The organism is Arthrobacter gyeryongensis (assembly GCF_039543785.1).
Classification (GTDB): Bacteria; Actinomycetota; Actinomycetes; order Actinomycetales; family Micrococcaceae; genus Arthrobacter; species Arthrobacter gyeryongensis.
The window spans coordinates 1-54,776 of record NZ_BAABKK010000009.1 but is presented as its reverse complement, the minus strand read 5'-3'; the positions used below and the strand labels follow the sequence as shown (position 1 = coordinate 54,776).

Here is a 54,776-nt window from a genome sequence, read left to right as displayed (position 1 = left end):
GGGCGGCACTCAACTCGAGCGACAAGGCGCCCAGGTTCTCATCGATCCGGTGCGCTTTGCGCGTACCGGGGATGGGGACCACGCTGAGCTGGAGGCGGCGGCCCTGGGCGAATAGCCAGGCCAAAGCCACCTGGGCGGGAGTTGCATCCCGGCCGGTGCTTTCGGACAGCTCGGCGGCCACGGTGCGCACTGCGGCAACAACCGCCTGGTTGGCGTCGAGTGCGCCGTCCGCAAAACGGGGAATGCGGTGCCGGAAATCGTTCTCGGCGAGTTGATCGGCGCTGACGGTTCCGGTGAGGAAACCCCGGCCAAGCGGCGAATAAGGTACGAAACCCACACCCAGCTCTGCCGCGGTCGGGACGACGTTGCGCTCGACGTCCCGGCTCCAGATGGACCACTCGCTCTGCACGGCGGCTATCGGGTGTACGGCGTTGGCTTCCCTCAGCTCCTCGGCTGTCACTTCAGACAGGCCAAGGTGCCGGACTTTGCCTGCCCGGACAAGCTCTGCCATGGCCTCCACGGTTTCCACAATCGGAACGCGGAGGTCGCGGCGGTGCATGTAGTAGAGGTCGATAACGTCGGTGCCCAGGCGGCGGAGGCTTGCTTCCGCCGCCTGGGCCACGTACGCGGTATCTCCCCGGACATCGGTGTAACCCTCGCGCGGGTTGCCGACGATTCCGAACTTGGTGGCCAACTGGACCTCGTCGCGGCGATCCGTCAGCAGCTTCGCGATCAGTTCCTCGTTGTCGCCCGCGCCGTAAATATCCGCGGTGTCAATGAAGCTGATGCCGGCATCCACGGCGTGATGCAGCGTCTTGAGGGATTCGGCGGGATCCACTTCGCCGTACACGGGGGTCAATGCCATCCCGCCGAAACCGAGGGGGCTCACGGCCAGGCCGTCACCGAGTTGTACATTCGTGGTTTCCGGGCTCATCGGGTTTCTCCTTCGCAGAGTGTTGGTCTCATTGCTGGCAACTCCGTCGGGCGGGGGAGTATTCCGCGCTTATCGTTGGGCGGGCTTGGTCACTTCTTCACGCTTCTCCGTGGGAAGGGCTTTCAACCCGGCAGCGCAACCCACGATTCCCGCAATGAACAGCAGCTTGAGCGGGCTGGCCGGTTCGACGCCGGTGGCCATCGCCCAGCCGACCGTCAAAGCAGCGCCGATCCCGACCCAGACGGCGTACGCCGTGCCCAGGGGAATCCGCTTCACAGCGATGCCGAGGCCGATCATGCTGAGCGTCGCCGTGACGGCGAAGACCACGGTGGGGAGGTCTTGGCTGAAGCCGTCGGACAGCCCGAGGGCCGTTGCCCACACAGCTTCGAGCACGGCGGACGCCAGAAGGATGGCCCATGCGAGCTTGGCAGACATGGCTACGCCACCACCTTCAAGCCGACCACGCACACACCGATTCCGGCGAGCAGGAGAAGCCGGGCCGCCGTCGGGCGCTCAACTTTGGTGATCATCGCGTAAGCCGCCGTGAGAACGACGCCGACTCCCACCCACACCGCATACGCGGTTCCGGTGGGAATGGATTGCATCGCGAAGGCCAGGCCTGCGGTACTCGCGACCACGGTGACGAGGAAGACGGCGGAGGGCAGCGGTTTGCGGAAGCCTTTGGAGCGGTGGAGTGCGGCCGCCCAGACGGCCTCGAGCGCTCCGGACAGAATGAGGATTAACCACGACATGACAGATCCTTTGGCCAGTCTTGTCGCGTGCCGGGTACTGAGCCGTCGTCCGGAGGCCCCTGTTCTGGCCTTCCTTCGAGGCTAGCAAGCCCGACGCCGGGCAGCCAGCTTTGGTGGCGAGCCTCACCGAGGGACATGTCCAGCGTTCGGCTCCGCGAGTGGGCATATTGCTGTTATGTCCAGTGCTGGGACTTAGGAGTGCGCATGCTCCACGCGGTCGATCGAGATGACGGCGAGGAATCCACGGCCCAGGATTTCCGGGCTGCGGGTGTCGGAACCCACTACCGCGTCGTAGCGGGCGAGTTCGATCGACGAGGCGGCCTCCCTGTCCGAGCTGTCCGAGCCGTCCCCAGACGCAGCCGTTTCCGTGGGCTCCGCGCCGGGACTAACAGAAGCCTTGCCCTCCAAAAGGACTGCCAACTGGCCTTCGAACACGGGGTGTGCGCGCTTTTTGGAGAGCTCGATGATGGACGTGTAGCCCTTGAATTCGCCGGCCCGGGCGATCACGTTGAGGTCCCGGATGTCGCCGGTCGGGAGTGCGCTGGCAGAGGCCGCCTCGCCCGAAAACCGGAAAGGCCGGTACTTTTCCAGAGGGTGCTCTTCCCCGTCCACCGTGAGCAGCAGCAATTCGCCGTCGATCACCGTAATGACTCGCTCCATGCCAGGGAACGTCGAGAATTCGCCGGCCGACCCGACGTCGGCGATGCTGACCCGCCAGTCCCACGCTCCGTCTTGCGCCGACACCGCTTTCGGATGGCTGGCGAGTTCGCGGGTCACCCCGCCTCCGTTGCGCCATGGTTCGGGTTTGAGCTCGGCAAAGCGGATGATCTCCATGCGCTCCAGCCTAGCCCGAGCCTGCCGTGGGCCGATTGAACGCCCGCGTAACATCGGTGCAATCTTGGCACGGTTCAACAATCCCGGAGGCCCTTGCTAACGTCGTAGGGAGGGAAACGGTTGGAGGCGCGGAATGTTCGTCAAAGTGTGTGGCTTGAGCACGCCGGAATCCGTGCAGGCCGCCGTCGAGTCGGGCGCAGACGCCGTGGGTTTCGTCCTGACGAAGAGTCCGCGCGAGGTATCGCCCGACCGGGCCAGAGATCTACTCGTCCATGTACCGGAAGGTGTTGCCGCCGTCGGCGTCTTCCGCCATGAGACAGCCGCCGACGCCGTCGCAACCGCGCGCGCGGCCGGCCTTGAATGGGTCCAGCTGCACGGAAGCCGCTCCCTGGAAGACGTCAAGACCGTGCACGACGCCGGCATGCGGCTCATCCGGGCCGTCACCATGGGTGCCGCTCCGGACGAGTTCGAGGCATGGGGCGAGGAGCTTCTCCTGATCGACGCCGCCGTCCCGGGTTCGGGGGAGGCGTGGGACTATTCCTCGGTCCGGAATCTGGGCCTGGGTGCGCGCCACTGGTTGTTGGCTGGAGGATTGACCCCGTCCAACGTCGGAGCCGCTGCCCTCGAATCCGAGGCATGGGGCGTCGACGTCTCCAGCGGCGTGGAGTCCTCGCGTGGGGTGAAGGACCTCGACCTCGTGCGCGCCTTCGTCCCGGCAGCAAAAGCCTGACGTCCCTTCCCGGAACGCGCGCTCACCTATGACGTCCTTTCGCCAAACGCGCGCTCACTTTTAACGCCTTTCCCCCAAACGCGCGCTCACCTTTAACGCCTTTCCCTCAAACGCGCGCTCAGATGATGTGAGCGAGGATCCGCGGTTTTGCCCTCAAAAGTGAGCGAGCGTCGCAGGAGAAACCCTTGACAGCCGCCGTCCGGCGTCGCATATTTAACACATCGGTTAATTAGCCGAGTAGTCAAATACGAAGGCACCAGCGATGTCCACAGACCGGCTCAGTCTCATCTTCTCGGCTCTTGCCGACCCCACCCGAAGGGCCATTTTGGCACGGCTTTCGGAGGGCGAGGCCACCGTGAACGAGCTTGCCGAACCGTTCGACATCAGCCTTCCCGCCGTGTCCCGGCATCTCAAGGTCCTGGAAAACGCAGGGTTGATCAGCCGGAGCCGGAATGCACAATGGAGGTCTTCCAAGCTGGAAGCGGAACCACTGCGCGAAGCCACCGAGTGGATGGACAAATACAGGCGCTTCTGGGATGCCAGTTTTATCCGCCTCGATGCCCACCTACGCAAGATTCAGCACGATTCAAAGGATCCAGGAGTCAAGCAATGAACACGGAACAGCACATCCTCACCATGACTCGCGAATTCGACGCCCCACGCGAGCTCGTCTTCCAAGCCTTCGTGGACCCCGAGCAGCTCGCCGCCTGGTTCGGGCCGGTGGGCGTGGACTCGCCACGTGACCGGATAGTCGTCGACCCCCGGGTGGGCGGAGCCTGGCAGCTCGTCATGACTTGGGAGGAAAACGGCGTCGCCAAGGAATCACCCATCGACGCCGTCATCACCGCGTACGACCCGCCCGCGCTGCTGGTCGCCACCCAGAAAGCAGAGCCCGACGCCGGGATCACCCTTTTGCTGGAAATGCGCCTTGAGTTCGAGGTACTGGATGGCGGCCGTACGCGGCTTCACCTCACACAGGGTCCCTTCGACTCCGACGAATGGGTGGACATGACCCGCGAGGGATGGGGCACCTCGTTCACCAAACTGGACACCTTGCTGGTGCGGGAATAGGGAAGCGGTCTAAAAGGGGCCGGAAGTCAACTTGGAAGGTCGGTGCCCATTCGGGCTACACTCCACGGCGGGGACAGAATGCCATTGCTCTGGAAGTCGAACGGTTCCGGAGACACACGATCAAGCAGAATGCGACCTTTTGAAAATCTCTTCCAAACCTCTTACCGGCCCTATCCGATACCTGACAGTCGCCCTCTTCGCCGCACTGGCGCTGTCCGGCTGCTCCACACAGGGAGGGGGCTCCGCTGCGGCGGGCACGCCGTCGTCCTCCTCCGCGGGCGACTCCGCATCCGCAAGTGCAAGCCCGACTCCATCATCGGGACCATTCGGGGGATTCGCATCGGCGGCCGAAATGTGCTCAACCATCTCCAAAGAGGCTACGGGAGCGTCGTTGTTGCCAATGTCGGCGGCGCAGGGGAAGACCGCCGAGCTGAAGCAATACAAGGCGGAGCTCGCCGCCACGGCGGATCGTGTCCCGGACGCGCTCAAGGCTGATTTCACCAACCTCAAGGACACTGCGATTGCCGGCTTGAAAGACCAGACCGTCTACTCAAGCGGCAAGTTCGAAAGGGCGATGGCTCCCGTTACCACTTGGCTGAGCGCCAACTGCAAGTAATTCTTTATCCACTTAAGCGAATGAACAGCTAGCGCGGTCCCGGTGCCGCGGCAAGAATGGCTTCATGCAGCTGCCAGTCATGCCCCCTGTCGCGCCGATGCTTGCCAAGGCGGTTGGCGCCATCCCGGACGGCGCCATGAGCTACGAACCCAAATGGGATGGTTTCCGATCCATCGTTTTTCGTGACGGTGACGACGTCGAAATCGGTAGTCGCAACGAGAAGCCCATGAACCGGTACTTCCCGGAGCTCATCGGGGCGTTGAAGGCAAACCTGCCGGAACGCTGCGTCCTCGACGGCGAGATCATCCTGGTCGGCAGGTCCGGTGACCGCTTGGACTTTGAAGCCCTCCAGCAACGAATCCATCCGGCAGCCAGCAGGGTCAAGCTGTTGTCCGAGCAGACGCCGGCGAAATTCGTGGCCTTCGACTTGCTCGCCCTTGGCGATGAGGACTTCACGGGACGGCCCTTCGCCGAACGGCGGGCAGCGCTTGAACAAGCACTTGCAGGCGCCGCCGCTCCCATCCACCTCACTGTGGCAACCGGGGACAAGGGAACGGCGGAGCAGTGGTTCAACCAGTTCGAGGGAGCCGGCCTGGACGGCCTGCTCGCCAAGCCGCTGGATGGTACCTACCAACCGGACAAGCGCGTGATGTTCAAGGTCAAACACCAGCGGACCGCCGACTGCGTCGTAGCCGGCTACCGGGTTCATAAGACCGGCGACGACCTCATTGGTTCGCTATTGTTGGGGCTTTATGACGACGGCGGCCGGCTATCCAACGTGGGCGTGGTGGGATCCTTCTCGATGCTCAGACGCAAGGAACTGTTCGACGAACTCCAACCCCTCGTGACCGGATTCGATGGGCACCCTTGGGCATGGGCCGAGCAGGAGGAAGGCAGCCGGACACCCCGCAACGCCGAAGGCAGCCGCTGGAGCGCAGGGAAAGACCTGTCGTTCACGCCCTTACGGCCCGAACTCGTTGTGGAAGTGGCTTACGACCATATGGAAGGGGAGCGGTTCAGGCACACCACACAGTTCGTGCGGTGGCGGCCGGACAGGGATCCGGAGTCGTGCACCTATGAGCAGCTTGAGGAACCCGTGAAATTCGATTTGTCAGCGGTCCTGGACACGGGGAAACGATAAATCAGGGGGATTTCAGGGCGAACCCCTAGGCCCAGGCCGCGTCCCGCAAGGGACAATGGAAGTTATGAAAACGTTGCTCAACATCATCTGGCTCGTCTGCGGTGGCTTCGTTCTGGCCTTGGGATATTTCATGGCCGGAATCGTCTGCTGCTTGTTGATCGTCACCATCCCGTGGGGCATTGCGTCGTTCCGGATCGCCTCCTACACGCTGTGGCCGTTTGGTCGCATGGTGGTCGACAAGCCCGGGAGCGCGGGCGTCTTTACCCTCTTGGGCAACGTCATCTGGTTGCTGGTTGCAGGCATTTGGATCGCGATCGGGCACGTGGTCACGGCCTTCGCCATGGCCATCACCATCATCGGGATCCCGCTGGCCATCGCCAACCTGAAGCTCATTCCGGTATCGCTCATGCCGCTGGGCAAGCAGATCGTGCCCAGCAACCGACCGTTCGTCAGCACGTACCACTAGCCCTACCCGCGTCTGGCACCCGGCGCCATGGACTGTTCCGGAGTAGCGTAGGCGGTGTCTGCACTGCCTCCCCTCGAAAGGAACAGTCCATGTCCGCCGCCAGGAACACTGTTGCCAAGAACATCGTCGCCACCCTCAAAGCCAACAACGTCCAGCGCGTCTACGGAATCCCCGGGGATTCGCTGAACGGATTCACGGACGCGCTGAGGGAGGAAGAGAGCATCCGTTGGGTGCATGTCCGGCACGAGGAAGCAGCGGCGTTGGCAGCCGCCGCCGAGGCGGGCCTCACGGATGAACTCGCGGTGTGCGCGGGATCCTGCGGCCCCGGCAACCTGCACCTGATCAACGGTCTCTACGATGCCAACAAGTCCAGGGTTCCGGTGCTGGCCATCGCCGCCCACATCCCCAGCGAAGAGATCGGCAGCCAGTACTTCCAGGAGACACATCCCCAAGAGTTGTTCCGGGAGTGCAGCGTTTACGTCGAGCACGTTGCCCATCCTTCGCAGATGCCCAGGGTCTTGGAAATCGCCATGCGGACGGCGATCGAGAAGCGCGGTGTTGCCGTCGTCGTGATTCCCGGCGATGTTGCCCTCGCGGAGTCGCAAAACGACCGGACAGCCGTGATCCGGGCCGCCCGTCCGGAGATCCGGCCCAACCCCCGGGAGCTCGCCGAGGCAGCGGGTATCCTCAATGCGGCCGGCAAAGTCACCATCCTGGCCGGCGCCGGCACTGCGGGTGCGCACCCCGAGGTCATGGCCCTGGCAGACGCACTGGGCGCGCCGATCGTCCACGCGATGCGCGGCAAGGAGCACATCGAATACGACAACCCGTTCGACGTCGGCATGACCGGGCTTTTGGGGTTCAGTTCAGGCTATCGGGCGATGGAGAGCTGCGAGGCCCTGCTCATGCTGGGCACCGATTTTCCATACCAGCAGTTCTACCCGCAGAACGCCAAGATCATCCAGGTGGACGTCAGGGGCGAGCAACTCGGCCGGCGGGCCCGGATCGATCTTGGCCTTGTGGGCACGGTCAAGGACACTGCGGCCTCGCTCCTGCCCCTGATCGAGCGCAAGGCGAAGCGAACACACTTGAGTACTTCGCTCAAGCACTACGCCAAGTCGCGCGCCAAACTCGATGACCTGGCCTCCCCGGCCAAGGACGGGCAGCCCATCCATCCGCAGTTCGTGGGCAGGCTCGTGGATGAGTTGGCGGCCCCGGATGCGGTTTTCACGTGCGACGTCGGATCCCCCACCGTGTGGGCGGCCCGGTACCTGGGCATGAACGGCCGACGCCGGCTGCTCGGCTCGTTCAACCACGGAACCATGGCCAATGCACTGTCGCACGGAATCGGTGCGGCGGCCGCGTATCCGGGGCGCCAAGTGGTGGCCTTGGCCGGCGACGGCGGCTTGACCATGCTGCTCGGCGAGCTGATCACTTTGGTGCAGAACAAGCTGCCCGTCAAAGTGGTGGTCTTCAACAACTCCTCGCTGAACTTCGTGGAGCTCGAAATGAAGGCCGCGGGATTCGTCAATTTCGGCACGGAGCTCGAGAATCCGGACTTCGCCAAGCTGGCAGAATCGCTGGGCATCCGCGGTATCCGGGTGGACAACTCGTCCGGGCTGAAAGCTGGATTGGCTGAAGCATTCGCCCACGACGGTCCAGCCCTCATCGACGTCCGCACGGCCCGGCAGGAACTATCCATTCCGCCGGCAATCAGCGCCGAACAGGTCAAGGGCTTCACGCTCTACGCAATCCGGACGGTCCTCTCCGGCCGCGGCGACCAGCTCATCGACCTCGCAAAGACCAACATCCGCCAAATTTTCTAGCCGGAACCGTTACCAGGCGGGGCCAGTAGTCACGGCTCCCGTGCGCAGATCGAAACTGAAGCTGCGTTCGACCACCCGGGCGCCGCCGTCGTACGCCACCGCAAAAGTCAGCTCAAGCGAGTCCCGCGCCAGATCCTCCTCGGTGACCGTGTACACCGGCGTGAAGTACAGCGCTTTCGCGCCCGGTGGCAGATCGGCTGGCGGGAAGTCGGCCGGGTTCGCGTGCGGTCCCAAGAGTGCGACGCCGGTTGCCGGCCGGGTGCCCAGGTTGCGGGCTCGTCCGGTGAAGGCGAGGATGTCCCCGGCTTTGTAGCCCGGAATGACGGGCCCGTAGTTGAGGTCCTGGGCTTCGCGGGTTCCGAGGATCTGCGCCTGCTCCGCCGAGTAGCCTTGGCCGATTTCCTTCCACGTCTGAACGTCCCAATCACCGCCGTTATCCGGGGAAATGATGTGGAATTCGCCGGCGTTCTGCCACGCCGCGGGCCGGCCGGGAGTGATGGAGCGCAGTTCCATGTGAAACTCGAGGCCATCGGGCTGGGTCTCAGGCGCACCCGATCCGGGCGAACCCAAAAGCTGCTCCGTCAGTTGCTCAGCCGGGACGGAGACGAAGACGATCTCGCGGTATCCCTGCCGTTCGTACAAGACGCCGATGTTGCCATCCGGGAGCCGCGCCGCGGTCGAGTAGGCCGAGCTTCCCTCGCACAGGACCAGCTTGGCGGGCCAGCTGGCCCCGTTGTCGGTGGACAGGCTGAGGACTGTGTTGCGCCGCAGGGAGGTGTCCTGGTTGTTGCTCGCGAGCAGCCAGCTGTTTGTGACCGGGGTGCCCAGGGATATGACGCTTGGCAGGCCGTCGAAGCGGACGAGGGAGCCGTTGTCGCTCGGGTCGGGGAGGTCTTCCACGGGTTCCAGCTGGCTCCACGTCTCGCCGCCGTCGTTGGAGATTGCTGCCAGGCGCCGGGGAGTCGCGCGCGAATGCAGGAGGAGGCGGCCGTCGTCGAGGCACGCAACCTTGTTCTCGTTGGGGCCAACCCCGTCTGGTCCCTTTCCGATGAGCGAACCAAGCGTCCACTTCTCGCCATGGTCGTCGCTGTACGCGGAAGCCGCCATGATCTCGCCGTCCACGAGCACGACGAATTGCTGCACCAGGCGCCCGGCGAACGGACCGGCGTGCAGCTGGATTCCCTGCCCGGCCGCGGCGAAGATCCCCGTGATGCCGCGGTCGCGAGCGTCGGCACCCCTGCCCAGCTTGAGCTGTGCAGTGAGCCGCCGATGCTGCCAGGTGACGCCGTCGTCGTCGGAAAAGCTGACGTCGCAGTGCTGCACGTCGTCGTCCGGTTCCAGCCCGGCTACCGCCTCGAAGAAACCGGCATGCGTCCCTGCGGCGTGGAACATGAAAATCCGCCCAGTCACGGCGTCCACCAGAAGGCTCGGATCGCCGTAGCCATTGAGTCCCGAGCCGCTGCGAACCACCCGCTGTTCCTCCCAGCTGCGGCCGTTGTCCGTGCTGCGCCGGAGCAGGAGATCTATCGGATTGGGCAGGTCGTCCAAGTTCGGCCGGCCGTCATAGGCGGCGAGCACTGTTCCCGCCGTGGAAACGGCCAGCGCGGGGATGCGGTACTGCCGGTAGCCCAACGTGCCGCGCACCGCCAGGACGTGCTCGACGTCGGGACGGGCTTGGGGCGGTGCGGCACCATTGCGCCGGAGGTAGGAGGTCACATGTCTATGATACGAGATGGTGCCTGGGGCTAAAGCGGTTGCTTAGCTGATCCTGCGCCGATAGGCTGCCGTGGCGAAGAAGTACGCGAGAACGAGGATACCCAGGCACCATGCGAGTGCGACCCATATGTCGCTGCCGATCGGCCGTTGTTCAAACAGATCCTGGATCGTGTTGACGATCGAAGTGACCGGCTGGTTCTCGGCGAAAGCGCGCACAGGACCCGGCATAGTGGCCGTCGGCACGAAAGCCGAGCTGATGAACGGCAAGAAGATCAGCGGGTAGGAAAATCCGCCGGCACCGTCCACGGATTTCGCTGTCAGGCCCGCGATGATGGCCAGCCAGGTGAGTGCCAGGGTGAACAGCGCCAGGATCCCGATGACAGCGAGCCATGACGGCAGGCTTGCCGATGTGCGGAATCCCATGAGGAGGGCCACCAGCATGATGATCACGAGCGATAGCCCGTTGGCAACGAGGGAAGTCAGCACATGCGCCCACAGCACGGATGATCGTGCGATCGGCATGGAGTGGAACCGCTCGAAAATGCCGCTCTTCATGTCGGTGAACAAGCGAACGGCGGTGTACGCGATGCCCGACGCGATCGCGATCAGCATGATCCCCGGTAGCAGGTAGTTGACGTAGTTCTCGGTGCCTGTCTTGATGGCGCCGCCGAACACGTAGACGAACAGCAGCATGAGGGCGATCGGCGTGATCGCGGTGGTGATGATCGTGTCCGCGCTGCGGAAGATGTGACGCATGGAGCGGCCCAGCAAGACGGCCGTGTCTCCGAAGAAGTGTGTGCTCATGACTGGTCCTTACTTGACGCGACCTTGCCTTGGTTCCCCACAAGTGCAAGGAAGATATCCTCCAGGGTGGGCTGCTTTTCGACGTACTCGACCTTCGCAGGCGGGAGGAGTTGCTTGAGCTCGGCGAGAGTCCCGTTCGCGATGATGCGCCCCTGATGAAGGATGGCGATCCGGTCCGCGAGTTGTTCGGCCTCGTCGAGATACTGCGTGGTGAGCAGAACAGTGGTGCCCTGATTCGCGAGCTCCTGGATTACCTGCCACACTTCGATGCGCGCTTCGGGGTCGAGCCCGGTGGTCGGCTCATCGAGGAAGATCACCTCGGGCTGGCCGATCAGGCTCATGGCGATGTCAAGGCGACGGCGCATGCCCCCCGAATACTCGGACACTTTTCGGGATGCTGCCTCGGAGAGGTTGAAGCGCGCCAGAAGATCATCCGCCGCTTGGCCGGGCTCCTTCAGGTGCCGCAACTTGGCAACCAGCACCAGGTTTTCCCGGCCGGAGAGGATTTCATCGACTGCTGCGAATTGTCCGGTGAGGCTGATGGATTCCCGGACCCGCAGCGCTTGGGTCACGACGTCGAATCCGTTGACGGTGGCCGTGCCGGCGTCCGGACTCAGCAGTGTGGACAGGATTTTCACCATCGTGGTCTTTCCTGCTCCGTTGGAGCCGAGAAGGGCGAAGATGGTGCCCGGTGCCACGTCGAAGTCCACGCCGCGCAGCACGTGCAGCTCCTTGTAGGACTTTTTCATGCCCTGCACGCGGATCGCGGGTTCGCGCGTGGTGGATCCATTGCTCATGATTCCCCCTCCCTCCCATCGTCCCCGGCAGCGGCGTCGATCGCCTTGACGAGGCGTTCACGCTCCTTGTTGATCCACTGCCCGCCCGTGTAGTTGCGCATGAACGTTTCGGCGAATTCCACTGGGTCGTCACCGACGATCGCGCGAATCGGCGTTCCGTCCGCGGCGCTCTGTTCGAAGAGATCGGTGAGGTCCCCGAGCATCCGCAGCAGCACATCGCCCTTGGTGATGGCCCCGAAGTACATCAGGTACCGTTCCAGCGCGGTCGCCGCCGCGCGATAGTCCGCGGGAAGCTTCTCCACACGTGCCTTGTTTTGCCGGTATTGCTTCTTCTGTTCGAGCGATCCCGTGAGCTGCTCGATCCACCCTGTGGTCATGTTCACTTTCCTCCCTTTCGGAGCTGTTCCAGTCGCTCGGACAGGAAACTCCACGTATTCCAGAATTCGTCCAGTTCCTTCTCGCCCTGCTCGTTGAGCGAATAGACCTTGCGCGGCGGGCCCTTCTCGGACGGCCGCTTCTCGACATCTACAAGCCCTTTTTGCTCGATCCTGACGAGCAGCGCATACACGGTGCCCTCGGCGATCTCCGTGAAGCCCTGGCCCCGGAGCAGCGTCGTGATTTCGTACCCGTACGCCGGATTCCCGGTCAGGAGGGCGAGAACGATGCCCTCCAGGGTCCCTTTGAGCATCTCCGTCATCTGCTTGCCCATCGCACACCTCCTTTCACTACTCAGTGTTACTAGCTACTAGTACATAGTACCGCTAAGTAGTGGGAGCACAAGCCCCTGTGGAAACATGCCGATGCGGACTCAAGGCCGCTGGAAAGCGCCGTCCTTCAACAGGGCCACGGTGGTCCCGGCGTCAAGTTCGGCGGCGATCTCGACGTCGTCCGGGTACCCTGAGCCGATCAACTCCCGTCCGCTGGAGCAGCCCCGCAGGGCGTCATGGAGCCGGGGTTCGGCAGCGTTGAACACGGCCATCGCGGCCTCAGCCTCCGGCGCGAAACCTTCCCTGCCGTCTTCCGGTGTGAAGCCGCCCCGCCCTGCGGCAGCGAGCCCGGCAATGAAGGCGCCGGCTCCGATCTGATCCTCCACGGCGGGCCGGAGCGAACCGCCAGGCCAAAGCTCGCCGGCCGCGATCACTGCCACCACCGCATCCGGGGGAAGTTCGGATGCCACCCAATCCGCGGTGGCCGCTGCGTTTCGCAGTGACACGGCTGCGATAAGGGGGATTTCCCGAGCGAGCTCGTACGCGATCGACGAGCCGTTGGGTGAAGGCAGCACGACGCGGCTCAACGACCGCGCGTCCCGCAAGCTCGACGGCGAGAGGCTCAGTCCGCCTCCACCTCGCGGACCCGCCAGTTGGGCATCACGGTGGGCGGCGAAATCCTCGGCACCGGCGTCCTTCCACGGATAGGGGAACACCAGCGCACCCCGGTCGACGGCGACACTGACGCACGTGGTGAAGGAGAGGACGTCAACCACGACGGCGAGGTCCGCTCCGGACGCGACCGCCTGGGCGCCGTCGAGCCCCCATTCAAACCTCACTGTGAACGGAAGCTGCCGGTGCACCGTCCCCGCCATGGTCATGACAGCTCGGCCTCCAGGTTGCGGCGGGCGGCATCGAGCCACAGGCTCCGCGCGCGTTCGTTGTGGAAGAGCGGATCCAAGGCGAGCAGTTGGCGGACGACGGCGGCCCGGCCTGCAGCGAAGTCGGCATCGCCGACGTGGGCGTAGTCCTCGCGGACGGCAGTCAGGTAGCGGGCGTAAGCCGTTGGTTCCGCGCCGAGGATGGAGAGATCGGCGTCGCACAAGAGGGCGCCGAGTTGGTCTCCCGCTGCGGGGGCGTGGGTGGAGGTCAGCCTGACCAGCCGGGCAACTTCGTGGATCGTCGGCTCCGGGAGTCCCGCAAGAGCCAAGCGGTCCTCGGCCAGCTTGGCCGATTGCTCTTCGTCCTGCCCGGCGATTCCCTCGTAGACGGCGTCGTGGAACCAAGCGGCCAAAGTTACTGAGCGCGCGGGCGGTCCGGGTTCGGTGAGGAGATCCAAGGCTTCCAGGACTGCCAGCAAATGCGTGCGGCTGTGGTATTTCCGATGGTCCTCGCCCCAGCGTTCGAGGAGCTCAAAACCCAGCTCTTCGTGTCCTGGAAGTGTCGAATTCCAGCGCTCCAGCAAGGGTACGGTGAGCGCCTTGCTGCGTTGGCGGGCAGGAATCCGCAAGCCGCTCGCCATCAGTTTGCGCACCAAAATACGCGCCTCGACAGGGATGGCGCCTGCGGAAACGAGGTCCTGGTAGCGGCGTTCCGGGACGTCATAGTGGTCGCCGTCGAAGGCGCGCCCGGGGATCCCCGCGGCCTCGGCGAAGGCATGCAGCTCCTCGAGCGATGTGTCCGAGACGAGGTGGGAAAACACGGTCCCGTGCGCGGGCCACAGCGGCGGATCAACGTAGACGGCCATGGCCTGCGCCAGGAAACTAGGAGGTTTTCCGGGTGGCTACCGCTGCGAGTGCGGTCAGGCCCTTTTCGAAGTCGCCGCCCACCATCTTGTCCATGTTGAAGAACAACCCGACGATTCTGCCGATTCCCTTCTTCTCACTGGTCATGGTCCAGGTGACCCGGGTTCCCCCACCCTCGGGGACGAACGTGAACTCGGTCGGGTTCACGCCCTTCATTGGCTTGGTGAATTCCAGGCGGATATTGATCTTGCCAGGCTCCGCACCGACGATTTCCATGTTGCCGCTGCCGGCCTTGTTGTTGCCGCTCCAGGCATACTTTGCTCCGACGCCGGATTCTTTGCCCGAATAGCTCCGGTTCAGCTTGGGGTCGACGGCTTCCCACGGAGACCATTTGGTCCACTCGTGGAAGTTGTTGACGAAGGGGAAGATGTCGGAGGGTGCAGCCGGGATCAGAGCATTGCGAGTGACTGTGAAGGGTGCCATGTGCATATCGTACGGTGCTTTGCCGGGATCATGGGTGCGGGCCGGGCGCGGCGTTCCGGCGCGCAGCTCACGGCCTGGACCCCCGATTTCGACGGCGGGTGCCATGGCACGCGGTGAGGGACTTTTCACCGTAAGCGGGGAAGGCTATGGACAGCAGTTTCGCCGTCGGCAAACATGGAGCAGGAGGGATGATCCGTCAAAGTTGAGCATAGTAGACTCAACTTTGAGATACAGTCATCTTCCCGAGAGGAGCTCTTCCATGGACGTCAAATTCACCACCAAGAGCCAGGAGGCTCTTTCCGCGGCGGCCATGAACGCCGCCACCGCCGGAAATCCGCAGCTGGAGCCTGCCCACCTGCTCAAAGCACTCATGGACCAGCGCGAGGGCGTCGCCGTAGCGCTTTTGCGCGCTACTGGAGCGGACCCGGATGCTGTGAGCGTCCAGGCGAGTTCGGCCATCAAGGCCCTGCCGTCGTCGTCGGGCAGTTCAGTGCAGCAAGCGCAGCTTTCCCGCCCTTCCATGCAGGCCATCCAAGCCGCCCAGAACGAGTCCGAGAAACTCGGCGATTCCTTCGTGTCCACTGAGCACCTCCTCTTGGGGCTCTCTGCCGGTAGCGACGCCGTGGGGAAGCTATTGCGCGACGCCGGCGCCTCCCACGAAGCGCTCCTCGCCGCCCTGCCGGGCGTCCGAGGCGACCGGAAAGTCACCTCGCAAGACCCCGAAAACACCTTCCAGGCCCTCGAGAAGTACGGCATGGACCTCACCGCCGTCGCGCGCTCTGGCAAGCTGGATCCCGTGATCGGGCGGGACAGCGAAATCCGGCGGGTCGTCCAGGTCCTGAGCCGCCGCACCAAGAACAACCCCGTACTCATCGGTGAACCCGGCGTCGGCAAGACCGCCGTCGTCGAAGGCCTCGCACAGCGGATGGTGGCCGGCGACGTCCCGGAAAGCCTGCGGGGCAAGACCCTCATCGCGCTGGACCTCGCATCCATGGTGGCCGGCGCGAAGTACCGCGGTGAATTCGAGGAACGGCTCAAGGCCGTGCTGGAGGAGATTAAGAACTCCAACGGGCAGATCGTCACCTTCATCGACGAAATCCACACAGTGGTGGGCGCCGGTGCCACCGGTGAAAGCGCCATGGACGCAGGCAACATGCTCAAGCCCATGCTGGCCCGCGGCGAGCTGCGGCTCATCGGGGCCACCACCCTGGACGAGTACCGCGAGAATGTCGAGAAGGACCCTGCCCTGGAACGCCGCTTCCAGCAGGTCTACGTGGGCGAGCCAAGCGTGGAGGACACCATCGGCATCCTCCGCGGCCTCAAAGAGCGCTACGAGGCCCACCACAAGGTAGCCATCGCGGACTCCGCCTTGGTAGCCGCCGCCACGCTCTCCAACCGCTACATCTCGGGCCGTCAACTGCCGGACAAGGCCATCGACCTCGTGGACGAGGCGGCGTCCCGGCTACGCATGGAAATCGACTCGGCTCCCGAGGAAATCGACCAGCTCCGCCGTGCCGTCGACCGTCTCACCATGGAGGAATTGGCCCTCGAGCGCGAGACTGATGCGGCATCCATCGAACGCCTCGCTGCCCTCCGCGCGGACAAGGCGGACAAGAAGGAAGCCCTGGCGGCACTGAACGCCCGTTGGGAATCCGAGAAGGCCGGACTCAACCGTGTCGGTGACCTCAAGGCGAAAATCGACGAACTGCGTTCGGCCGCCGAAAAGTACCAGCGCGAGGGCGACCTTGAGGCTGCCTCGCGCATTCTCTACGGCGAACTGCCTGCCTTGGAGCGCGAGCTCAGCGCAGCAGCCGAGGAAGAATCCGCCCGGGAAGCTCGCGGTGAAGCGAAGCCCGCCCTGATGGTCGCGGACGAAGTCACGGCGGACGATATCGCCGAGGTTATTTCTGCCTGGACGGGCATCCCTGCCGGCCGCATGCTCCAGGGAGAATCCCAGAAGCTTCTGCACATGGAAGAGGAGATCGGAAAGCGGCTGATCGGCCAGTCCAAGGCCGTGGCCGCCGTCTCCGACGCCGTCCGCCGCGCCCGCGCGGGCATCAGCGACCCCAACCGCCCCACGGGTTCGTTCCTGTTCCTCGGCCCAACCGGCGTTGGCAAGACCGAGCTCGCCAAGGCACTCGCTGACTTCCTGTTCGATGACGAGCGCGCCATGGTGCGGATCGACATGTCCGAATACGGGGAGAAGCACTCCGTTGCCCGGCTGGTCGGCGCCCCTCCCGGATACGTGGGCTACGAGGAAGGCGGCCAGCTCACCGAAGCGGTCCGCCGTCGCCCGTACTCCGTGATCCTGCTCGACGAGGTGGAGAAGGCCCACCCGGAAGTGTTCGACATCCTCCTGCAGGTGCTCGACGACGGCCGCCTCACCGACGGGCAGGGCCGCACCGTGGACTTCCGGAACACCATCCTGGTGTTGACTTCCAACTCGGGCAGCCAGTTCCTGGTGGATCCAACCTTGGACGCGGCGGCAAAACGGAATGCGGTCATGGCTGTGGTCAATTCCTCCTTCAAGCCTGAGTTCCTCAACCGGCTCGATGAGATTGTCCTGTTCGATCCGCTCAGTGTGGACGAGCTCGCAAGGATCGTCGAGCTGCACGTGGCTGAGTTGACCAAGCGGCTGCACGACCGCCGGCTCACCCTTGAGGTCAGCGACGGCGCCCGCGCGGGGCTCGCGATGTCCGGTTACGATCCCGCCTACGGCGCCCGTCCGTTGCGGCGGCTGGTTCAACGCGAGATCGGCGACCGCCTGGCCAAGGAGATCCTTGCCGGACAGATCGCGGACGGCGACACGGTGCTGGTGGACACTGCGGCCGACGTCGACGAACTCACCATCGAGGGTCTCGAGGCTTTGACGGGTCCCGACGGCGGTGCTCCGGCGGGTAGCGGCCTGACGGTGAGGCGGAAGGAGTAACTCGTCCCGGCGGGCCTGCCAGCCGGGACGAGCGGGGGGACTACTTCTGCAGGACGGATTCCTTGAGCGTGTTTCCCGAGTTCACCACGATGAAGCAGTCCACACGGCGGTCGCCGTTGTCCCAGCTGGTGGCACTCGGGTACACGTTCTGCTGCAGGAGCGCGTACTTCGTGGAGGCTTCGTTGAGCATCAGATCACGGCAGATTTCGCGGCCTTTGTCACGTAAGGCAGTGGCACCGGGGAAGGTGTCGTCAGCCTTGTACCGGAAGATGGCGCCCAGCTGGGCAGAATGGTCGGTGGTGCAGTCCACCACTTTGGACTTGGTGGCGTTGGAGTCGAAATCGGCGAAGCAATCGCCCAGCTGGTAGTCCTTTGCCTCGACATCCGCCGGGAGGGGGCCGCGGCTGGTGGACGTGGCCGGTGCGGGGACGGGCGCGGCCGCCGGGCGGTTGGCCAAGGCCCCGACGAGGATCCAGATCACTACCCCGATGAGGATCAATACAGCCAGCACAATGCCGCCAATGATGAGCCGATACCGCGTGATGGCGTCCAGGGCAGTCCGCAGGGACGACCCTTTTTCGGAGGGAAAGCCGTCCTCGGGCTCGCTTTCGCCAGGCATGCCAGCATCGCCTGTACCGTTGTTGCCCGGGATCGTGTTGTCCTGGCCCATGTCTGAGTTAGCGCCTTTCATGCGTGCGGCCCGATATTAGGGCGACTCTACCCAAGTTTTTCATGCCGACGCACGGTGATACCGCCGTGTGGAACTGTGACGCCGCTTTCGCGAGGTCGTGGCAAGCAGTTGCTCCAGAAAGCATGTAATCTAGACATACGACAAATTGACCAAACATTCCGGGGCCTCACCGATCGCCAAGGTGACCACCTCCGGTCCAAGTACAAAAGGGGGTCACGCCATGGGGCGCGGCCGTCAAAAGGCAAAAGCTACCAAGCAGGCTCGGGACATCAAGTACTACTCCCCGAACACTGACTATTCGGCCCTTCAGCGCGAGCTGACTGGGCCATCAAGTCGTGCGACGAGCCGATTCGCGGACGATCCGCCGGAGCCGGATTACTCGGCTTACGAGGACAAGTACGCACAGGACTTGGAAGACGATGACGACGAGGTAGACACCCGCCGTATCGGATAGCTGTAGCAACAATCAGGTGCCTTTCGGCATCGAGTTGCGTACCGCCGTCGTACACGAAGTGATTTGGCATCCCCAGATGCCTCCTAAAACGATCGAGCCCGTAGGGCGCGCCATGATTGGCGTGCGCTACGGGCTTTTTTCGTTTCTTTTCCGGTCAGTCCTTCTCGTGGCACAGATCCAGCAGGGGGATCAGTGTTTCGAGGTCGCTGGCGCGGGCTGCGGCCAGGATCTTCCGGTGGGCGTCTGCCACGCGCTCAAGCTTGGCGTCATCCAGGGGATACGAGCGGCTGATGAGCCGTTGAACCGGGTTGTCCCAGACGGATTCGAGCGTTTTCAGCAGGAATCCGTTCGGCGCAGGCGCCGCCAAGCCCAAATGGAACGCCCGCGTGGCGGTAAACAATTCCTCCGGGTCGGCGCTTGCGGCGCCCTCGGCTATGAGCAGCTCGAGCCGGGCAAGCTGAAGGTTTGTGTATTTTGCCCCGCACTGCCGGATGGCCATGATCTCGAGGGCCTTGCGTACTTCGTAGACTTCTTCGACCGCTGAGCGGGTCAGCGTCGTCGCGAAATATCCGGAACCCGGGACCAAAGTGGCGAGTCCTTCGTGCACCAAGCGGTTCAGGGCGTCGCGGACCGGCGTCCGGGACACGCCGTATTCTTCGGCCAGTTGTTCCTGGACCAGGGGAGCGCCAGGCTCGACCACTCCGTTGACGATCTCATTGCTGATCCTGTCGTAGACGTGCTCGCTCAGCGGCCTCATCCCCTTGGCGGCTTGCGTGGCCATTCGCCTCATCCCCTTTTTCGTATCAAAACTCGTTCAATCCTACGTGCTTTACATCATTGGATTCACTGTATACAGTGAATCCAATCCTATCAACCTTTCTGAAAGTTGCCCTATGAGCCTGTACATTCCACGCATACCCGGCATCGATTTTGCCGCCGTCGGCAAGCAGCTGGGTTACCTGGAGATCGAACATTCGGACAATGAGAATGACGCGGCTGTCATCCCTTCGCCGATCGCGGTCCTGAGCGGCGGGGACGGCCCAACGGTCCTCCTGATCGCCGGTACGCATGGTGACGAATATGAAGGCCAGATCCTGCTCCAGGAACTCATCCGCACATTGAACCCGGCTGAGGTGACCGGGAGATTGATCATCCTGCCCGCCCTCAATATCGCTGCCGTCCGGGAGGGAAAGCGCGTTTCCAGCGTGGACCGGGTCAATCTGAACCGGGCACTCCCGGGCCGCGCCGACGGCGGACCAGCCCTGCAGATCGCCTCTATTGTGGCCGGGGAACTCATCCCGATGGCGGACTTTGTGATGGACATCCACTCCGGGGGAATCGCCTCGGAGTATGTTCCGTCCGCGTTCGTCTACCAAGGACCGACGCCGGAGCTATGGGCTGCGAAGGTGGCGGCGGTCACCGCGTTCAATGCCCCGTACTCCGTGGTGGTGAAGCCCATGTTGAAGGCGGGCTCGATCAGCGGCGCTGCTGATCGGGCGGGCGTGCCGATGATCTCGACCGAGCTTGGTGGCAGGGGAACCGTATCCCTGCCGATCCTCACAAGGGCCCGGACGGGACTTCGTTCGCTGCTTGGCCACTGGGGCGTGCTCAAGGACGCAGGTCTTTCGGAAGCCAGAATCCCGATCCAGTGGGTCGAACTCACTGCCCAGTCCGCGGTCCATTCCACGATGGCAGGCATCCTTGAGCCCGTCGTAGAACTTGGCCAGAAGGTCACGGCCGGAGACCTCGTGGCCCGGGTTCACTCCGTGGAAGAACTCGAGCGGCCTCCAAAAGACTTCTTTGCACCTATGGACGGTGTGGTCGCAATAGTTCGGCATCCCGCCCTCGTCAATGTCGGTACCACCGTGGTCAACATCGCCGTTGACCACGGAACAAGCTATCTGAAAGGCAATCATGAACTGTCCTAGATACATCTCCACAGGCGCCCTGCTGCTGGCCGCCGCCGTCGGGCTCAGCGGCTGCACCACTGCGTCACTCGACGCCGGCAAGGAAGCCGCGGCCAGCTCCATTCCCGGCAAAGACGCCGCGATTCCGGCGGCGCCTTTCAACCAGTCCGCCGCGAAGCTCCTGCCCCCGGACGTCAAAGCCAAAGGGACGCTGGTGGTCGGCACCGACCCTACCTTCGCGCCTTATGAGTTCTACGCGGCTGACAGCAAGACGGTTGTCGGCTGGGACGCGGATTTTGCGAAAGCCGTCGGCGAGACCTTGGGCCTCGAAGTCAAGATGGTTCCCGCGACCTTCGACACCATCCTCCCGGGAGTGAGTTCGAACAAGTACGACGTCGGCATCTCGGGTTTCAACGTCACGGCCGAGCGCAAGATGAATGCCGATTTCGCCTCCTACCAAAGCAGCGGCTCAGGCCTTGCCGTCAAGGCGGGAAACCCCAAGAAATTGTCCCTTGAAGCGACGGCGCTGTGTGGCACGAAAGTGGGTGGCGAAAAGGGAACCACGCAAGGGATCGAGACCCTTCCGGCGTTTTCGAAGCAGTGCGTCGACGCAGGCAAGGCGCCGATCGACATCCAGCTGTTTCCCTCCCAGAACGAAGCCAACCTGGCCCTTATCTCCGGCCGTGTGGACAGTGTCCTCTCGGGTCTTGTCGGCATGGGCTACGCGAGCAAGCTTTGCGGCGGCGCTTTCGAGCTCGCCGGCAACCAGGACTTCGAACCGACGCCGGTAGGTATCGCCCTGCCCAAGGGTTCGCCGCTGACCAAGTCGATCGTCGCGGCCGTCCGTGCGCTGATCGCGGGCGACACGTACAAGGCGATCAACGCGAAGTACGGAATCCCGGACTCGGTGACCATCGGCGCTGATGCAGTGGACGCGAGTGGTGCGAAATGAGCAATGCGATCACCGTCCCCAACATTGGAACAAGGGACAGCGGACAGTTCACCGTGGTCCCAGCCAGGCACCCTTGGCGATGGGTGGCTGGTACTGCGGTAGCCGCCGTCGTGATCTTGCTGCTTGTTTCCGCGGTGAGCAATCCCCGTTTCGGCTGGGACAAGGTGGCCCTGTATTTCCGCGACGTCGCCATCGTCAACGGGATTGGCATCACCCTGTTCCTGACGGTTGTCTGCATGGCTGCCGGGGTGGGGCTTGGCGTGGTGCTTGCGGTCATGCAGCTTTCGGCAAACCCCGTGGTCAAGGCTTCGGCGAGCGCCTACGTGACGATCTTCCGTGGCACGCCGGTCCTGGTCCAGCTGCTGTTCTGGTTCAACTTGTCGGCGCTGTATCCGGAGATCACCTTTGGTATCCCGGGCGTCAGCCTCGACGCCAACCAGATCATCACACCCCTCGCCGCAGCGATCCTTGGACTGGGCCTCAACGAGGCCGCGTACATGTCGGAAATTGTCCGGGCAGGCATCCAGTCAATTGACCAAGGCCAAGGCGAAGCCGCGGGCGCCCTCGGCATGTCCCGCATCCAGACCCTCACCAGGGTGATCCTGCCGCAAGCCATGCGCGTCATCATTCCACCCACGGGCAACGAGTTCATCGGCATGCTCAAGATGACCTCGCTGGTCAGCGTGCTCGCCGTCCCCGAGCTCCTGTACTCCGCCCAGATCATCTACTCGAAGAACCTGCAGGTTGTTCCTCTGCTCTTGGTGGCCAGCATCTGGTACATCGTCGTCACCACGGTATTCACGGTAGGCCAGGGTTACCTGGAACGGCACTTCGCGCGGGGAACGTCCCGTTCCGTCCCGCCGACCGCCGCAGAGCGGTTGCGGAAATTTTTCAGGGTTCACTCCGCGCAGGCCTCAAGAAAGGGCGGCAAGTCATGACCATCGACACGAAGGAAAGCCGGAAAGCGCCGGCGGCGCTTCCGCTGGTGCGCGCGGAAGGCGTGCGCAAGAGTTTCGGCGACAACGAGGTCCTCAAAGGAATCGATCTCCACGTCCAAAGCGGCGAAGTGGTCTGCCTGATCGGCGCCTCCGGCTCGGGGAAAAGCACCTTCCTGCGGTGCGTAAACCACCTGGAGAAGATCGACGGCGGCCTGCTGTGGGTAGGGGACAGGGCAGTGGGCTACCGGATCAAGGGGGACAAGCTCCACGAACAGTCCCACAACGAAATCTGCGCCGATCGCACCGATATCGGGATGGTCTTCCAGCACTTCAACCTCTTTCCGCACATGACCGTGCTGGAGAACCTGATGGAAGCCCCGCTCAGGGTGCTCAAGCAGCGCAAGGCGGATGTCCGCCGTCGGGCATTGGATTTGCTGGAGAAGGTGGGCCTCTCGGAGAAGGCGGATGCGTATCCGCGGCACCTGTCGGGAGGGCAACAGCAGCGGGTGGCGATCGCCCGGGCCCTGTGCATGCAGCCGAAGCTGATGCTGTTTGACGAACCGACGTCGGCGCTGGACCCGGAGCTGGTGGGCGAAGTCCTCAGGGTGATGAAGGACCTGGCCCGGACAGGAATGACCATGATTGTCGTGACGCATGAAATGGGCTTCGCCCGCGACGTAGCGGATCGAGTGGTGTTCATGCACGGTGGCCGGATCATTGAGGAAGGTCCCGCCGAAGAGGTCATTGGCAACCCGCGGCATGAACGGACCAGGGCGTTTTTGTCCGCGGTTCTGTAGTCGTTGATAGTGCGCTCTCGGAAGTGATTGACAGAATGCGTTAGTGGCAGCTAACGTATTAAACATGCTCGACCCACTGGAAGTTGCCGCGGAGCCGAATAGGCGGCGTCTGTTGCACCTGCTTGCGGCGGGCGAGCGCACCGTGACGGAGCTGGCTGGCGAATTCACGGTGAGCAGATCCGCCGTCTCGCAGCATTTGTTGCTGCTGGAGCAGGTAGGCCTCGTTGCGGCCCGCAAAGAGGGACGCAACCGCTACTACCGCTTGGATAACGACGGCATGAGAGAACTCCGGATGCTTTTTGAGCAGTTCTGGACCGCTGAGCTGGACATGCTCCTCGCTGACGCACAAAACTTCACCACCGACCGCCTTCAAACAACAGAGGAATCATCATGATTTACGACAAGACCGTTCTTCTTCCCCTCAACGTCGACCAGGCGTTCGAACTCATCACGCAGCCTGCACGCCTCCGCCGCTGGCAGGCTGTTGCCGCACGCGTGGACCTGAAGGTCGGCGGCGAGTACCGCTGGACCGTCACTCCGGGCCACCACGCAGCCGGAACCTTCACCGAAATCGAACCGGGCAAGCGCGTCGTCTTCACGTGGGCCTGGGAGCAGCCCGAGGCTCCGGCGGACAACGTCTCCACCGTAGCCATCACCCTTGAGCCGGCCGACGGCGGGACCACGGTGCGCTTCGTGCACGAAGGCCTTCCGACGCCGGAGGCCGTCGCAGCCCACTCCGAGGGCTGGAACCACTACCTCGACCGCCTCCTCGCCGAGGCCTCCACCGGCGACGCTGGTGCCGACGAATGGGCCGCTGCCCCCGCCGATCTCAACGAACTCACCTCTGCGGACGCCACGCTCGCCATCGTGCAGCGGGTGCTGGCGCACGTCACCGAGGCCGACGCGCAGACCCAGACTCCGTGCGCCGATTTCAACGTGTCCCAGTTGCTTGACCACCTTGCCGGCTCAATTGCCAACATCGCCAAGGCCCTGGGCGCCGAAGTAGCCGACGACGCCGGAAAGTCGCCTGAGGTGCGCATCGCCGACCTCGCCCAGCCCACGCTGGAGGCTTTCTACCGCCGCGGCCTCGGGGGCGCCATCGACATGGGCTTCGCCGAATTGCCGGCCACGGTGGTCGCCTCGATCCTCAACCTCGAGTTCCTCGTCCACGCTTGGGACTTCGCCAAGGCCCTGGGCCTCGAAGTGTCGGTTGCGGATGAGCTCACCGACTACGTCGAGGTCCTCGCGCAGAACACCATCAGCGAGCAGGTCCGGGCGAGCGGCAGCTTCGCCCCGGCCCAGGAAGTCGCAGAGACGGCATCCAGCCTGGAGCGCCTGGTCGCGTTCACGGGCCGGACTGTTCACGCATAAGGGTTCCGACTTCGCTGTAAACCCGGGCCGACGGGCGCTGGCTGTTGTCAGTGTCGGACCCCCGTACTACTTTGAACGTGGTATCCGCTGGCGTAAGCCGGCTACTCAACGAAGGGATAGCAATGCCGCAGGTTGATAGCTACAAGCAGGGAACTCCGTGTTGGGTGGACCTGTCGTCGTCGGACGTCGAGGCTTCCAAGGCCTTCTACGGTGATCTGTTCGGCTGGGAATTGGACGCGATGGATGCCGGTAACGGCATGACCTACTACATGGCCAAGCTGCAGGACCGTTACGTTGCGGGCATGATGCAGCAAATGCCGGACATGGCTACGGCCGGTGCACCGTCCTACTGGGCAAACTACCTCGCCGTCGATTCGGTCGACGAGGCTGCCGAGCGCGCGACGGCGGCGGGCGGCAACATCCTCTTCCCGCCGGACAGCGTCCCCAACGGGAGCGGCCGGATGTTCTTCGCCGCCGATCCGACGGGTGCGCAGATTGGTTTCTGGGAAGCCGGAAGCCACCACGGGGCCGGGTTGGTCAATGAACCGGGCACCGTGGTCTGGAGCGAACTGCAGACAAACGACGTTCCCAAGGCCGTGGCATTCTACGAATCCGTAACGGGATGCTCCAGCGAGACGGCTGCGGCCGGCGATCTGCAGGAATACACCCAGTTCGTGGTAGGCGGGAAGTCCGTAGCCGGCGCCATGAAGCAGCCCATGGAGGGTATGCCGCCGTTCTGGATGACCTACTTCAATGTTGCGGACGTCAATGAATCCGTGGCGAAGGCCGTGGAACTCGGAGCCCAGGTGTTCGCGCCTGCATTCGACGTCCCCGGCGTCGGCCGCATGGCAGTCCTCGGCGATCCCGCCGGAGCAGCCTTCAGCGTGATGGCCGGCGAAAGCAACTAGGCCTTAATTAAGAGTGCCCACCCAGTTTGCCGGATCGGCAATTGGGTGGGCACTCTTTTGCGTTAAGAACGCTTAGGCGTAGGCGTTCACGAGGCGAACGGCGCCGCCGTCGACGCCCTTGGCGCCCTGGACGTAGTCCGGACCGCTCTTGATGATCGAGTCCGAGTCAGCAGCGACGGCACCCATGACCCACGACGGCAGGCCGCGTTCGTTGAGGCGGGCCACGGCGGCGTCTGCGATTTCGGGGGACACGATGGCCACCATGCCGACGCCGAGGTTGAGAGTGCGCTCAAGGTCGGCCAGCGGAACATTGCCGAGCTCGGAAACCAGCTTGAAGATGGCCGGCAGTTCCCACGTGGCGCGGTCAACCGTGGCCACGAGGCCCTGCGGCAGTACGCGGGCCAGGTTGGCTGCGAGGCCGCCGCCGGTGACGTGGCTGAAGCCGTGCACGGCGCCGGGCGCAGTTCCCAGACCGCTGACCGGGAACGCGCGGGCGAGGTCCAGGCAGTCGGCGGCGTAGACGCGGGTGGGTTCCAGCAGTTCTTCGCCGAGGGTACGCCCGAGTTCGGAGACCTGGCGGTCCAGGGCCCAGCCCGCGTGGTTGATCACGCGGCGAACCAAGGAGTAGCCGTTGGAGTGCAGGCCAGAGGAGGCCATGCCGATCACGACGTCGCCGGCGCGGACGCGGTCCGGGCCAAGCAGGGCGTCGGCTTCGACAACGCCGGTAGCTGCACCGGCGACGTCGTACTCGTGCTCACCCAGCAGGCCCGGGTGCTCAGCGGTTTCGCCACCCACCAGGGCAGTACCCGCCACGGAACAAGCGGCCGCGATGCCTCGGACGATGTCCGCGATGCGCTCGGGGACAACCTTGCCGCACGCGATGTAGTCGGTCATGAAGAGCGGCTCGGCGCCGACCACCACGATGTCGTCCACCACCATGCCGACCAAGTCGAAGCCGATGGTGTCGTGGATGTCCATGGCCTGGGCGATGGCGACCTTGGTGCCGACGCCGTCCGTGGACGTGGCGAGGAGCGGCCTCTTGTACGTGAGCAGCTTCGAGACGTCGTACAGGCCGGCGAAACCGCCGACGCCGCCGAGGACCGAGCTGTTGTGGGTCGCCTTGACGGCGTCCTTCATGAGTTCGACGGCGCGGTCGCCCGCTTCGACGTCGACGCCGGCGGACGCATAGGTGATGCCGGTTGTGTTCTCAGCGGCGGAGGATGCGGAGGTCATACAGACTCTTTCTTATCGGCGTCGGTCAGCAGGTTCTCAAACTCGGCGTCGGGTCCGGGATCGCAGCCCGTGGCTCCGGGCTTGTTGGCCGGGTCGTCCGAATCCGCGGTTACGGCTTCGGCGGAGGTGTCCGACGTCGGCAGCCCGCCGAGGTCGGTGCGCTCAAGGAGGTTCTTGCCCAGTTTGTCCGAACCCGGAAGCGCGATGGGGTACTGGCCGGTGAAGCAGGCGGTACAGAGGCGTTCGCGCGGCTGCTGGGTGGCGCCGATCATGCCGTCTTCGGAAATGTAGGCCAGCGAATCCGCTCCGATGGCCTGGGAGATTTCCTCGATGGTGGCGCCGTTGGCGATCAGTTCAGCGCGGGACGCGAAGTCGATTCCGTAGAAGCAGGGCCACTGGACGGGCGGGGAGGAGATCTTGATGTGGACGGCTGCGGCGCCGGCCTCGCGGAGCATCCGGACGATGGCACGCTGGGTGTTGCCGCGCACGATCGAGTCATCGACTACCACCACGCGCTTGCCGCGGATCACGGATTCGAGGGCGTTGAGCTTGAGCCGGATGCCGAGCTGGCGCAGGGTCTGCGAGGGCTGGATGAACGTGCGGCCCACGTAGGAGTTCTTGACGAAGCCGTGAGCGAACGGAATGCCGGATTCTTCGGCGTAGCCCACCGCTGCCGGGGTTCCGGACTCGGGGACCGGGATGACGATGTCCGCAACCTGGGTGTTTTCGCGGGCCAACTGGCGGCCCATCTCCACGCGGGATTCGTACACGGAGCGCCCGGCAATCGAAGCGTCGGGCCGCGCAAGGTAGACGTACTCGAAGACGCAACCGGCCGGCGTCGCTTCCGCGAAACGCTGGGAACGGACGCCGTTCTCGTCAATGGCGATGAACTCGCCGGGCTCGATCTCGCGGATGAAGCTCGCACCGACGGTTGCCAGGGCGGACTGCTCCGAGGCGACTACCCAGCCGCGCTCGAGGCGGCCAAGGCACAAGGGGCGGATGCCGAAGGTATCGCGGGCGGCGTAGAGGGTGCCTTCGTCCATGAATACGAAGCAGAAGCCGCCCCGGATCTTGGGAAGCAGCTCAAGTGCGGTCTGTTCGAGGGTCTTGCCCTCTTCGCCTTCGAGGAGGGCAGTGACCAGGGCGGTGTCCGAGGTGTTGCCCTGCTTCATTTCTCCGGTTAGCTGACCGCCGTTGAGTTCGAGGATCATTTCCCGGAGCTCAGCGGTGTTGGTCAGGTTGCCGTTGTGCGCGAGGGCAACGGTGCCAGTGGCGGTTGCGCCCAAGGTGGGCTGTGCGTTTGCCCAGTGGCTTGCTCCGGTGGTGGAGTAGCGGCAGTGGCCGACGGCAAGGTGCCCGGTGAGGGTGTTCAGGGTTGTCTCGTCGAAGACCTGGGACACGAGGCCCATGTCCTTGTAGACATTGATGCGCTTGCCGTCACTGGTAGCAATACCAGCCGATTCTTGTCCGCGGTGCTGCAACGCATACAGCCCGTAATAGGTGAGTTTTGCTACTTCTTCGCCCGGCGCCCAGACCCCGAAGACGCCACAAGCGTCCTGAGGTCCTTTTTCGTCGGGGAGAAGATCATGAGAAAGTTTTCCGTCGCCACGTGCCACTGGTCAATTGTCGCATGATGTTGGCGTGGTACTTTCCCTCACGCGACATTGTGACCGGGATCCTATGCCCCGGCGTCGTCCTCTGTGGGGCCGGGTATGGACTCGACGACGGCACGCCGGGAGCGCTGCACGCTGAGCTTGTCGAGGACGAGGGCCGCGACGGCACCCAGCAACACGCCGCCCGCAGCAAAGGACACGAGGAAGAATCCGAAGACTGCCCCGGTGTCGAAACTCTCGTCGCCCGGGATCCCGTAGGCCACGAACGCGGCAACGATGATGCCGAGCACCCCGCCCAGTCCCATGAACGGAACAAACTTCGGCGCACGGCGGACCGTGATCCCGCGGCGTTCGGGGGCGCTGTCCCGTTGCGTACCGTTGTGTGCCGCGCTGCGGTGTGACGTGCTGTTTTGTGACGTGCCGTCGGCGTTCGAGCCCTCAGAAACCATGCCTTCCAGCTTACCGTTTCGAGGAGGTTGGTTTGTGGTCTAAAGTCAGACCATTGACAGATTGATGTGAAGTGGGTCACTATCGATGCGAGCGGTGTCGGCCCGTTCCCCCCTTCCGTTTAGAAAGAGAATAATCATGAGTGATCGTTCTACGGCAGCGAAGGTGCAGGCTGTGCAAGACGCAGATGCTGCGGCCCTCGCCGAGCTTGGCTACAAGCAAGAGCTACATCGCGGCATGTCCGGCTTCTCCAACTTCGCAGTCTCGTTTTCCATCATTTCGATCTTGGCTGGCTGCATTACTTCCTTCAGCATTGCGCTCAAGTCCGGCGGTCCGGCTGCCATCAACGTGGGTTGGCCCATCGTTGGCCTCTTGGTCCTGTGCGTGGCTCTTTCCATGGCCGAGGTTTGTTCGCGATACCCCACAGCCGGTGGCTTGTATTTCTGGGCCGGCAGGCTAGCCAAACGCAACAAGCGGGCTTGGGCCTGGTATGTCGGCTGGTTCAATTTCCTCGGTGAGGTGGCCGTCACCGCCGCAATCGACTTTGGCTGCGCCACAACAATGATGGCTTTCGCGGCGCTGACTTTCGGCGTCGAGCCCACCGCAGGCGGTACGTTCGCGCTGTTCGTCGTCCTGATGATCATCCACGCCCTGCTCAACAGTTTCGGCGTCAAGATTGTCAGTTTCCTGTCCAATGTCTCCGCTTGGTGGCACATTGTGGGCGTCGCGATCATCGTGGCGGCCCTGTGGATCATGCCCACGAGCCACCAGTCCTTTGACTGGACGATGACGGCGTGGCACAACGAAACCGGCTTCACCTTCGGACCGTACGTCTTCCTCATGGGCCTGCTCATGTCGCAGTACACCTACACCGGCTACGATGCTTCGGCCCACGTTGCCGAGGAGACCAAGAACGCAGCCATCGCGGCCCCGAAGGGGATTGTCATGAGCGTGGTCATCTCCATCATTGGTGGCTGGATTCTGCTGTACTCACTCGTCGCGGCGATCCCGGACGGCTCCGAGGAGGGTCTGACCACCCTTGGTGCCACGCCAACCGGTTTGCCTCCGGCACAAATCTTTCTGGATGCACTCGGCAATCCTGGCGTAGCGAAATTCCTGCTGGCCATCGTGGTGGGCGCACAGTTCTTCTGCGGCATGGCCTCAGTGACCGCCAACTCACGCATGACTTACGCTTTCTCCCGCGACAATGCACTGCCAGGCTCCCGGATCTGGGCCAAAGTCAACGCCCGGAGCGGCACCCCCACAAATTCCATCTGGCTCTGCGTTGGCTGCGCGATTGTGCTCGCTTCACCTGCCCTGTTCAATACAACCGCGTATTTCGCCGTGACGAGCGTTGCCGTCATTGGCCTCTACATCGCGTACATCACCCCGGTGTTGCTCCGCAGGCTCAACAAGAACTTCGTGCCGGGCCCGTGGCACTTGGGGAAATGGAGTCCCATCATCAACTGGGTAGCGATTGTGTGGGTCGCCATCATCGTGATCCTCTTCGTTCTCCCGCCCGTCGCAGACATCACCATCGACACCTTCAACTACGCGCCAATCGCCGTCGTGGTCGTCTTCCTTCTCGCCACCGTGCTTTGGTACACCACGGGGCGCCGGACGTTCATGACGAGTGCCGAACAGGAGCATCTGACGATCGACGCGGATAAGCTGCTCAACTAGCACAACCATGGGCCGCCGGCGGTTCTCCGCCGGTGGCCTCCCACCAAGGAAGGCCACCATGTTGTTCGCCGAACCGATTGAATCCCCCCTCCTGGAGACGGTCTTGCTTCCCGTGCGTGGACATATGGCCTTCGAGTCGTGCGTCGAGCACTTGGGATCGGCAATTCAGTTGGGGATCTTCAAGACCGGCGAGCGACTCCCGCCCGAGCGCGACTTGGCCGAGCGTATGCAGGTCTCCCGGGCCACGCTGCGGGAAGCCATCAGCGCGTTGCGCGCCGCAGGCTTCGTCACGACCGTCCGGGGGAGGGGCGGCGGAACCATTGTGGAACCGGTCGGCAACGCGCGGCCGCCTGAGCGTCTCGGCAACAAGGACAGGCAGGAGGAAATCAGCGACATCCTCATCTTCCGTTCGGTGATTGAACCAGGGGCCTGCCAGCGGGCGGCCTCGATGCGGCTCAGCGAGGATCAGCGCCGGCTTCTGACTGACTCATTGGCCGAGGTAGAAAACGCGGGTTCACCGGTGGAATACAGGCAAGCGGACGCCCGCCTTCACCTGGCGTTCTCCGCTGTTGCGGGATCGTCCGAACTCAACAAAGCCAGTACCACCATCCAGACGAAGATCCACGAATTCCTCGCGGAAATCCCCTTTCTGCAGCGGAATATCGAACATTCAAACCAAGAACATCGATTGATAGTGCAGGCCATCCTCGACGGCGAGCCTGCAGCGGCCCGAAGCGTCATGGAATTGCACTGCGAGTCCACTGCCGCACTACTCAAGGGACTACTGAAATGAGCAGCACTATGAACGACATTTCGAACACGGTGAAAACCACCGTTCACCCTCGCAATGACCGTATGCTCACCGTTGAGCAACTCAAGGCGCAGATTGGTGACGGCGTCATAGACACCGTGATTCTCGGCTTCACCGACATGCAGGGCAGGCTTCAGGGCAAGCTCCTTCACGCGCAATTCTTCCTTGATTCCGTCCTGGAGCACGGCACGGAAGGCTGCAACTACCTCCTCGCGGTGGACACCGAAATGAACACTGTGGACGGCTATGACATTTCCTCGTGGGAAAAGGGCTATGGAGACATGCTCTTCGACATGGATTTGGACACCATCCGTGTCCTTCCCTACCGCGAGGGAAGTGCGCTGATCCAGTGCGATCTGTCGATGACCGACGGCACTCCGGTCTCTGTTTCACCCCGTGCCATGCTCAAGCGCCAGACGGCCAAGGCGGCCGAGCGCGGTTGGAAGGCGCTTGCGGGCACCGAGCTTGAGTTTGTCGTCTACAACGACTCCTACGAGCAGGCATGGGACCTGGACTACAAGCACCTCACTCCTGCCAACCAATACAACGTGGACTACTCGCTCTTGGGATCCGGTCGCGTGGAACCCCTGCTTCGCCGGATCCGGAACGAGATGTACGCAGCCGGCATGACGGTGGAATCCGCGAAAGGTGAATGCAACTTCGGCCAACACGAGATCGCGTTCAAGTATGACGAAGTGGTCACCACGGCGGACAACCATTCCGTCTACAAGACTGCGGCCAAGGACATCGCCCATGACATGGGCCAATCCATTACCTTTATGGCCAAGCCCAACGAGCGCGAGGGCAACTCCTGCCACATCCACCTGTCCCTTCGCGGACTCGACGATGAACTGGTTTTCTGGGATAAGGCCACCGGCGCGCGCACCAAAACCTACGATCACTTCATCGCCGGGGTGCTTGCCACGATGCGTGAATTCACGCTCTTTTACGCTCCCAATATCAACTCCTATAAGCGGTTCGTCAAAGGCTCGTTCGCCCCGACGGCGGTGGCCTGGGGCCTCGACAACCGCACCTGCTCGGTGCGCCTCGTGGGCCATGGTCAAAGCGCGCGGCTGGAAAACCGGCTGCCCGGTGGCGACGTCAACCCGTACTTGGCACTGTCGGCCATGCTTGCCGGTGGGCTATACGGAATCGAAAACGAGCTCGAACTCGAACCGGCAACCCTTGGCAACGCCTACACCTCGGGCGCTCCCACCGTGCCGACGACGATGCGGGAAGCGCGGGATCTGTTCGCCAGCTCCGTGATCGCCAAGGAAGTCTTCGGCGAGGAAGTGGTTCGGCACTACGTGAACTACGCCGACGTCGAACTGGCAGCTTTTGAGTCCGCCATCACGGACTGGGAGCTCCGCCGCGGGTTCGAAAGGCTGTAGGGGGATGACTCGGAATCAGACGCCGGCTCCAGATCCAGTCCGACGGCCCCGGATCGCCCTGACCACCTACCTGCAAGAAGCGAAGTGGGGGGATTGGAACGCGCGGGCAGCGGTACTTCCGGCAACGTATTTGGAGGCCGTGGTGGCGGCGGGCGGCACACCCCTGCTCCTGCCGCCTATCGGCACCGATATCTCCGTCCTTGACCTCGTGGATGGCCTGATTGTGGTGGGAGGCAGCGACGTCGACCCCGGAAATTACGACGCCGAGCCTCACCCGAGCACCCGCAGCCAGCCCGCGCGGGACGAGCACGACATCGCCTTGACGCTGGCCGCGTTGGACAAAGGGGTTCCGCTCTTCGCAATCTGCCGCGGCGCGCAAATCCTGAACGTGGCCCTGGGTGGAAACCTCATCCAGCATGTGCCGGATGTGCTTCCCGAGGCCAACTACCAACCCGCTTCGGGGGTTTTCGGCGAGGTGAAGTTCGGTACCCGGCCGGGGAGCATCATCGCGGAACAACTAGGCGAGCGGGCATCGGCGCCCGTCTATCACCACCAGATTCTGGACCGGGTTGCCGAAGGGCTCTGCGTCACGGCGTATGCGGCGGACGGTACGGTCGAGGCCGTCGAGTCGACCCAAGGAAGCTGGGTGTTGGGCGTTCAGTTCCACCCTGAACAAAATCGTTCCGACTTGCGCCTCTTTGAAGGATTCGTAGAGGCCGCCAGAAAATACCGGGACGGCGAGCTTTACGCTGAGCGCTTCGATCCATCGACGGAATTCAAACCGACAGAAAAGAGCTGGGCGTGAGTGCCACAACTTTTGACATCATCAATCCGGCCACCGAGGAATTCCTTCAAACTGTAGAACTGGCATCCCTCGCCGAGACCGACGCACTGATTGCCCGCGCGGCTGGTGCCTTTGAGGCCTGGCGCAAGGTGTCGCCGTCGGACAGGGCACTGCTCTTGCGCCGGTTCGCGTCCGCCGTCGACGCCGATCTGGAGAACCTCGCACAACTGGAAGTCCGCAATGCGGGACACACGGTCGGTAACGCCCGCTGGGAAGCGGGCAATGCGCGCGACGTCATTAGTTACTACTCGGCGGCACCGGAGCGGCATTTCGGGCGGCAGATCCCCGTTGCGGGAGGCCTCGATGTGACGTTCCACGAGCCATTGGGCGTTGTCGGCATTATTGTGCCGTGGAACTTTCCGATGCCGATCGCGGCGTGGGGCTTCGCTCCGGCGCTCGCGGCAGGCAACACGGTGGTCCTCAAACCTGCGGAACTTACGCCGCTGACGGCGATGAGGCTGGGTGAGCTGGCGCGCGAGGCCGGATTGCCGGACGGCGTGCTGACCATCATCCCGGGGAAGGGTTCCGTGGTGGGGGCGCGCTTCGTGACCCACCCAGCGGTGCGGAAGGTCGTCTTTACCGGGTCTACCGGGGTTGGCAAGCAGATCATGGCCGGTTGTGCTGATCAAGTGAAGCGCGTGACGCTCGAGTTGGGTGGCAAGAGCGCGAACATTGTGTTCGCCGACGCTGACCTTCAGGCCGCTGCCGCCGCAGCTCCCGGTGGTGCGTTCGACAATGCCGGCCAGGACTGCTGTGCCAGATCCCGGATCCTGGTGGAAAAATCGGCCTACGACGACTTCCTTGAACTCTTGGAACCCGCTGTTCGAGCTGTCAAAGTTGGCGACCCGGCGGACGAAAGTACCGTCATGGGGCCGTTGATTTCCGCCCGGCAAAGGGAAACGGTCGCGGGCTTTGTGCCCTCGGGAGCGCCCATAGCTTTCCAAGGGGAGGTGCCCGAAGGGCCGGGATTCTGGTTCCCACCCACAGTGCTGGCCCCCGACTCCTTTGACGACCCGGCGGTGCGTGAGGAGATCTTCGGACCCGTCGTCGTCGTCGTTCCCTTCAACGACGAGGCGCACGCCGTGCGGATTGCCAATGACACCGAATACGGCCTCTCCGGATCCATCTGGACCCAAGACATTGGCCGGGCCTTGCGCGTGGCCCGCGGAGTGGATGCCGGAAACCTCTCGGTGAACTCGCACTCTTCAGTCCGGTATTCGACGCCGTTCGGCGGATTCAAGCAATCGGGCCTGGGCCGCGAACTGGGTCCTGACGCGCTCGATTCCTTCAGCGAAGTAAAGAACGTTTTCATCGCGCACTGAACCCACCAAACTTTGGAAGCCCCATCATTCAAGGAGAGATCACCATGACCGAATTCATTTCAAACCGCCTCAAGGACCGCACGGCCGTCATCACCGGCGGCGGCAGCGGGATCGGCTTGGCCACGGCAAAGCGTTTTGCCTCGGAGGGTGCCAACGTGGTCATCGCGGATATCGATCCGGCAGCTGGAGAAGCCGCCGCGGCCGCCGTCGACGGCATCTTCGTGAAGGTCAACGTGACAGACGAGCAAGAAGTCATCGACCTTTTCGCCGCTGCCAAGAGCCACTATGGCAGCGTGGATATCGCGTTCAACAACGCCGGTATTTCGCCGCCGGACGACGCTTCGATCCTCGACACGGGAATTGACGCCTGGCGCCGGGTCCAGGAGGTAAACCTGACGAGCGTCTATTACTGCTGCAAATACGCGCTGCCGTACATGTTGGAACAGGGCAAGGGCTCGATCATCAACACCGCGTCCTTCGTGGCCGTGATGGGCGCGGCAACTTCGCAGATCTCCTACAGCGCTTCCAAGGGCGGCGTGCTGGCCATGACCCGTGAGCTGGGCGTCGAATTCGCGCGCAAGGGTGTGCGGATCAACGCGTTGTGCCCTGGGCCCGTCAACACCCCGTTGCTGAAGGAACTCTTCGCCTCCGACCCGGAACGGGCCGCGCGCCGCTTGGTCCACGTGCCCCTGGGCCGCTTTGCCGAGCCCGAGGAACTCGCCGCTGCGGTCGCCTTCCTGGCGAGCGACGACGCGTCGTTCATTACCGCGTCGACCTTCATGGTTGACGGCGGCATCTCGGGAGCCTACGTCACCCCGATCGACTAGGGGGCGTCCACGTCCATCGATTGCTCCCCACCGGCTCCCAGCCTTCGCAAGCTCAGGCCGGGGCCCTCGCCGGCGTGGGCCCAGTAACGGTCCTTTTGGAACCGGTGGGAGCAATCGATGGGTAGAGCTAGCTGCCCCGGTACGTGGAGAACGCGAAGGGGCTGAGCAGGAGCGGCACGTGGTAGTGCTCACCGGCGTCGGACACTGTGAAGTTCAAGTCCACTTCCGGGAAAAAGGTGTCCACGCCCTGGGCCCTGTAATACGGACCGGTCGCGAAGTTCAAACGGTAACTGCCGCCGTCGACCCTCTCAGGGCCAAGATCCTTGATCCGGCCGTCGGCGTCGGTGGTGCCGCTAGCCACGTGCTTCCAGTTGTCGCCGTCGCGCACAGAGAGAACGACGGCGACGCCGGCCGCCGGCCGCCCGGAACCGGTGTCCAGGATGTGGGTGGTTATCTGGGAAACGCTCATGGGTTGGGCACTCCTTCGCTGCTGACACTGGCTTCGCTGATGACGCCGGCAAGGCGCAGCACCGCGATTTCGCGCAACTGGCCCGCCACGATGACGTCTTCTTCTTCCGCGGTGTGGCTCAGGCGCTCTTGGAGGGAGGCCAGGATCTCGTTGGCTGTCCGGCCCGCCGCGCGGATGAGGAACACGCGGCCGAATTTGGCCTCGTACTCACGGTTGCCTTCGGCCAAAGCGGTGACGACGCCGTCATCGCCGGGGTCGACGCCGGCCTGTTCGGAGCGGGACATCGCGGCTTCGGTGGTCTGTGCCTTGGGTCGTTCGCCGATCCGAGGGTGGTGGGCCATCGCGGCCGCCACTTCGTCCGAGGTGAAGGGCTCGGCGGTTTCCCCGGCGAAGTCGAGCAAGGAGTCCAAGTCGCTGAAGGGGCGCGCATCTGCGATGTGCTCCACCCAACGCTGGATGTCGAGGCATGGGCGGAGGACGTCGATGGCGTCCGCACGGTCCACGCTGTTGAATACTTCAAGCTGCATGCTTGTTCATTCCTCGTGCGAGTGCTGGCATCCATGGTGTTGGCTATGCGGAACTCCGGCGATTCCTGCCGGATGGGCCTGCGTGCCTCCGCACCCCAGACCTTCCACATCATGGAACTGTTATTTCAGCATACGTAATAGTGAATCCAATGACTGCCGCGGTGTCAAGAGAATACCGCACCTCGGTCCTCCCGCCCCGCCCCGCCCTGTCCTGCCCTGTCCTGCCCTGTCCTGCGACGCTCGGTCCTGCGACGCTCGCTCACGTATGTGGCTATTTTCCCCGACGCTCGCTCACTTTTGCCGCCCTTTCCCGAAACGCTCGCTCACTTTTGCCGTCTAGTGGACAATGTCAGCAACGAGCCAAAGGAGTTCCGCCATGCCAGAGGTCCTGACTTCCCGGTATCTCTTCGGACCGGGTCCCAGCAATTGCTATCCGGAAGTGACCGCCGCGTTGGCGTTCCCGGTGATCGGGCATTTGGATCCGGTGTTCATAGAGCGCTTGGACCGGACCTGCGCTGGGCTCCGGACGGTGTGGGGGACCCGGAATGCCCGCACCCTGCCGTTGAGTGCCACTGGTTCCGGCGGCATGGAGGCTGCCTTCGTTAATACGGTGTCCGACGGCGATGTGGCGGTAATCGCCGTCAACGGGCTTTTCGGGGAGCGGATGTGTGAGGTTGCCCGGCGATGCGGCGCCACAGTGGTGCGCGTCGACCATGAATGGGGCCAGCCCGTGGACGTGGAACGGGTCCTCGCCGCGCACCCGCATCCCAAGGTGATTGCCGCCGTCCATGCCGAAACGTCCACAGGTGTCCTGTCCGACGTCGCGCCCCTTGGCGCAGGCAAAGGCGACGCGCTCCTGATCGTGGACGCGGTGACGTCCATCGGCGGCCTGGAACTCCTGGCTGACGACTGGGGAATCGACGTCGGGTATGCCGGGACGCAAAAGTGTTTGGGGGCGCCCCCTGGCTTGTCTCCCTTCACGGTGTCCGAGCGCGCGTTCGAGCGGCGCATCAGGGAACCGCGTTCGTGGTACCTGGATATTGGCCTTCTGGGTGGGTATGTTGGCGCGGCGAGCGGCAGCCGGACGTATCACCACACGGCGCCGGTGACCATGATCGCCGGGCTCGAGGCCGGGCTGGACCGCATCCTGACCGAGGGGCTAGCGGCCGTTCAAGCGCGGCACCGTGCAGCCGGGGCCGAGTTGCGGGATGGCCTTGAAGCGATGGGGCTCGAGCTGTTTGCCGCGGAAGGCTCGCGATTGCCGAGCCTCACCACGGTCAAAGTGCCCGACGGCGTGGACTCGGCCGCAGTCCGCGCTTACCTTCTGGAGAACTTCAGTATGGAAATCGGCTCCGGTGCGGGCGCGTTCACGTCGACTGTTTGGCGGATCGGCATGATGGGTCCGAACGCCAACAGGGCATCGGTGAAGCTCGTTCTTGGCGCACTGGAAGAAGCGATCGCCAAAGCTTGACGCTCGCTCACGTATGCAGGCCATTTCGGAAACGCTCGCTCATTCCTGGCCGAGAATAGCGGAATCCTCCTGCAGATCATGATCTGCAGGAGGATTCCACTATTTGGCGTTATATCTGAGCGAGCGTCGGCCCGGGAGCCGTTATATGTGAGCGGGCGTCGGGCCGGGCGGCCTTGTTTGTGAGCGGGCGTCGGGCCGGGCGGCCTTGTTTGTGAGCGGGCGTCGGGCCGGGTGGCCTTGTTTGTGAGCGAGCGTCGAGCCGGGAGCCGTTATATCTGAGCGGGGGTTACAGACCGAGTTCGGCCTTGAGGGCTGCTACGTGGCCCTGGGCCTTGACCTGGTACTGGGTCAGCTTGACCTTGCCTTCGCCGTCGAGCACTACGGTGGAGCGGACCAATCCGTCTACCACTTCGCCGTTCACGAGCTTCTCGCCCCAGGCGCCGTAGGCAAGGGCGACGGCGTGGTCTTCGTCGGAGAGGAGGGGGAAGGTCAGGGAGTAGTCGCCGGCGAAGTGTGCGATCTTTTCCGGGGCGTCCGGGGAGATGCCCAGGACTTCGTAGCCGGAGGACTGCAGGCTCGAGAGGCTGTCGCGGAAGTCGCAGGCCTCGGTGGTGCAGCCTGGGGTGGCGGCCTCCGGGTAGAAGTACACAATCACGTTGCGTCCGCGGTAATCGGACAGGGAAACCTTCTGGCCTTCGGAGTTGAGCAGCGCGAAATCGGGGGCCTGGGTTCCGGCGAGGAGTTTCTGGGTCATGTTGCGATCCTTGACTTGTCGGGCAAACCGCCGTGGCCGGCGATCAATCTATTGGTGTAACGGGCTGCCTAGATGCAGTATTCCGCAGGTCCGCGGACTGTGGAGCCTGGTCCGGGCACGAACTGGTAGCCGCCTCCACGCACTGTGGCGATGACATGGCGGGCTGAGCCCAGCTTGCGCCGGACGCGTCCAACATACACGTCGATGGACCGAAATGCCGCGCCGGGACAGTCAAGTGACTCCAGAAAACGTTGCAATTCTTCACGTGGGATGGGGCGGGACAAGTTTTCCACGAGGTAACGGAGGAGGCTGTGTTCCATCGCCGTGAAGCTGACGGCGACCCCATCCAGGAGGACAGTGTTCGCGGCCAGGTCCACTGCCACGGTGCTGCGTCGGCCAGCCAAGGAGACCGGCGGGTTGGGAGCGGCGGGTCGGCTTTCGGCGTCGGACGCGCCCGCCACAGCGGCGACGGACGCACCCGAGGAATCCTCGGACGTTGCAGCTCCGGCGGCGGGCCAAAGGAGGACTTCCGCCCCCGGAGCAAGTTTGCGGGCCCGGGCCAGGACCGCTTCAGCGGCCCGGGCCCAAACCTCGGGATCGATCTCGCGGCCTTCCCCGGGCTGTACCCACACGGCGAGTCCGCGCGGGTGCATCCCGGGCCGAACCAGACCGGGCCGAAGCGCGGACGGCCGGGGGGCGGGCTGGTGCCGCGAGGCGTTGAGCCGTGCGGGCAGTTGCCCGTACGGGGCATGGACGTTGACGGCCATGGCTTGGCCTTACACTCCGCCGCGGCGAATCAGCTTGCCGCTGGGCGTCCGGCCGTCGATCTCGCTGCCGCGCAGGTACGTTTTGCGTACGACGCCGGAGAGCGCCTTGCCGTCGTACGGCGTGATCGGGTTCTTGTGCTTGAGCTTCTTGACGTCGACGACGAACGCGTCGTCAGGCGCGAAGATGGAGAAATCGGCGTCGTAGCCGAGCGCCAGCTGGCCTTTGTTGTGCAGGCGGGCCAAGGCTGCGGGCTTCTCGGACATCCAGGAAACCACCTGCTCCAGGGTGATCCCGCGGTGCCGTGCTTCGGTCCAGATCAGCGAGAGCCCCAGCTGCAACGAGGAGACGCCGCCCCAGGCCACGGCGAAGTCGCCGTTTTCCAGGTCTTTGAGGTCAAGCGTCGAGGGGGAGTGGTCCGAGACGATGCAGTCGATGGTGCCGTCCTGCAGGCCCTGCCAGAGCAGCTCGCGGTTGGAGGCCTCGCGGATGGGCGGGCAGCACTTGTATGCGGTCGCACCGTCGGGGATTTCCTCGGCCATGAGCGTGAGGTAGTGCGGGCAGGTCTCCACGGTGAGGTGGACGCCGTCGCGCTTTGCCGAAGCAATCATGGGCAGCGCGTCCGACGACGAGAGGTGCAGGATGTGCGCACGCGCACCGGTCCAGCGGGCACGTTCGATGACCTCGGCGATGGCCTTGTTCTCGGCACCGCGGGGGCGTGAGGCAAGGAACGTGGAGTAGTGCGCGCCGCCGGGGTGGGGTGCGTGGTCGATCGAGTGGGAGTCCTCGGCGTGGACGATCATGAGGGAGTCGAAGGACTTGAGCTCCGCCATGTCCTCTTCCATCTCGTCCGCGTCCAAGTGCGGGAACTCGTCCACACCGGAGTGGAGCAGGAAGCACTTGAAGCCGAAGACGCCCTCGTCGTGGAGCGGGCGGAGGTCCTTCTTGTTGCCCGGGATGGCGCCGCCCCAGAAGCCGACGTCCACGAAGGCCTGGTCCTCGGCAACTTCGCGCTTGAGCTTGAGGCCTTCCACGTTGGTGGTGGGAGGGATGGAGTTCAGCGGCATGTCGATAATGGTGGTGACGCCGCCGGCTGCTGCGGCGCGGGTGGCGGAGGCGAAGCCTTCCCACTCGGTGCGGCCGGGCTCATTGACGTGCACGTGGGTGTCCACGAGGCCGGGGATGAGGGTTTCGTCGTCGCCGAGCTCGATTACCTCGGTGCCGGAGAGCCCGTTGCCCAGCGGTTCAATCGCGACGATCACGCCGTTGCGGACGCCGACTTCGCGAGCGGTGATACCGGCGGTGGTGAGGATGCGCTGGCCGCGGATGACCAGGTCAAACGGGCCGTGTGCCGTGGTGGTTTCTTCAGACATGGAGTTGCTCCTTGGTCTCGGTTCGCGCTGCGTCTTGGGTGGATACCGCTTTTTCAGAGAGGCGCACGCCGATGTGCTTACCCAATTCTTCAAGCAGCGGCCCTGCTTCAGCTATACATTTCTCTACATTGGATTCGAGCTCGGTCAATGCGTGGACCGACTCGAAACCGGACTCCGAAAGTTGTTCCGGGCTCAGCGTACTGCGGCCGCAGACGGCAATCACAGGGATCCCCGAACGCGCCGCCGCCCGCGCCACGCCCATCGGCGTTTTGCCGAGCAGGCTTTGTTCGTCGAGGCTGCCTTCGCCGGTGATCACCAGGTCCGCGCCGGCCAACCGCTGCTCGAGTTCAGTGAATTCGAGCACGACGTCGATGCCCGGCCTGCGTGCCGCGCCCAGCGCCGCGATGGCGATGTAGCCGACGCCGCCTGCCGCACCAGCGCCTGGAGCCTGTGCGGCGTCCTGGGCTTCGGAGCCGATCTCGTTGGCGAGGACCTGGACGAAGTGGGTCAGAGCCGCGTCGAGCGAGGCGACATCGTCCGGCGTCGCGCCCTTCTGCGGTCCGAAGATCGCGGCGGCGCCGGTGCGGCCCAAAAGGGGATTGTCGACGTCGGACGCCAGGACGAACTCGGTGACCTCCAAGCGGACGTCGAGGTTCGAGAAGTCGATCCGGTCCAGGCGGGCCAGGGCCGCGCCGCCGCCGGGGAGTTCGTTCCCTTCGGCGTCGAGGAGGACGGCGCCGAGGCCTTGCAGGACGCCGGCGCCGCCGTCGGTGTTGGCACTCCCGCCGACGCCGAGGATGATGTGCCGGCAGCCGAGGTCCAGGGCGGCGCGGATGAGTTCGCCCGTGCCCAGGCTTGTGGAGCTCTTGGCCGTTTCGGTAGACGGGGCGCTGCCGTCGCCGAAGCCCGGCAGCACCGCAAGCCCGGAGGCCGCAGCCATTTCAATGACGGCTTCCTCGCCGCGGACCGCGAACTCGGCCGTGATCGGCTGGCCCGTGGGTCCGGTGACCGTCGTGCTGCGGCGGGTGAAGCCGGAGCCGACGGCGGCGTCGAGAGTCCCCTCGCCGCCGTCGGCCACTGGAATGAGCGTGGTTTCAAAGCCCTCGGCTGGCAAACTCGCCGCTGCGCTGCCAGCGGCAAAACCTGCCCGCAATCCGGCGCTCAAGCGGCTGGCCACCTCGGGAGCTGACAGCGATCCCTTGAACTTGTCCGGGGCTATGACCACACGCATTCCGTACCTCCTTCAGTACTTACTAGTCCAGCATCGAGATGATCGAAGTGGGGGCGTCCGCCCCGCGCTCGGCCAGATCTTCGAACTCGTTCACACCGTTGATTTCAACGCCCATGGAGATGTTGGTGACCTTTTCCAGGATCACTTCAACCACCACGGGAACCTTGAACTCGCCCATGAGCGCCTTGGCCTTGTCGAAGGCGGCAGGCAGGTCGGACGGGTTTTCCACGCGGATGGCCTTGCAGCCCAGGCCTTCGGCGACCTTGACGTGGTCCACGCCGTAGCCGTTGGTTTCCGGGGAGTTGATGTTCTCGAACGCCAGGGACACGTTCTGTTCCATGTTGAAGCCGCGCTGCGATTGGCGGATCAGGCCCAGGTACGAGTTGTTCACCACCACGTGGATGTACGGCAGGTTGAACTGTGCGCCCACGGCCAGCTCTTCGATCATGAACTGGAAGTCGTAGTCACCGGACAGGGCAACAACGGTCTCGTCCGGCTTGCCGCGAACGACGCCGAGGGCGGCCGGGGCGGTCCAGCCCAGGGGGCCTGCCTGGCCGGCGTTGATCCACTTGCGCGGGCCGAACACGTGCAGCAGCTGCGCACCGGCGATCTGCGAAAGGCCGATGGTGGACACATACGTGGTGTCCTTGCCGAACGCCTTGTTCATCTCTTCGTACACGCGCTGCGGCTTGATCGGCACGTTCTCGAAGTGGGTCTTGCGCTGCAGCGATCCCTTGCGGGCGGTGCACTCGGCGACCCAAGCGGAGTAGTCCGGCAGGGACTTCGCTGCCTGGCGCTCGCGTGCCAGCTCGATCAGCCCGTCCAGCGCCGCACCGGCGTCGGACGCGATACCGAAGTCCGGCGAGAACACGCGGCCGATCTGCGTGGGCTCGATGTCGATGTGCACGAACTTGCGGCCCGCGGTGTACGTGTCCAGGCCGCCGGTGTGGCGGTTGGCCCAGCGGTTGCCGATGCCGATCACGAAGTCCGAGGCCAGCATGGTCTCGTTGCCGTAGCGGTGCGAGGTCTGCAGGCCCACCATGCCGGCCATCAGCACGTGGTCGTCCGGGATGGTGCCCCAGCCCATCAGGGTGGGGATGACCGGAACGTTCAGCAGTTCGGCCAGCTCAACCAGCTGCGCGGAGGCACCGGCGTTGATGATGCCGCCACCGGCGACGATCAGCGGACGCTCGGCTGCGGTGAGCATGTCCAGCGCCTTTTCCAGCTGCTTGCGGCTGGCCTTCGGCTTTTCGACGGCGATGGGCTCGTAGGCGTCGATGTCGAACTCGATCTCGGCCATCTGCACGTCGAACGGCAGGTCCAGCAGGACCGGGCCGGGACGGCCGGAGCGCATCAGCTGGAACGCCTTCTGGAAGGCGCCGGGAACCTGGCCCGGTTCCAGGATGGTCATGGCCATCTTGGTGACCGGCTTGGCGATGGACTCGATGTCAACGGCCTGGAAGTCTTCCTTGTGCAGCTTGGCAACGGGGGCCTGGCCGGTGATGCAGAGCATGGGGATGGAATCTGCCCAGGCTGCGTACAGGCCGGTGATCATGTCCGTTCCTGCGGGGCCCGAGGTGCCGATGCAGATACCGATGTTTCCGTCTGCTGCACGGGAGTAGCCGTCAGCCATGTGGCTGGCACCCTCAACGTGGCGGGCCAGCGTGTGGCGGATGCCGCCGTGTGCCCGCATCGCGGAATAGAAGGGGTTGATTGCCGCGCCTGGCAGGCCGAACGCCTCGATGGCGCCTTCCTTTGCCAAGATGGCGACGGCTGCGTCTACAGTGCGCATCTTCGTCATGGTGTGCTCCTTGAAAGCTTTTGGTGCCCGCTACGGGGCTGAGTTTGGGTGTGTCTGGGGGAGCCGGCGTCGGAAGTGCCCGACGCCGGCTGCTGGTTTTCGCTTGTTTCCGCCCTTTGGGGCGGGCGGCTTAGTTGCGGCCCGGCTTTACTTTCGACCGGAGAGCTGGAGGACTTGCTTGAAGAGGCCGGAGTGGTCGAGTCCGCCGTCGCCCTGGTTGACAGTGGCGGCGACGAGCTGTGCGACGACGGCGCCTAGCGGGATTGCGACGTTGGCTTCGCGGGCTGCGGAGGTGACGATGCCGAGGTCCTTGTGGTGGAGGGCTAGGCGGAAGCCGGGGTCGAAGTTGCGGTCGAGCATCTTCTGGCCCTTTTGGTCGAGGACCTTGGAGCCCGCCAAGCCGCCGCCGAGGACCTTGAGGGCTGCGTCCGTGTCCACGCCGTAGGCCTCAAGGAAGGCGATAGCCTCGCCGAGGACCTCGATGTTGACGGCCACGATCAGCTGGTTGGCTGCCTTGACGGTCTGGCCGGAGCCGGAGGGGCCGACGTGGACGATGGTCTTGCCGACGGCGTTGAGGACATCCTGTGCTGCTTCGAAGTCGGCTGCGTCGCCGCCGACCATGATGGACAGGACGGCGTCGATGGCGCCCTGTTCGCCACCGGAAACCGGGGCGTCGAGCGGGCGGATGCCGGTTGCGACGGCGTCTGCCGAGAGGCGGGCGGCGACGTCCGGGCGGATGCTGCTCGCGTCGATCCAGAGGGTGCCCTTCTTCGCGTTGGCGAAGACACCGTCGGGGCCGCTCACGACACCTTCGACGTCGGGGGAGTCAGGCACCATGGTGATGACGACGTCGGCGTCCTTGACGGCGTCGGCGATGCTCGCGGCACCCTTGCCGCCCTCGGAGACGAGCTTGTCGATCTTGTCCTGGCTGCGGTTGAAACCGGTGACGGTGTGGCCGGCCTTGACCAGGTTGATGGCCATGGGGAGGCCCATGATTCCGAGTCCGATAACTGCAACGTTGCTCATGATTTTCCTTACTGAAGTCTTTGTTTTAGCTCAGGTGTGCTGGACCCAACTAGCTCGCAGTTGATGTCGTTTTGAAGGCTCTAAACGACATCAACTGCTACTCAGTTGGGCCGTGGGGGTTCGCTAGTGGGAGGTGGCGCGCTGGCGGATGGCCCAGCTGAAGGCCGTTTCCTGCGGTTCCTTGTACTCGAGGCCGATGTAGCCTTCGTAGCCGAGTTCGCGGCTGCGGGCGATCCATTCGCCGAGGGGAAGCTCGCCGGTTCCGGGAGCCCCGCGGCCGGGGTTGTCGGCGATCTGGATGTGGCCGAAGTCCTTGGCGTGGTTTTCGATGACCGCTGCGACGTCGTCCCCGTTGACTGCCAGGTGGTAGAAGTCGGCGAGGAGCTTGACGTTCGTGGCGCCGGACTCTTCCTTGACGCGGGCGATCACCTTGAGGGCATCGGCGGCCTTGAGGAGCGGGTACTTGGGGGCGCCGCTGACCGGTTCGAGGAGGACGGTGCCGCCGATTCGTGCGACGCCTTCTGCCGCGCTGGCCAGGCTCTCGGCGCCGATGGCGTCCTGCTTTTCGGCCGATTCGCCGTCCACGCGGTTGCCGTAGAGGGCGTTGAAGGCCTTGCAGCCCAGACGCTCGCCAATGCCTGCGACAACGTCGATGTTGTCGAGGAACTCGGAGGAGCGTGCGGGCCAGGAAACCAGGCCGCGGTCGCCGCCGGGCATGTTGCCCGCGTTGAAGTTCAGGCCGGTGAGCTGAACGCCAGCGTCCTTGATGGCGTTCTCGAACTCGGTTACCTGGGCGTCCGACGGGACGGAAGTTTCAAAGGGCCACCAGAATTCGACGGCGTCAAAGCCGGCAGCCTTCGCGGCCGCGGGGCGCTCGAGCAGGGGCAGCTCCGTCAGGAGGATGGAGCAGTTCACTGTGTACGTCATCGTAGGTGTCCTTCCGGGGGAGGGCTTGGGATCCATGTTCCGCTTGGCTTGGTCTCTTGGGCTAGTTCGCCTTCGTCGATTTCCGCTTTGTGGAATTTAGATTCTGCTTTATGAAAAGTTTAGGGAACGTGGGGGTGGGAGTCAAGGGGGTGTCTTGCGGGGAGGGGTTTGGGATACCAGGTGGCGGGGTTGGGTGGGCTGGGAGGGGACGGGCTGGCTTCGGCCCTCGGATTCACGCGCTCAAGTACAAGCGAGAGGCTACTCGGGTGATGGTTCGGGAGGCGTGAGGTTGAATTTAGGTTGGCCTGAGCATAAGGAAATCTCGCGTGTCCATCTACGTGTTGCCACGTTTCCGTCTACGTGTTGCCACGTTTGACCACTGAGATTCGACGACGGCACCACTTAATTCGTCGATTTCGGCACTGAGTCGCGATTTTCGCCCTTAGTCTTCCCGCATAGGTTCCGAACCCGGATCCGAACCATAGAAGACATTGGGGGATTCATGGAAACGCGCGTACCGATTGCTCGGAAAGTCTTAGCTGCAACCTCGGCCCTCGCTATTGCGATCATCGGAATGACGGTCTCGTCACCGGCCGCGAGCGCATCGACCACGCAGGGCCAGAGCGCGCTAGATCAGGTTCTAGCGTCCAGGCCCTTCGAAGGTGCGCAGAGCCAATCATCGCCTCAGGCTCCGCCTGGTGCTGAAACGCAAAGGATCGAATTCGGGGACGGGGGTTCGATGAGCATTGTCGCGGCCGACGGCCAGCGGCTGACAGTACAAGCGGTGGCGACTTCGCAGCGCAAATCTGTCAAGCAGTCGAAAGGCAATGTAAAGGCTTCGACGCTTAACGTGGATAAGGGGCACTCTTACGTTTTTGCTCAGCGCGGTGATGAATCTGGAGCCGGTTTCGTCGTCGCCAACAACGAAGCCGCTCCGCGCTCGTTCGCCTTTGATTTCACGTTTGAGGGCCGACCCGCTGACGTTGTTGTTGCAAGCGATGGCTCGGCGGTGGTCATGGACCCCGGCGGGCACGTCGTCAACTACATCGCCGCCCCTTGGGCACGCGACGCAGACGGAAGGCAAGTGCCGACTAAATACTCCTCCTTGGGGAACCGGCTCATCCAGCACATTGAGATCGGAAAAGGGACGGCATTTCCCGTGGTGGCCGATCCTCAATTCAGCTGGGTTGGGATCTTCCCCGTCGTGGAATTCAATAAGGCAGAGACGGCCTTTTCAAAAACCGCTGAAGGGGTTCTCACGGTGTGTTCAAGACTTTCCGGGGGAAGTCCGGTCGGGCTAGCTGCTTGCGCGATCTCTGCAGTGCAGATAGCGGTGCAGGCGACAATCGCTCACTCCAGGGGCGAGTGCATCAGGCTGGCACCGGCCCCGATTGGTGCGATGGCCTTCCGTTATACCGGCGGATATTGCCGGTGACGGCGACCATTAGCGATGAGGGACATGCTCTACTATCTATCTGAACTTCACGCCGCTCGACGTGCGACTCCCGGCCGGCGTCGATACAACTTGATCAGCGGAGTCCTCCTCATCGTGGTCGCGGGCGCTCTCTTTGTCGCTGGCGCGCCGTTCCCCGTCTTTGTTGTCATCTTTTGCGCTGATCTCGCCCTCGACGTCGCCCTCGTTGTCTCTTGGGCCCGAAAAGACGCTTTGGCGGCTTATCTCCAAACCGAGAACGAACCCTAGAGTCTGCCCTTTGATGAATTCCTCTGCTCGCCAGAACCCGGAAGGTCTGACATTGATTTACTCATCAACGGTCCGAAGGATCGCCACCGTCTTTGTACTCGCGTGTATCGCTGGCAGTATCGTCGTGGGGCTCCTTCATGAACCGGGGACTCCACTGCTTGCATGGACGTCCTTGACCGTCGGAGCGATCTCCCTGGTGGTTGTGCTCGCGACAAAACGAAGTCCCAAGCGCGATGCGGTTCTGTTCATCATCAGTGGGATGGGCGGCGGTGTTTTCATAGGGGCCTCGACCGTCGGTTTCCCCGCCACGCTTCCGATATGGCTCTGGACGATAGTCACCATCTGTATCGGAACCGCGGTCCTCATCGTGGATGCGGAGTCTGTCCAAAGCAAATCCGTCAATCGTCTCTAGGCACGGGCAATGGGAAGTCTGAGAGCGGCTTACAAATTCTCGGGAGTGCGCATACTGGCGGTCACGGGATGGCCGATATCGATTCGCGCACTCGTGGGGCTCGGGGTAGCTAGCCGGGTTGCTTTGGTCTGTGCTGTCCTGGCTGGATCGCTATTTGTGATGCGGCTGCTGCACGAGGCGTTGTCCTTTGGCGGCGCGGGTACCCATAGGGGCAGCGCCGGAACGATGGCGGTCATCCTGTTGGCGTTCGCCGTCTGCCTCTATATCTCCGTCGGTGCGCTCGCACGGGAAGCACTCAGCAGCCGGAGATTTGCAGTCCGGTTCAACCCAAACAGGGAGCTCTACAGGGCGACCGATGTTTCAATGCACCATGTGTTCCTGGCCGAGGCAGTTCCTCGGGCCGGCCTCTTGTTTGGGTTGTCGGGCGCCGTCTGCACCGCGGCATGGGTTGTTGTGCAAGAGGAAAGTGGAAGCGGCGGGCCATTGGCCCTGACCCTCTTAGCTGCCCCGTTTGCCTTGACTTCGTGCTGGCTTGCCTGGAGTTCCAAGCTGGCCGCAAGTGACCCTCTTATTCCGAGTCTGGCAGTGGGGTGGACTGTCTTCGCCGGGGGTTGCCTCCTGGCCGGGTTGCTAGGGGCCATCCTCGCCCGCGGACTGCTGGCATTGACCTCGGCACCGCCCGGGTTTGACCTGCGACCCAACGCAACCTGCGCGGCAGGCGGCTGGATCGCGACGGCGGTGGCGATCGCCGTCGTCGTATTTCCCCTTCTCACAATCCGGAACGTTCGAGCGATCAGGAGGCAATCGTCTCCCGTAAACGCCCGGGTCCCGCGGCGCGTCAGGGAGTTCGTATTGAAGACGACGACGCCGGTCGCCATGCTCTGGCGGGTCCTGATAGTGAATCTCGTAAGGGACAAGTGGTTTGCCCTGTTCCGTGGAATCGGAATCTGCCTGCTTCTGGCTGCTGCTACCGCGATCGGCTTTCGCGGGGGCGGGATCGGGCCGGAATTCCTTCGGGAGATCCCCGGAATTCAGAACGCGGCCGCTTGCATCGTTTTCATGGTGGGAGTCGTCGGGAATGAACTCATCTGCAAGGCGAACAGTCCGATCGGACTTCTTCCCCAGCTGAGGTACAGCTGGGAATCCGGGTTCGGCCTCAATTCTCTTGTATGGGGCGTGACTCTGACCCAATCTGTGCTCCTGGCGCTGCTTGCGGGACCAGCGATGGGAGTCATTGTCTGGGCTGCAACCGGCGTCCTGCCCGTGGAAATTCTCCTGATTCCGTGGTCGATTGCGAGCAGCAACATCATCGGAAACGCCTACAGCAAGGTCAAAGTCAGGCAGGCCGACGGCTCGATGGAAATGTCCCTGGCGGCAGCGTTCATTGGTCTGCTGCTTGCTGTTCCGGTGCCTGGGCTTCTCCTCCTGAGCAACGTCCCTGCAACCATTGCCGCCGTCGCTTACACGGCTCTTCTCACTGGAGGTGCAAAGATTTGCCTGCAACGCAGAGTTCTCTCCCGGAAATAGTCTTTGACTGCGTGTTTGCCGGATATTCCGCCGAACATCCCGTGTACGAAGACCTGTCCTTCGCGTTCACCGGACCCGCCCTGATCCACTTGCAGGGAAAGAATGGATCCGGAAAATCGACCTTCGTCGAACTGGCTAGTGGCTATCTGTCTCCATGGGCCGGAACGGTCTTTGTCAACGGAGCGAGGGCCGATGACCCCGAAAGTAGAAGCAGGCGGAGGGTGTGCCGGTCCGAAGCGGCGATCTTCGCTCAGATGACCGCCCGAGATCACCTTGTGTTTGCCTGCATTGCCCGAGATCTCGATCCTGGTCCCGAAATACTGCGGGCGACCTCGCTGGGCATGGAGCCGTGGCTAGGCGAGAACGCGGGCAACCTGTCCACAGGAAATGTGCGCAAACTTTGGTACGTCATGAACACCGTCGGCCAGTTCGATTGCGTGGTCCTTGATGAACCGTTCAACGGGACTGACACCGAGGGCGTGGCCTACATGGTTGAGGAGATCAGACGTTGGGCCGAATCCAAGCTAGTTGTCATCGTGACCCACTCACTCCAGGACTTGTTACCGGAAGCGGTTACGGTCCGGCTGGAGGACCTCAAGACCCAAATCATTGGCGGTCCGGGCGATCGAAGCGTGGGAGCGAAATGAGAAGTTTGAGAATTGCTCTTGTCGGGACGTTGACGATGGCTTTGTTTTTGACCGATATGAGCCCAGGATCAGCAGTGCCGAAGGACTCATCCAGCGGTCTCGAGCTCGCCTCGGAAACTGTCGAAACAAAACTTGGGGCAATTGACCCGACTGTGACTCTGGCGGACCAAGCTCGAGTGCTTTTTCCGGCTGAACCGAAGATGCAGTTCGCTCTCATGAGTCAAGCCATCGCCGTCGGCCTACGGGCAACTGGCGCCGGAACAGACGTCCATCCGCGTGCGCTTCCAATTGTGCTTGCTCCCTTTGTAGCCGAGAGGTAGCGGATGGAAGACTCGAAAGGCCCGGACGAAAAAGTGTGGATATCGCGCTTCGGAAAGGCTGGGCTCATGACGATCATTTTGATGTTTATCAACAACAGTTGGTGGACTGGCAGAAATGTAATTCGGGAGGCACTCACGGTCGCCCTAGCGTTTGCCCTTTCGCTTGCCTTCGTAGCTCTGTCCGACTTCGCGAGCCGCTGGCTTAAGTCTCGTCGGAGAAGGTGACTTTGGTGTCCACTGCTCTGGGGGGCGGACGCCGTCGAAATTCGCACCACACACGAAACGCAAAACGTCTTTGCGCGCTGATCGTGGTGCTTGGTCTGACTGCCTGCGGCGCCGATCCTGCCGCGCCGACCAACGACGTCTCCGCCGTCAAAGAAGACCTGACGAAGCTCCAGGGAACCAACGGCCTCATACGGATGCCCGAGTCATCATCTCTCGCCAAAGGGTCGGTCCACGGGACGTATCTTGCCGCGAGACTCCTCGACACGAGCTTTTCAGCGGTCGCAAGTGAGCGAACCCGAGACGAGCTGGAACGGGTTCTGAAGGCGTCCGAAACCGACCTGGTCTCTCAGCTCAAGGCGCTTGTGGCGCTGAAGCGCTCCGGCTCTTCGTCCTGGGGAAGTTACGGTCCGGTCTTAGAGCGGGGAAAGGCAGCGCTTCCGGCCGTCGTGACATTGGCAAATCTCAGCGGGTACATCGACTTGGTGGATGTGCTGGTGCAGCTTGAGCCCAGTGCCCGGTTGGCGCGACTGGAGGCGTTCGATGCAGACCCCGGAGTTGAAGACCTACTCTCCGGCGCTCTGATGGCGCTCTCCAACTCCATGTACTTCTCAAACAGTGAAGAAGTGAGATCAATGTTTCCGGCCGCCCAGTCCGCCCTCCCGCAGCTCATCGATTCACCCAAAGGAAACGGCCTGAACTATTTTCGGGCGTTGACCGCGATGACGAACGCAAGTCGCTCCGGACTTGGATCAAACGACTTCGACAAAGCGGCCGAGAAACTCCGGACTCTGAAAGGCTGCAAAGAATTCCCGTCCTTGTATCGGATGGAAGCAGACAAGTCGTCACCTTGTAGCCTCTCGATTTCAGCGGCCATGATCGCGGTCCCGGGTGCCTACGACTTCGGGGAGAACAAGTGACCTCGGTACTGCGTCTTGAGAACATCGCCAAGTCTTTTGCAGATGAACGCGGGAATCGACAAATAGTCCTTCCTGGAATCAGCCTGAATGTCGAGGCAGGTGAAATCGTCTGGCTGCGAGGTGAGTCAGGTTCGGGGAAGTCAACTATTCTGAATATCGCCGGACTCCTGTCAACCCCCGATGCCGGCAAGGTGTGGATCAACGGTAACGACCGAACGAACGCATCGTCCCGGACGGCGAGCCTTGTCCGCTCAAGCGAAATTGGAATGGTTTTTCAGAGCAGCAATCTACTGCCCGAACTTACGGCGTTGGAAAATGTCCTCCTTGCCAGCCGCCAGCCCATGACCCGCGCAACGGTTACGGAACAGTTGGAATGCTTCGGCCTGGGGGCGGTCGCCGACCGGCAAGCGAAGAGGCTTTCCGGTGGGCAGCAACAAAGAGTCGCGTTTTGCCGCGCACTGATCAACGAACCATTGCTGCTACTAGCGGACGAACCAAGTTCGGGTCTTGACGCGCCAAACACTGAAGCCATCCTCGAGGCCATGCGAACGAGCGCCAACAGCGGGTGCGGTGTCCTCGTGGCTTCCCACGACCAACTCTTCCAGCAGGTGGCCCACCGTCAGCTTCCTATGCAGGAGTTGCTCCTTGAACAGAAATAGAATCTTTGCTGCGAGGTCAGTGCGGCTTTCTCTATCGAAATTGAGGCCACTCGCGGTCCTGATGAGTCTTGGCATCGCGGTATTCATTTTCGCCGACAGCATCGTCGGGGCCGGCATAAGTTCATACTCAAACAGGATCACCACCAACTCCGCCCTGAATTACGTTGAGGTGACATCGGTCGGTCCAGACTCAGCTCGCGAGATCACCGACGACTCGTTGTCCCGGTTCGACCAAATCGATCACGTGGTGGGGTCCTCCGGCTGGGCGCAAATTGACCTCGCCATCGAGGATCCGGCGAACTGGCCATCTCAGAACAACCCCGGTGCATTCATGGGGACGCCATTTATCAGTGGCATCGCCCCAAAAGTATTGCTCGGAGACGTGCCCGGAGACGGCCCTGGGGTAGGCCAGATCCTGCTTCCCGACAAGGGACAGGGTCAGAAATACGCTCAGTTGCTCGGCAAGGAAATGAGCTTCGTGTACACAAAGGAAATCGGCCCCGGCAACGGGGAACCCGTTTCCATATCTCTCCGCGTGTCAGGAATCTATGACAACTCGTCGCCGGGCACGGATGGCGCGCAGGCCGCGTACGTATCTCGCGAGTTACTCAAGTCAACACTCGCCAACGCTCGGCCAAATGCCAAAGGGTTAACCTATCCCCGCGCATATGTTCGCGTTGACTCAGCAGACGAAGTGATCAACGTGCAAAACCAAGTTCGAGCCCTCGGGTACTCCGTGAACAGCGTCGCGGGCCAAATCCGGTCCCTGTCAGGCCTGTTTGCTCTTCTTGCCCTTGTCAGCTGGGTGATCGGTGGCTTCCTGATCATCTTCTGCCTTGGTGTTGGAGTGTCCGTTGGTGGCAGTTGGATCAAGCAGCGGGCCCGCGAAGTGGGTCTCCTCAAAGCCATCGGCTGGTCGGGAGCCTCGATAGCAGGGGTTTACATGGTCGAATTGGCGGCAGTGGGCCTCATCGTTGGCGTCGTGGGAGCGCTCCTGGGAACCTTCTGCTCGATAGTCGGAACGGCGGTCTTCAGCGGACTGCAGCTCGATCTCTTGCCGGTGACCGCATGGGCTATGCCCAACTGGCTGCTTGTGCTCGGAGCGCTCCTCTGCGTTCCTTTGTTCTTGTGCCTTGGAGCAGTTGGCCACGTCGCAAGACTCGCCCGGCTCGACGCGGATTCCTCGCTCAGGGACCTGTAGATCCCCTTAGTGCCCCAGACTCCGAGCAAACCGCGCGACCGCGTTTTCCGCCGTCGGGACGGGTCCGAATACTTCGGCTTGGCGCGAAGTGTCCGCGACGTATTTGCCGGTCTCGAACCAGGCGAGCATGGAGCTCACGTCCTTGACCATAGGGACGAAAGGTCCCATTAGCGCGCCGAGCGCGTGAACCAACCCGGCCGGCATCGAGCGCACGCGGACCTGCTCACCCGCAAAAGTCGACGCGAGGTCCGCAATATCCTGCATGCTGACAGCTCGGTCCCATCCGATGTCGATCCGCTCGCCGTCGGCGATGTCCGCGTCGACAGCAGCTGCGAGGTAGCCGGCGAGGTCGGAGGTGAGCACGAAGGTCAGCGGGACGGTCTTGGTGCCGAACCACATGAGGCGCTTCTTCTCGAACGGGTCTCCTCCCATCTGGGTGATCTGGTCGAGAAACGCGCCGGGGCGAAGTGCGACAAACGGGACACCCAGTTCCTCCAGCTTGTCTTCCGTGAGCTTCTTGTGCCAGAAATGCGGGACGTCCGGTGTCTGGTCCGAGGTGAGAATGCTGACCAGAATGAATCGCCTGACACCCGTCCGGCTCGCAGCGACGGCTAGGTTGGTGTTGCCGGTCGTGTCGATCTCCAAGGCCCGTTTGTCCCGGCGGGTGTACCCGGCCGCAGAGGTGATAACGGCGTCGGCCCCTGTCATAGCGGCGACGAGAGAGTCAAGGTCGAGCATGTCGCCGCGGGCAATATCGACACCTTTGGCCTCGAGCTTGCTCGCGTCCGATCCTGGCCGGACCAACGCCCGGACGCTCTTTCCTCTTGCGAGCAGTTCATCGACCACTTTGCCGCCGACATGGCCGGTGCCGCCGACGACGAGGACCGGTTTGGTGTCAGTCATGGAGTGCTCCTTCGTGCAGGGACGAAGACCAAGCCTCGCTCGGCCAGTCCGGTGACAAGGCTCTTACAACTCAGTTCGAGACCCTCCGAATATATCGCGCAGTGGATTGCTCCTGAGTTTGGTCACCTCGTCCCGGTTTGAGGGGGTTCGGGGCGCTGATCTGCGGTGATGCCAGGGGT

General features: G+C 63.2%; 58 protein-coding genes and 1 riboswitch (1 of these 59 running past the window's edge). Of the genes, 31 read left to right on the top strand and 27 right to left on the bottom strand.

Going from position 1 to position 54,776, the window contains the following annotated elements; genetic code table 11:
• From ABEA18_RS06160 to ABEA18_RS06145, 4 genes are all read right to left on the bottom strand, one after another.
• Positions 1 to 934, bottom strand: the 5' portion of a protein-coding gene (locus ABEA18_RS06160; protein ID WP_345448415.1) for an aldo/keto reductase. The gene continues 86 nt to the left of window position 1, outside the view; the window shows 934 of its 1,020 coding nt (coding positions 1-934); its start codon is at positions 932 to 934; its stop codon lies beyond the left edge, outside the window.
• A 69-nt stretch (positions 935 to 1,003) separates the two neighbouring features.
• A complete protein-coding gene (locus ABEA18_RS06155; protein ID WP_345448414.1) occupies positions 1,004 to 1,369 on the bottom strand; it encodes a DMT family transporter in 366 nt (121 codons plus the stop codon).
• Between the two features lie 2 nt (positions 1,370 to 1,371).
• Entirely contained in the window at positions 1,372 to 1,686 is a 315-nt protein-coding gene (locus ABEA18_RS06150) for a DMT family transporter (RefSeq protein ID WP_059389910.1), read from the bottom strand.
• 10 nt (positions 1,687 to 1,696) lie between these two features.
• Positions 1,697 to 1,761, bottom strand: a riboswitch (guanidine-III (ykkC-III) riboswitch).
• 117 nt (positions 1,762 to 1,878) lie between these two features.
• Positions 1,879 to 2,520: a HutD/Ves family protein gene (locus ABEA18_RS06145; RefSeq protein ID WP_345448413.1), complete on the bottom strand. Its 642-nt coding sequence runs from the start codon at positions 2,518 to 2,520 to the stop codon at positions 1,879 to 1,881.
• 133 nt (positions 2,521 to 2,653) lie between these two features.
• Here ABEA18_RS06145 and ABEA18_RS06140 point away from each other — a divergent pair, with 133 nt between their 5' ends.
• The 7 genes from ABEA18_RS06140 to poxB all read left to right on the top strand — a co-directional run bounded on the left by ABEA18_RS06140 (position 2,654) and on the right by poxB (position 8,370).
• Complete coding sequence (locus ABEA18_RS06140; RefSeq protein WP_345448412.1) at positions 2,654 to 3,250, top strand: phosphoribosylanthranilate isomerase; 597 nt, start codon at positions 2,654 to 2,656, stop codon at positions 3,248 to 3,250.
• A 262-nt stretch (positions 3,251 to 3,512) separates the two neighbouring features.
• Positions 3,513 to 3,863 carry an ArsR/SmtB family transcription factor gene (locus tag ABEA18_RS06135; protein WP_345448411.1) on the top strand — a complete coding sequence of 117 codons (351 nt, stop codon included), beginning with the start codon at positions 3,513 to 3,515 and terminating at the stop codon, positions 3,861 to 3,863.
• Positions 3,860 to 4,321, top strand: a complete 462-nt coding sequence (locus tag ABEA18_RS06130) for an SRPBCC family protein (protein ID WP_345448410.1) — start codon at positions 3,860 to 3,862, stop codon at positions 4,319 to 4,321. The genes ABEA18_RS06135 and ABEA18_RS06130 overlap by 4 nt, the downstream gene beginning before the upstream one ends.
• 352 nt (positions 4,322 to 4,673) lie before the next feature.
• Positions 4,674 to 4,937 (top strand): hypothetical protein, encoded by a 264-nt coding sequence (locus tag ABEA18_RS06125; RefSeq protein WP_345448409.1) that lies wholly within the window; start codon positions 4,674 to 4,676, stop codon positions 4,935 to 4,937.
• Positions 4,938 to 5,001: 64 nt separating this feature from the next.
• On the top strand, positions 5,002 to 6,078 hold the full coding sequence (locus ABEA18_RS06120) for an ATP-dependent DNA ligase (protein ID WP_345448408.1): 1,077 nt from the start codon (positions 5,002 to 5,004) through the stop codon (positions 6,076 to 6,078).
• Positions 6,079 to 6,142: 64 nt separating this feature from the next.
• Complete coding sequence (locus tag ABEA18_RS06115) at positions 6,143 to 6,544, top strand: YccF domain-containing protein (protein ID WP_345448407.1); 402 nt, start codon at positions 6,143 to 6,145, stop codon at positions 6,542 to 6,544.
• Between the two features lie 89 nt (positions 6,545 to 6,633).
• Complete coding sequence (poxB, locus tag ABEA18_RS06110; protein WP_345448406.1) at positions 6,634 to 8,370, top strand: ubiquinone-dependent pyruvate dehydrogenase; 1,737 nt, start codon at positions 6,634 to 6,636, stop codon at positions 8,368 to 8,370.
• Positions 8,371 to 8,379: 9 nt separating this feature from the next.
• Here the strand turns inward: poxB and ABEA18_RS06105 are convergent, their stop codons facing one another.
• From ABEA18_RS06105 to ABEA18_RS06070, 8 genes are all read right to left on the bottom strand, one after another.
• Complete coding sequence (locus tag ABEA18_RS06105; protein ID WP_345448405.1) at positions 8,380 to 10,086, bottom strand: sialidase family protein; 1,707 nt, start codon at positions 10,084 to 10,086, stop codon at positions 8,380 to 8,382.
• Positions 10,087 to 10,128: 42 nt separating this feature from the next.
• Positions 10,129 to 10,890, bottom strand: a complete 762-nt coding sequence (locus ABEA18_RS06100; RefSeq protein ID WP_345448404.1) for an ABC transporter permease — start codon at positions 10,888 to 10,890, stop codon at positions 10,129 to 10,131.
• Complete coding sequence (locus ABEA18_RS06095) at positions 10,887 to 11,687, bottom strand: ABC transporter ATP-binding protein (RefSeq protein WP_345448403.1); 801 nt, start codon at positions 11,685 to 11,687, stop codon at positions 10,887 to 10,889. Before ABEA18_RS06095 ends, ABEA18_RS06100 begins: the two co-directional genes overlap by 4 nt.
• Positions 11,684 to 12,064 carry a DUF1048 domain-containing protein gene (locus tag ABEA18_RS06090; protein ID WP_345448402.1) on the bottom strand — a complete coding sequence of 127 codons (381 nt, stop codon included), beginning with the start codon at positions 12,062 to 12,064 and terminating at the stop codon, positions 11,684 to 11,686. The genes ABEA18_RS06095 and ABEA18_RS06090 overlap by 4 nt, the downstream gene beginning before the upstream one ends.
• A 2-nt stretch (positions 12,065 to 12,066) precedes the next feature.
• Positions 12,067 to 12,396 (bottom strand): PadR family transcriptional regulator, encoded by a 330-nt coding sequence (locus tag ABEA18_RS06085; protein ID WP_345448401.1) that lies wholly within the window; start codon positions 12,394 to 12,396, stop codon positions 12,067 to 12,069.
• 99 nt (positions 12,397 to 12,495) lie between these two features.
• Positions 12,496 to 13,275 carry a 2-phosphosulfolactate phosphatase gene (locus ABEA18_RS06080; RefSeq protein ID WP_345448400.1) on the bottom strand — a complete coding sequence of 260 codons (780 nt, stop codon included), beginning with the start codon at positions 13,273 to 13,275 and terminating at the stop codon, positions 12,496 to 12,498.
• Positions 13,272 to 14,141 (bottom strand): DUF4031 domain-containing protein, encoded by an 870-nt coding sequence (locus ABEA18_RS06075; protein WP_345448399.1) that lies wholly within the window; start codon positions 14,139 to 14,141, stop codon positions 13,272 to 13,274. Before ABEA18_RS06075 ends, ABEA18_RS06080 begins: the two co-directional genes overlap by 4 nt.
• A gap of 16 nt (positions 14,142 to 14,157) precedes the next feature.
• On the bottom strand, positions 14,158 to 14,622 hold the full coding sequence (locus tag ABEA18_RS06070; RefSeq protein WP_345448398.1) for an SRPBCC family protein: 465 nt from the start codon (positions 14,620 to 14,622) through the stop codon (positions 14,158 to 14,160).
• A 259-nt stretch (positions 14,623 to 14,881) separates the two neighbouring features.
• Here ABEA18_RS06070 and clpB point away from each other — a divergent pair, with 259 nt between their 5' ends.
• A complete protein-coding gene (gene clpB, locus ABEA18_RS06065; RefSeq protein WP_345448397.1) occupies positions 14,882 to 17,551 on the top strand; it encodes an ATP-dependent chaperone ClpB in 2,670 nt (889 codons plus the stop codon).
• A gap of 40 nt (positions 17,552 to 17,591) precedes the next feature.
• Here clpB and ABEA18_RS06060 read toward each other — a convergent pair whose 3' ends face one another.
• Positions 17,592 to 18,221: a septum formation family protein gene (locus ABEA18_RS06060; protein ID WP_345448396.1), complete on the bottom strand. Its 630-nt coding sequence runs from the start codon at positions 18,219 to 18,221 to the stop codon at positions 17,592 to 17,594.
• Between the two features lie 241 nt (positions 18,222 to 18,462).
• Here ABEA18_RS06060 and ABEA18_RS06055 point away from each other — a divergent pair, with 241 nt between their 5' ends.
• Positions 18,463 to 18,696 carry a DUF3073 domain-containing protein gene (locus ABEA18_RS06055; protein ID WP_028265518.1) on the top strand — a complete coding sequence of 78 codons (234 nt, stop codon included), beginning with the start codon at positions 18,463 to 18,465 and terminating at the stop codon, positions 18,694 to 18,696.
• A 154-nt stretch (positions 18,697 to 18,850) separates the two neighbouring features.
• Here the strand turns inward: ABEA18_RS06055 and ABEA18_RS06050 are convergent, their stop codons facing one another.
• On the bottom strand, positions 18,851 to 19,477 hold the full coding sequence (locus ABEA18_RS06050; protein ID WP_345448395.1) for a GntR family transcriptional regulator: 627 nt from the start codon (positions 19,475 to 19,477) through the stop codon (positions 18,851 to 18,853).
• Positions 19,478 to 19,589: 112 nt separating this feature from the next.
• Here ABEA18_RS06050 and ABEA18_RS06045 point away from each other — a divergent pair, with 112 nt between their 5' ends.
• From ABEA18_RS06045 to ABEA18_RS06015, 7 genes are all read left to right on the top strand, one after another.
• Positions 19,590 to 20,624: a succinylglutamate desuccinylase/aspartoacylase domain-containing protein gene (locus ABEA18_RS06045; protein WP_345448394.1), complete on the top strand. Its 1,035-nt coding sequence runs from the start codon at positions 19,590 to 19,592 to the stop codon at positions 20,622 to 20,624.
• A complete protein-coding gene (locus ABEA18_RS06040; protein ID WP_345448393.1) occupies positions 20,611 to 21,555 on the top strand; it encodes an ABC transporter substrate-binding protein in 945 nt (314 codons plus the stop codon). The genes ABEA18_RS06045 and ABEA18_RS06040 overlap by 14 nt, the downstream gene beginning before the upstream one ends.
• The gene (locus tag ABEA18_RS06035; protein WP_345448392.1) at positions 21,552 to 22,493 is read left to right on the top strand and encodes an amino acid ABC transporter permease; all 942 of its coding nucleotides are present in this window, start codon (positions 21,552 to 21,554) and stop codon (positions 22,491 to 22,493) included. The genes ABEA18_RS06040 and ABEA18_RS06035 overlap by 4 nt, the downstream gene beginning before the upstream one ends.
• The gene (locus ABEA18_RS06030; protein WP_345448391.1) at positions 22,490 to 23,290 is read left to right on the top strand and encodes an amino acid ABC transporter ATP-binding protein; all 801 of its coding nucleotides are present in this window, start codon (positions 22,490 to 22,492) and stop codon (positions 23,288 to 23,290) included. Before ABEA18_RS06035 ends, ABEA18_RS06030 begins: the two co-directional genes overlap by 4 nt.
• Positions 23,291 to 23,354: 64 nt before the next feature.
• Positions 23,355 to 23,684: an ArsR/SmtB family transcription factor gene (locus ABEA18_RS06025; RefSeq protein ID WP_345448390.1), complete on the top strand. Its 330-nt coding sequence runs from the start codon at positions 23,355 to 23,357 to the stop codon at positions 23,682 to 23,684.
• Positions 23,681 to 24,661 (top strand): TIGR03086 family metal-binding protein, encoded by a 981-nt coding sequence (locus tag ABEA18_RS06020; RefSeq protein WP_345448389.1) that lies wholly within the window; start codon positions 23,681 to 23,683, stop codon positions 24,659 to 24,661. Before ABEA18_RS06025 ends, ABEA18_RS06020 begins: the two co-directional genes overlap by 4 nt.
• 122 nt (positions 24,662 to 24,783) lie before the next feature.
• The gene (locus ABEA18_RS06015) at positions 24,784 to 25,569 is read left to right on the top strand and encodes a VOC family protein (protein ID WP_345448388.1); all 786 of its coding nucleotides are present in this window, start codon (positions 24,784 to 24,786) and stop codon (positions 25,567 to 25,569) included.
• A 72-nt stretch (positions 25,570 to 25,641) separates the two neighbouring features.
• On the opposite strand, the gene purM is transcribed toward ABEA18_RS06015, so the two are convergent.
• The 3 genes from purM to ABEA18_RS06000 all read right to left on the bottom strand — a co-directional run bounded on the left by purM (position 25,642) and on the right by ABEA18_RS06000 (position 28,864).
• Positions 25,642 to 26,802 carry a phosphoribosylformylglycinamidine cyclo-ligase gene (gene purM, locus ABEA18_RS06010; RefSeq protein ID WP_345448387.1) on the bottom strand — a complete coding sequence of 387 codons (1,161 nt, stop codon included), beginning with the start codon at positions 26,800 to 26,802 and terminating at the stop codon, positions 25,642 to 25,644.
• Positions 26,799 to 28,418, bottom strand: a complete 1,620-nt coding sequence (gene purF, locus ABEA18_RS06005) for an amidophosphoribosyltransferase (protein ID WP_345448386.1) — start codon at positions 28,416 to 28,418, stop codon at positions 26,799 to 26,801. The genes purM and purF overlap by 4 nt, the downstream gene beginning before the upstream one ends.
• A 62-nt stretch (positions 28,419 to 28,480) precedes the next feature.
• Positions 28,481 to 28,864 (bottom strand): hypothetical protein, encoded by a 384-nt coding sequence (locus ABEA18_RS06000; RefSeq protein WP_345448385.1) that lies wholly within the window; start codon positions 28,862 to 28,864, stop codon positions 28,481 to 28,483.
• A 136-nt stretch (positions 28,865 to 29,000) separates the two neighbouring features.
• On the opposite strand from ABEA18_RS06000, the gene ABEA18_RS05995 reads away from it, so the two are divergent.
• The 6 genes from ABEA18_RS05995 to ABEA18_RS05970 are packed head-to-tail and all read left to right on the top strand — an operon-like array spanning position 29,001 to position 35,740.
• A complete protein-coding gene (locus tag ABEA18_RS05995) occupies positions 29,001 to 30,545 on the top strand; it encodes an amino acid permease (RefSeq protein ID WP_345448384.1) in 1,545 nt (514 codons plus the stop codon).
• A 58-nt stretch (positions 30,546 to 30,603) separates the two neighbouring features.
• Positions 30,604 to 31,338, top strand: a complete 735-nt coding sequence (locus ABEA18_RS05990; RefSeq protein ID WP_265979867.1) for a FadR/GntR family transcriptional regulator — start codon at positions 30,604 to 30,606, stop codon at positions 31,336 to 31,338.
• A complete protein-coding gene (locus tag ABEA18_RS05985; protein ID WP_345448383.1) occupies positions 31,335 to 32,747 on the top strand; it encodes a glutamine synthetase family protein in 1,413 nt (470 codons plus the stop codon). The genes ABEA18_RS05990 and ABEA18_RS05985 overlap by 4 nt, the downstream gene beginning before the upstream one ends.
• Before the next feature lie 4 nt (positions 32,748 to 32,751).
• Positions 32,752 to 33,552 carry a gamma-glutamyl-gamma-aminobutyrate hydrolase family protein gene (locus tag ABEA18_RS05980; RefSeq protein ID WP_345448382.1) on the top strand — a complete coding sequence of 267 codons (801 nt, stop codon included), beginning with the start codon at positions 32,752 to 32,754 and terminating at the stop codon, positions 33,550 to 33,552.
• On the top strand, positions 33,549 to 34,913 hold the full coding sequence (locus ABEA18_RS05975) for an aldehyde dehydrogenase family protein (protein ID WP_345448381.1): 1,365 nt from the start codon (positions 33,549 to 33,551) through the stop codon (positions 34,911 to 34,913). Before ABEA18_RS05980 ends, ABEA18_RS05975 begins: the two co-directional genes overlap by 4 nt.
• Positions 34,914 to 34,957: 44 nt before the next feature.
• A complete protein-coding gene (locus tag ABEA18_RS05970; RefSeq protein WP_265979871.1) occupies positions 34,958 to 35,740 on the top strand; it encodes a 3-oxoacyl-ACP reductase in 783 nt (260 codons plus the stop codon).
• Between the two features lie 127 nt (positions 35,741 to 35,867).
• Here the strand turns inward: ABEA18_RS05970 and uraH are convergent, their stop codons facing one another.
• Positions 35,868 to 36,209, bottom strand: a complete 342-nt coding sequence (uraH, locus tag ABEA18_RS05965) for a hydroxyisourate hydrolase (protein ID WP_345448380.1) — start codon at positions 36,207 to 36,209, stop codon at positions 35,868 to 35,870.
• Positions 36,206 to 36,736, bottom strand: a complete 531-nt coding sequence (gene uraD, locus ABEA18_RS05960; RefSeq protein WP_345448379.1) for a 2-oxo-4-hydroxy-4-carboxy-5-ureidoimidazoline decarboxylase — start codon at positions 36,734 to 36,736, stop codon at positions 36,206 to 36,208. Before uraD ends, uraH begins: the two co-directional genes overlap by 4 nt.
• 376 nt (positions 36,737 to 37,112) lie before the next feature.
• Here uraD and ABEA18_RS05955 point away from each other — a divergent pair, with 376 nt between their 5' ends.
• Positions 37,113 to 38,207, top strand: a complete 1,095-nt coding sequence (locus ABEA18_RS05955; RefSeq protein WP_345448378.1) for a pyridoxal-phosphate-dependent aminotransferase family protein — start codon at positions 37,113 to 37,115, stop codon at positions 38,205 to 38,207.
• A 286-nt stretch (positions 38,208 to 38,493) separates the two neighbouring features.
• Here ABEA18_RS05955 and bcp read toward each other — a convergent pair whose 3' ends face one another.
• The 7 genes from bcp to ABEA18_RS05920 form a co-directional block, all read right to left on the bottom strand.
• Complete coding sequence (bcp, locus tag ABEA18_RS05950) at positions 38,494 to 38,961, bottom strand: thioredoxin-dependent thiol peroxidase (RefSeq protein WP_078107485.1); 468 nt, start codon at positions 38,959 to 38,961, stop codon at positions 38,494 to 38,496.
• Between the two features lie 68 nt (positions 38,962 to 39,029).
• Positions 39,030 to 39,728 carry a winged helix-turn-helix domain-containing protein gene (locus ABEA18_RS05945; RefSeq protein ID WP_345448377.1) on the bottom strand — a complete coding sequence of 233 codons (699 nt, stop codon included), beginning with the start codon at positions 39,726 to 39,728 and terminating at the stop codon, positions 39,030 to 39,032.
• 9 nt (positions 39,729 to 39,737) lie between these two features.
• Positions 39,738 to 41,099, bottom strand: coding sequence for an allantoinase AllB (allB, locus tag ABEA18_RS05940; RefSeq protein ID WP_345448376.1), 1,362 nt, complete (start codon positions 41,097 to 41,099; stop codon positions 39,738 to 39,740).
• Entirely contained in the window at positions 41,092 to 42,330 is a 1,239-nt protein-coding gene (locus ABEA18_RS05935) for a glycerate kinase (RefSeq protein WP_284991928.1), read from the bottom strand. Before ABEA18_RS05935 ends, allB begins: the two co-directional genes overlap by 8 nt.
• 22 nt (positions 42,331 to 42,352) lie before the next feature.
• A complete protein-coding gene (gene gcl / locus ABEA18_RS05930; RefSeq protein WP_345448375.1) occupies positions 42,353 to 44,131 on the bottom strand; it encodes a glyoxylate carboligase in 1,779 nt (592 codons plus the stop codon).
• 147 nt (positions 44,132 to 44,278) lie between these two features.
• Positions 44,279 to 45,157 (bottom strand): 2-hydroxy-3-oxopropionate reductase, encoded by an 879-nt coding sequence (locus ABEA18_RS05925; RefSeq protein WP_345448374.1) that lies wholly within the window; start codon positions 45,155 to 45,157, stop codon positions 44,279 to 44,281.
• Between the two features lie 123 nt (positions 45,158 to 45,280).
• Positions 45,281 to 46,084 (bottom strand): hydroxypyruvate isomerase family protein, encoded by an 804-nt coding sequence (locus tag ABEA18_RS05920; protein WP_345448373.1) that lies wholly within the window; start codon positions 46,082 to 46,084, stop codon positions 45,281 to 45,283.
• Positions 46,085 to 46,823: 739 nt separating this feature from the next.
• Here ABEA18_RS05920 and ABEA18_RS05915 point away from each other — a divergent pair.
• From ABEA18_RS05915 to ABEA18_RS05880, 8 genes are all read left to right on the top strand, one after another.
• Complete coding sequence (locus ABEA18_RS05915; protein WP_345448372.1) at positions 46,824 to 47,519, top strand: hypothetical protein; 696 nt, start codon at positions 46,824 to 46,826, stop codon at positions 47,517 to 47,519.
• Between the two features lie 24 nt (positions 47,520 to 47,543).
• Positions 47,544 to 47,786: a hypothetical protein gene (locus ABEA18_RS05910; protein ID WP_345448371.1), complete on the top strand. Its 243-nt coding sequence runs from the start codon at positions 47,544 to 47,546 to the stop codon at positions 47,784 to 47,786.
• Positions 47,787 to 47,799: 13 nt separating this feature from the next.
• Positions 47,800 to 48,198, top strand: coding sequence for a hypothetical protein (locus ABEA18_RS05905; RefSeq protein WP_345448370.1), 399 nt, complete (start codon positions 47,800 to 47,802; stop codon positions 48,196 to 48,198).
• A gap of 9 nt (positions 48,199 to 48,207) precedes the next feature.
• Positions 48,208 to 49,725 (top strand): hypothetical protein, encoded by a 1,518-nt coding sequence (locus ABEA18_RS05900; RefSeq protein ID WP_345448369.1) that lies wholly within the window; start codon positions 48,208 to 48,210, stop codon positions 49,723 to 49,725.
• Between the two features lie 11 nt (positions 49,726 to 49,736).
• Positions 49,737 to 50,372, top strand: a complete 636-nt coding sequence (locus ABEA18_RS05895; protein ID WP_345448368.1) for an ABC transporter ATP-binding protein — start codon at positions 49,737 to 49,739, stop codon at positions 50,370 to 50,372.
• Positions 50,373 to 50,922: 550 nt separating this feature from the next.
• On the top strand, positions 50,923 to 51,834 hold the full coding sequence (locus tag ABEA18_RS05890) for a hypothetical protein (protein ID WP_345448367.1): 912 nt from the start codon (positions 50,923 to 50,925) through the stop codon (positions 51,832 to 51,834).
• Complete coding sequence (locus ABEA18_RS05885) at positions 51,831 to 52,493, top strand: ABC transporter ATP-binding protein (protein ID WP_345448366.1); 663 nt, start codon at positions 51,831 to 51,833, stop codon at positions 52,491 to 52,493. Before ABEA18_RS05890 ends, ABEA18_RS05885 begins: the two co-directional genes overlap by 4 nt.
• Positions 52,494 to 52,554: 61 nt before the next feature.
• The gene (locus tag ABEA18_RS05880; RefSeq protein WP_345448365.1) at positions 52,555 to 53,694 is read left to right on the top strand and encodes an ABC transporter permease; all 1,140 of its coding nucleotides are present in this window, start codon (positions 52,555 to 52,557) and stop codon (positions 53,692 to 53,694) included.
• 6 nt (positions 53,695 to 53,700) lie between these two features.
• Here the strand turns inward: ABEA18_RS05880 and ABEA18_RS05875 are convergent, their stop codons facing one another.
• Positions 53,701 to 54,597, bottom strand: a complete 897-nt coding sequence (locus tag ABEA18_RS05875; protein WP_345448364.1) for an NmrA family NAD(P)-binding protein — start codon at positions 54,595 to 54,597, stop codon at positions 53,701 to 53,703.
• Positions 54,598 to 54,776: the final 179 nt, after the last annotated feature.

Bases quoted from the DNA above. Each gene is read 5' to 3' on its own strand.
- ABEA18_RS06115 (WP_345448407.1), top strand. From the start codon at position 6,143: ATGAAAACGTTGCTCAACATCATCTGGCTCGTCTGCGGTGGCTTCGTT.
- ABEA18_RS06100 (WP_345448404.1), bottom strand. From the start codon at position 10,890: ATGAGCACACACTTCTTCGGAGACACGGCCGTCTTGCTGGGCCGCTCC.
- ABEA18_RS06075 (WP_345448399.1), bottom strand. From the start codon at position 14,141: ATGGCCGTCTACGTTGATCCGCCGCTGTGGCCCGCGCACGGGACCGTG.
- ABEA18_RS06155 (WP_345448414.1), bottom strand. From the start codon at position 1,369: ATGTCTGCCAAGCTCGCATGGGCCATCCTTCTGGCGTCCGCCGTGCTC.
- gcl (WP_345448375.1), bottom strand. From the start codon at position 44,131: ATGACGAAGATGCGCACTGTAGACGCAGCCGTCGCCATCTTGGCAAAG.
- bcp (WP_078107485.1), bottom strand. From the start codon at position 38,961: ATGACCCAGAAACTCCTCGCCGGAACCCAGGCCCCCGATTTCGCGCTG.
- ABEA18_RS06045 (WP_345448394.1), top strand. From the start codon at position 19,590: ATGAGCCTGTACATTCCACGCATACCCGGCATCGATTTTGCCGCCGTC.
- ABEA18_RS06040 (WP_345448393.1), top strand. From the start codon at position 20,611: ATGAACTGTCCTAGATACATCTCCACAGGCGCCCTGCTGCTGGCCGCC.
- ABEA18_RS05945 (WP_345448377.1), bottom strand. From the start codon at position 39,728: ATGGCCGTCAACGTCCATGCCCCGTACGGGCAACTGCCCGCACGGCTC.
- ABEA18_RS06035 (WP_345448392.1), top strand. From the start codon at position 21,552: ATGAGCAATGCGATCACCGTCCCCAACATTGGAACAAGGGACAGCGGA.
- ABEA18_RS06140 (WP_345448412.1), top strand. From the start codon at position 2,654: ATGTTCGTCAAAGTGTGTGGCTTGAGCACGCCGGAATCCGTGCAGGCC.
- allB (WP_345448376.1), bottom strand. From the start codon at position 41,099: ATGTCTGAAGAAACCACCACGGCACACGGCCCGTTTGACCTGGTCATC.
- ABEA18_RS06015 (WP_345448388.1), top strand. From the start codon at position 24,784: ATGCCGCAGGTTGATAGCTACAAGCAGGGAACTCCGTGTTGGGTGGAC.
- ABEA18_RS06050 (WP_345448395.1), bottom strand. From the start codon at position 19,477: ATGGCCACGCAAGCCGCCAAGGGGATGAGGCCGCTGAGCGAGCACGTC.
- ABEA18_RS05985 (WP_345448383.1), top strand. From the start codon at position 31,335: ATGAGCAGCACTATGAACGACATTTCGAACACGGTGAAAACCACCGTT.
- ABEA18_RS06085 (WP_345448401.1), bottom strand. From the start codon at position 12,396: ATGGGCAAGCAGATGACGGAGATGCTCAAAGGGACCCTGGAGGGCATC.
- ABEA18_RS05880 (WP_345448365.1), top strand. From the start codon at position 52,555: ATGAGTCTTGGCATCGCGGTATTCATTTTCGCCGACAGCATCGTCGGG.
- ABEA18_RS05970 (WP_265979871.1), top strand. From the start codon at position 34,958: ATGACCGAATTCATTTCAAACCGCCTCAAGGACCGCACGGCCGTCATC.
- clpB (WP_345448397.1), top strand. From the start codon at position 14,882: ATGGACGTCAAATTCACCACCAAGAGCCAGGAGGCTCTTTCCGCGGCG.
- ABEA18_RS05920 (WP_345448373.1), bottom strand. From the start codon at position 46,084: ATGACGTACACAGTGAACTGCTCCATCCTCCTGACGGAGCTGCCCCTG.
- ABEA18_RS05990 (WP_265979867.1), top strand. From the start codon at position 30,604: ATGTTGTTCGCCGAACCGATTGAATCCCCCCTCCTGGAGACGGTCTTG.
- ABEA18_RS05955 (WP_345448378.1), top strand. From the start codon at position 37,113: ATGCCAGAGGTCCTGACTTCCCGGTATCTCTTCGGACCGGGTCCCAGC.
- ABEA18_RS05910 (WP_345448371.1), top strand. From the start codon at position 47,544: ATGCTCTACTATCTATCTGAACTTCACGCCGCTCGACGTGCGACTCCC.
- ABEA18_RS06120 (WP_345448408.1), top strand. From the start codon at position 5,002: ATGCAGCTGCCAGTCATGCCCCCTGTCGCGCCGATGCTTGCCAAGGCG.
- uraD (WP_345448379.1), bottom strand. From the start codon at position 36,736: ATGCAGCTTGAAGTATTCAACAGCGTGGACCGTGCGGACGCCATCGAC.
- ABEA18_RS05925 (WP_345448374.1), bottom strand. From the start codon at position 45,157: ATGAGCAACGTTGCAGTTATCGGACTCGGAATCATGGGCCTCCCCATG.
- uraH (WP_345448380.1), bottom strand. From the start codon at position 36,209: ATGAGCGTTTCCCAGATAACCACCCACATCCTGGACACCGGTTCCGGG.
- ABEA18_RS06080 (WP_345448400.1), bottom strand. From the start codon at position 13,275: ATGACCATGGCGGGGACGGTGCACCGGCAGCTTCCGTTCACAGTGAGG.
- ABEA18_RS05980 (WP_345448382.1), top strand. From the start codon at position 32,752: ATGACTCGGAATCAGACGCCGGCTCCAGATCCAGTCCGACGGCCCCGG.
- ABEA18_RS06090 (WP_345448402.1), bottom strand. From the start codon at position 12,064: ATGACCACAGGGTGGATCGAGCAGCTCACGGGATCGCTCGAACAGAAG.
- ABEA18_RS06150 (WP_059389910.1), bottom strand. From the start codon at position 1,686: ATGTCGTGGTTAATCCTCATTCTGTCCGGAGCGCTCGAGGCCGTCTGG.
- ABEA18_RS06135 (WP_345448411.1), top strand. From the start codon at position 3,513: ATGTCCACAGACCGGCTCAGTCTCATCTTCTCGGCTCTTGCCGACCCC.
- ABEA18_RS05935 (WP_284991928.1), bottom strand. From the start codon at position 42,330: ATGCGTGTGGTCATAGCCCCGGACAAGTTCAAGGGATCGCTGTCAGCT.
- poxB (WP_345448406.1), top strand. From the start codon at position 6,634: ATGTCCGCCGCCAGGAACACTGTTGCCAAGAACATCGTCGCCACCCTC.
- ABEA18_RS05995 (WP_345448384.1), top strand. From the start codon at position 29,001: ATGAGTGATCGTTCTACGGCAGCGAAGGTGCAGGCTGTGCAAGACGCA.
- ABEA18_RS06125 (WP_345448409.1), top strand. From the start codon at position 4,674: ATGTGCTCAACCATCTCCAAAGAGGCTACGGGAGCGTCGTTGTTGCCA.
- ABEA18_RS05905 (WP_345448370.1), top strand. From the start codon at position 47,800: ATGAATTCCTCTGCTCGCCAGAACCCGGAAGGTCTGACATTGATTTAC.
- ABEA18_RS06130 (WP_345448410.1), top strand. From the start codon at position 3,860: ATGAACACGGAACAGCACATCCTCACCATGACTCGCGAATTCGACGCC.
- ABEA18_RS05915 (WP_345448372.1), top strand. From the start codon at position 46,824: ATGAGCATTGTCGCGGCCGACGGCCAGCGGCTGACAGTACAAGCGGTG.
- ABEA18_RS06020 (WP_345448389.1), top strand. From the start codon at position 23,681: ATGATTTACGACAAGACCGTTCTTCTTCCCCTCAACGTCGACCAGGCG.
- ABEA18_RS06145 (WP_345448413.1), bottom strand. From the start codon at position 2,520: ATGGAGATCATCCGCTTTGCCGAGCTCAAACCCGAACCATGGCGCAAC.
- purM (WP_345448387.1), bottom strand. From the start codon at position 26,802: ATGACCTCCGCATCCTCCGCCGCTGAGAACACAACCGGCATCACCTAT.
- ABEA18_RS06025 (WP_345448390.1), top strand. From the start codon at position 23,355: ATGCTCGACCCACTGGAAGTTGCCGCGGAGCCGAATAGGCGGCGTCTG.
- ABEA18_RS06030 (WP_345448391.1), top strand. From the start codon at position 22,490: ATGACCATCGACACGAAGGAAAGCCGGAAAGCGCCGGCGGCGCTTCCG.
- ABEA18_RS06060 (WP_345448396.1), bottom strand. From the start codon at position 18,221: ATGGGCCAGGACAACACGATCCCGGGCAACAACGGTACAGGCGATGCT.
- ABEA18_RS06070 (WP_345448398.1), bottom strand. From the start codon at position 14,622: ATGGCACCCTTCACAGTCACTCGCAATGCTCTGATCCCGGCTGCACCC.
- ABEA18_RS06000 (WP_345448385.1), bottom strand. From the start codon at position 28,864: ATGGTTTCTGAGGGCTCGAACGCCGACGGCACGTCACAAAACAGCACG.
- ABEA18_RS06095 (WP_345448403.1), bottom strand. From the start codon at position 11,687: ATGAGCAATGGATCCACCACGCGCGAACCCGCGATCCGCGTGCAGGGC.
- ABEA18_RS06055 (WP_028265518.1), top strand. From the start codon at position 18,463: ATGGGGCGCGGCCGTCAAAAGGCAAAAGCTACCAAGCAGGCTCGGGAC.
- ABEA18_RS05900 (WP_345448369.1), top strand. From the start codon at position 48,208: ATGGGAAGTCTGAGAGCGGCTTACAAATTCTCGGGAGTGCGCATACTG.
- ABEA18_RS05875 (WP_345448364.1), bottom strand. From the start codon at position 54,597: ATGACTGACACCAAACCGGTCCTCGTCGTCGGCGGCACCGGCCATGTC.